This window comes from Rhizorhabdus sp. P4_G6 (assembly GCF_056401045.1).
In genome coordinates this window covers 106,791-162,239 of sequence record NZ_JBFUKC010000002.1, presented here as the reverse complement: position 1 = coordinate 162,239, position 55,449 = coordinate 106,791, and the positions used below count along the sequence as shown (strand labels likewise).

General features: G+C 64.6%; 55 protein-coding genes and 1 tRNA gene (2 of these 56 running past the window's edge). 24 read left to right on the top strand and 32 right to left on the bottom strand.

All coding sequences use genetic code 11. The annotated features are described in order from the left end of the window. On the bottom strand, positions 1-693 hold the 5' end (the start) of the coding sequence (gene lon, locus AC1DPF_RS03055) for an endopeptidase La (RefSeq protein ID WP_477871824.1). 1,692 nt of this gene lie to the left of the window's left edge; the window shows 693 of its 2,385 coding nt (coding positions 1-693); the start codon lies at positions 691-693; its stop codon lies beyond the left edge, outside the window. After that, positions 690-1,109: an Hsp20/alpha crystallin family protein gene (locus AC1DPF_RS03050; RefSeq protein WP_477871826.1), complete on the bottom strand. Its 420-nt coding sequence runs from the start codon at positions 1,107-1,109 to the stop codon at positions 690-692. Before AC1DPF_RS03050 ends, lon begins: the two co-directional genes overlap by 4 nt. A gap of 238 nt (positions 1,110-1,347) precedes the next feature. Between AC1DPF_RS03050 and AC1DPF_RS03045 the strand changes: the two genes are divergently transcribed. The 3 genes from AC1DPF_RS03045 (at position 1,348) to AC1DPF_RS03035 (ending at position 3,557) form a co-directional block, all read left to right on the top strand. Beyond that, positions 1,348-1,734, top strand: coding sequence for a response regulator (locus AC1DPF_RS03045; protein ID WP_477959643.1), 387 nt, complete (start codon positions 1,348-1,350; stop codon positions 1,732-1,734). A gap of 299 nt (positions 1,735-2,033) precedes the next feature. Then, positions 2,034-2,690, top strand: coding sequence for a methyltransferase domain-containing protein (locus tag AC1DPF_RS03040; RefSeq protein WP_477959641.1), 657 nt, complete (start codon positions 2,034-2,036; stop codon positions 2,688-2,690). 39 nt (positions 2,691-2,729) lie between these two features. Beyond that, positions 2,730-3,557 (top strand): SAM-dependent methyltransferase, encoded by an 828-nt coding sequence (locus tag AC1DPF_RS03035; protein ID WP_477871832.1) that lies wholly within the window; start codon positions 2,730-2,732, stop codon positions 3,555-3,557. A gap of 106 nt (positions 3,558-3,663) precedes the next feature. Here the strand turns inward: AC1DPF_RS03035 and AC1DPF_RS03030 are convergent, their stop codons facing one another. From AC1DPF_RS03030 to AC1DPF_RS03005, 6 genes are read right to left on the bottom strand one after another with little or no spacing between them, the layout of a single operon-like run. Then, positions 3,664-4,533 (bottom strand): cytochrome c oxidase assembly protein, encoded by an 870-nt coding sequence (locus tag AC1DPF_RS03030; RefSeq protein ID WP_477959639.1) that lies wholly within the window; start codon positions 4,531-4,533, stop codon positions 3,664-3,666. Next, a complete protein-coding gene (locus tag AC1DPF_RS03025; RefSeq protein WP_477959637.1) occupies positions 4,521-4,850 on the bottom strand; it encodes a hypothetical protein in 330 nt (109 codons plus the stop codon). Before AC1DPF_RS03025 ends, AC1DPF_RS03030 begins: the two co-directional genes overlap by 13 nt. Then, positions 4,847-5,458: a cytochrome c oxidase subunit 3 family protein gene (locus AC1DPF_RS03020; RefSeq protein ID WP_477871838.1), complete on the bottom strand. Its 612-nt coding sequence runs from the start codon at positions 5,456-5,458 to the stop codon at positions 4,847-4,849. The genes AC1DPF_RS03025 and AC1DPF_RS03020 overlap by 4 nt, the downstream gene beginning before the upstream one ends. Beyond that, positions 5,451-7,355 carry a cytochrome c oxidase subunit I gene (gene ctaD / locus AC1DPF_RS03015; protein ID WP_477959635.1) on the bottom strand — a complete coding sequence of 635 codons (1,905 nt, stop codon included), beginning with the start codon at positions 7,353-7,355 and terminating at the stop codon, positions 5,451-5,453. The genes AC1DPF_RS03020 and ctaD overlap by 8 nt, the downstream gene beginning before the upstream one ends. Next, the gene (locus AC1DPF_RS03010; RefSeq protein WP_477959633.1) at positions 7,352-8,281 is read right to left on the bottom strand and encodes a cytochrome c oxidase subunit II; all 930 of its coding nucleotides are present in this window, start codon (positions 8,279-8,281) and stop codon (positions 7,352-7,354) included. The genes ctaD and AC1DPF_RS03010 overlap by 4 nt, the downstream gene beginning before the upstream one ends. A 2-nt stretch (positions 8,282-8,283) precedes the next feature. Beyond that, the gene (locus AC1DPF_RS03005) at positions 8,284-8,820 is read right to left on the bottom strand and encodes a c-type cytochrome (RefSeq protein ID WP_477871844.1); all 537 of its coding nucleotides are present in this window, start codon (positions 8,818-8,820) and stop codon (positions 8,284-8,286) included. A gap of 87 nt (positions 8,821-8,907) precedes the next feature. On the opposite strand from AC1DPF_RS03005, the gene AC1DPF_RS03000 reads away from it, so the two are divergent. Beyond that, entirely contained in the window at positions 8,908-10,806 is a 1,899-nt protein-coding gene (locus AC1DPF_RS03000) for a PQQ-dependent dehydrogenase, methanol/ethanol family (protein WP_477959631.1), read from the top strand. A gap of 9 nt (positions 10,807-10,815) precedes the next feature. Here the strand turns inward: AC1DPF_RS03000 and AC1DPF_RS02995 are convergent, their stop codons facing one another. Both AC1DPF_RS02995 and AC1DPF_RS02990 read right to left on the bottom strand, forming a co-directional pair. Continuing rightward, a complete protein-coding gene (locus AC1DPF_RS02995) occupies positions 10,816-11,604 on the bottom strand; it encodes a DUF2182 domain-containing protein (protein ID WP_477959629.1) in 789 nt (262 codons plus the stop codon). Continuing rightward, positions 11,585-12,217, bottom strand: a complete 633-nt coding sequence (locus AC1DPF_RS02990; RefSeq protein ID WP_477959627.1) for a DUF1326 domain-containing protein — start codon at positions 12,215-12,217, stop codon at positions 11,585-11,587. The genes AC1DPF_RS02995 and AC1DPF_RS02990 overlap by 20 nt, the downstream gene beginning before the upstream one ends. A gap of 172 nt (positions 12,218-12,389) precedes the next feature. Here AC1DPF_RS02990 and AC1DPF_RS02985 point away from each other — a divergent pair, with 172 nt between their 5' ends. Together AC1DPF_RS02985 and AC1DPF_RS02980 are read left to right on the top strand one after the other, a co-directional pair. Continuing rightward, positions 12,390-13,823, top strand: coding sequence for a L,D-transpeptidase family protein (locus AC1DPF_RS02985; RefSeq protein ID WP_477959625.1), 1,434 nt, complete (start codon positions 12,390-12,392; stop codon positions 13,821-13,823). A 75-nt stretch (positions 13,824-13,898) separates the two neighbouring features. Continuing rightward, entirely contained in the window at positions 13,899-14,729 is an 831-nt protein-coding gene (locus tag AC1DPF_RS02980) for an NYN domain-containing protein (protein ID WP_477959624.1), read from the top strand. Positions 14,730-14,855: 126 nt separating this feature from the next. Here the strand turns inward: AC1DPF_RS02980 and AC1DPF_RS02975 are convergent, their stop codons facing one another. Continuing rightward, complete coding sequence (locus tag AC1DPF_RS02975; protein ID WP_477959622.1) at positions 14,856-15,020, bottom strand: hypothetical protein; 165 nt, start codon at positions 15,018-15,020, stop codon at positions 14,856-14,858. On the opposite strand from AC1DPF_RS02975, the gene AC1DPF_RS02970 reads away from it, so the two are divergent. Continuing rightward, positions 15,019-15,915: a calcium-binding protein gene (locus AC1DPF_RS02970; protein WP_477959620.1), complete on the top strand. Its 897-nt coding sequence runs from the start codon at positions 15,019-15,021 to the stop codon at positions 15,913-15,915. The genes AC1DPF_RS02975 and AC1DPF_RS02970 overlap by 2 nt on opposite strands. 357 nt (positions 15,916-16,272) lie before the next feature. Here AC1DPF_RS02970 and AC1DPF_RS02965 read toward each other — a convergent pair whose 3' ends face one another. From AC1DPF_RS02965 to AC1DPF_RS02950, 4 genes are all read right to left on the bottom strand, one after another. Continuing rightward, a complete protein-coding gene (locus AC1DPF_RS02965; protein WP_477959618.1) occupies positions 16,273-18,813 on the bottom strand; it encodes a GIY-YIG nuclease family protein in 2,541 nt (846 codons plus the stop codon). Continuing rightward, positions 18,806-20,389, bottom strand: coding sequence for an Eco57I restriction-modification methylase domain-containing protein (locus AC1DPF_RS02960; protein ID WP_477959616.1), 1,584 nt, complete (start codon positions 20,387-20,389; stop codon positions 18,806-18,808). The genes AC1DPF_RS02965 and AC1DPF_RS02960 overlap by 8 nt, the downstream gene beginning before the upstream one ends. Next, positions 20,386-20,886: an SAM-dependent DNA methyltransferase gene (locus AC1DPF_RS02955; RefSeq protein ID WP_477959614.1), complete on the bottom strand. Its 501-nt coding sequence runs from the start codon at positions 20,884-20,886 to the stop codon at positions 20,386-20,388. The genes AC1DPF_RS02960 and AC1DPF_RS02955 overlap by 4 nt, the downstream gene beginning before the upstream one ends. Before the next feature lie 831 nt (positions 20,887-21,717). Next, positions 21,718-21,793: transfer RNA gene (locus AC1DPF_RS02950), tRNA-Thr, on the bottom strand. A 169-nt stretch (positions 21,794-21,962) separates the two neighbouring features. On the opposite strand from AC1DPF_RS02950, the gene AC1DPF_RS02945 reads away from it, so the two are divergent. The 3 genes from AC1DPF_RS02945 to AC1DPF_RS02935 all read left to right on the top strand — a co-directional run bounded on the left by AC1DPF_RS02945 (position 21,963) and on the right by AC1DPF_RS02935 (position 28,653). Next, positions 21,963-23,198 carry a PAS domain-containing protein gene (locus tag AC1DPF_RS02945; RefSeq protein ID WP_477959613.1) on the top strand — a complete coding sequence of 412 codons (1,236 nt, stop codon included), beginning with the start codon at positions 21,963-21,965 and terminating at the stop codon, positions 23,196-23,198. Between the two features lie 192 nt (positions 23,199-23,390). Beyond that, on the top strand, positions 23,391-28,052 hold the full coding sequence (locus tag AC1DPF_RS02940; protein WP_477959611.1) for an NAD-glutamate dehydrogenase: 4,662 nt from the start codon (positions 23,391-23,393) through the stop codon (positions 28,050-28,052). Positions 28,053-28,098: 46 nt separating this feature from the next. Continuing rightward, entirely contained in the window at positions 28,099-28,653 is a 555-nt protein-coding gene (locus tag AC1DPF_RS02935) for a DUF4337 family protein (RefSeq protein WP_477871909.1), read from the top strand. A 58-nt stretch (positions 28,654-28,711) separates the two neighbouring features. Here the strand turns inward: AC1DPF_RS02935 and AC1DPF_RS02930 are convergent, their stop codons facing one another. Together AC1DPF_RS02930 and AC1DPF_RS02925 are read right to left on the bottom strand one after the other, a co-directional pair. Then, a complete protein-coding gene (locus tag AC1DPF_RS02930; protein WP_477871911.1) occupies positions 28,712-29,158 on the bottom strand; it encodes a hypothetical protein in 447 nt (148 codons plus the stop codon). Between the two features lie 247 nt (positions 29,159-29,405). After that, positions 29,406-30,320, bottom strand: a complete 915-nt coding sequence (locus tag AC1DPF_RS02925) for a hypothetical protein (protein ID WP_477871913.1) — start codon at positions 30,318-30,320, stop codon at positions 29,406-29,408. Positions 30,321-30,663: 343 nt separating this feature from the next. Here AC1DPF_RS02925 and AC1DPF_RS02920 point away from each other — a divergent pair, with 343 nt between their 5' ends. Further along, positions 30,664-31,653: a ferredoxin reductase domain-containing protein gene (locus tag AC1DPF_RS02920; protein WP_477959609.1), complete on the top strand. Its 990-nt coding sequence runs from the start codon at positions 30,664-30,666 to the stop codon at positions 31,651-31,653. Position 31,654: 1 nt separating this feature from the next. On the opposite strand, the gene AC1DPF_RS02915 is transcribed toward AC1DPF_RS02920, so the two are convergent. From AC1DPF_RS02915 to AC1DPF_RS02900, 4 genes are all read right to left on the bottom strand, one after another. Then, entirely contained in the window at positions 31,655-31,882 is a 228-nt protein-coding gene (locus tag AC1DPF_RS02915) for a ribbon-helix-helix domain-containing protein (RefSeq protein WP_477871917.1), read from the bottom strand. Positions 31,883-31,892: 10 nt separating this feature from the next. Then, positions 31,893-32,615 (bottom strand): acetoacetyl-CoA reductase, encoded by a 723-nt coding sequence (phbB, locus tag AC1DPF_RS02910; protein WP_477959607.1) that lies wholly within the window; start codon positions 32,613-32,615, stop codon positions 31,893-31,895. Positions 32,616-32,703: 88 nt separating this feature from the next. Beyond that, positions 32,704-33,717 carry a ferrochelatase gene (hemH, locus tag AC1DPF_RS02905; RefSeq protein ID WP_477871921.1) on the bottom strand — a complete coding sequence of 338 codons (1,014 nt, stop codon included), beginning with the start codon at positions 33,715-33,717 and terminating at the stop codon, positions 32,704-32,706. Next, positions 33,714-35,969 carry a xanthine dehydrogenase family protein molybdopterin-binding subunit gene (locus tag AC1DPF_RS02900; protein WP_477959826.1) on the bottom strand — a complete coding sequence of 752 codons (2,256 nt, stop codon included), beginning with the start codon at positions 35,967-35,969 and terminating at the stop codon, positions 33,714-33,716. The genes hemH and AC1DPF_RS02900 overlap by 4 nt, the downstream gene beginning before the upstream one ends. 82 nt (positions 35,970-36,051) lie before the next feature. Between AC1DPF_RS02900 and AC1DPF_RS02895 the strand changes: the two genes are divergently transcribed. The 3 genes from AC1DPF_RS02895 (at position 36,052) to rpsI (ending at position 38,264) form a co-directional block, all read left to right on the top strand. Then, a complete protein-coding gene (locus AC1DPF_RS02895) occupies positions 36,052-37,119 on the top strand; it encodes a COX15/CtaA family protein (RefSeq protein ID WP_477959605.1) in 1,068 nt (355 codons plus the stop codon). 111 nt (positions 37,120-37,230) lie between these two features. Further along, on the top strand, positions 37,231-37,710 hold the full coding sequence (rplM, locus tag AC1DPF_RS02890) for a 50S ribosomal protein L13 (RefSeq protein WP_477871925.1): 480 nt from the start codon (positions 37,231-37,233) through the stop codon (positions 37,708-37,710). Then, positions 37,710-38,264, top strand: coding sequence for a 30S ribosomal protein S9 (gene rpsI, locus AC1DPF_RS02885; RefSeq protein ID WP_477959603.1), 555 nt, complete (start codon positions 37,710-37,712; stop codon positions 38,262-38,264). The genes rplM and rpsI overlap by 1 nt, the downstream gene beginning before the upstream one ends. A gap of 163 nt (positions 38,265-38,427) precedes the next feature. On the opposite strand, the gene AC1DPF_RS02880 is transcribed toward rpsI, so the two are convergent. Further along, on the bottom strand, positions 38,428-38,820 hold the full coding sequence (locus AC1DPF_RS02880; protein ID WP_477871929.1) for a hypothetical protein: 393 nt from the start codon (positions 38,818-38,820) through the stop codon (positions 38,428-38,430). Positions 38,821-38,992: 172 nt separating this feature from the next. Between AC1DPF_RS02880 and AC1DPF_RS02875 the strand changes: the two genes are divergently transcribed. Genes AC1DPF_RS02875 through AC1DPF_RS02860 form a run of 4 tightly spaced genes read left to right on the top strand, consistent with a single transcriptional unit; the run spans position 38,993 to position 41,859 of the window. After that, positions 38,993-39,313, top strand: a complete 321-nt coding sequence (locus AC1DPF_RS02875) for a hypothetical protein (RefSeq protein ID WP_477871931.1) — start codon at positions 38,993-38,995, stop codon at positions 39,311-39,313. A gap of 14 nt (positions 39,314-39,327) precedes the next feature. Then, the gene (locus AC1DPF_RS02870; RefSeq protein ID WP_477871933.1) at positions 39,328-40,287 is read left to right on the top strand and encodes a hypothetical protein; all 960 of its coding nucleotides are present in this window, start codon (positions 39,328-39,330) and stop codon (positions 40,285-40,287) included. Further along, positions 40,288-41,220 carry a S41 family peptidase gene (locus tag AC1DPF_RS02865; RefSeq protein ID WP_477871935.1) on the top strand — a complete coding sequence of 311 codons (933 nt, stop codon included), beginning with the start codon at positions 40,288-40,290 and terminating at the stop codon, positions 41,218-41,220. A gap of 39 nt (positions 41,221-41,259) precedes the next feature. Then, complete coding sequence (locus AC1DPF_RS02860) at positions 41,260-41,859, top strand: TIGR02466 family protein (RefSeq protein WP_477959601.1); 600 nt, start codon at positions 41,260-41,262, stop codon at positions 41,857-41,859. Positions 41,860-41,893: 34 nt separating this feature from the next. Here the strand turns inward: AC1DPF_RS02860 and AC1DPF_RS02855 are convergent, their stop codons facing one another. From AC1DPF_RS02855 to AC1DPF_RS02840, 4 genes are read right to left on the bottom strand one after another with little or no spacing between them, the layout of a single operon-like run. Continuing rightward, positions 41,894-42,676, bottom strand: a complete 783-nt coding sequence (locus AC1DPF_RS02855; RefSeq protein ID WP_477959599.1) for a VOC family protein — start codon at positions 42,674-42,676, stop codon at positions 41,894-41,896. A 13-nt stretch (positions 42,677-42,689) separates the two neighbouring features. Beyond that, positions 42,690-43,160 (bottom strand): VOC family protein, encoded by a 471-nt coding sequence (locus tag AC1DPF_RS02850; protein WP_477959597.1) that lies wholly within the window; start codon positions 43,158-43,160, stop codon positions 42,690-42,692. 44 nt (positions 43,161-43,204) lie between these two features. Next, complete coding sequence (locus tag AC1DPF_RS02845; RefSeq protein WP_477959823.1) at positions 43,205-43,762, bottom strand: GNAT family N-acetyltransferase; 558 nt, start codon at positions 43,760-43,762, stop codon at positions 43,205-43,207. A 2-nt stretch (positions 43,763-43,764) separates the two neighbouring features. Further along, positions 43,765-44,241 carry an SH3 domain-containing protein gene (locus AC1DPF_RS02840; protein WP_477871943.1) on the bottom strand — a complete coding sequence of 159 codons (477 nt, stop codon included), beginning with the start codon at positions 44,239-44,241 and terminating at the stop codon, positions 43,765-43,767. Positions 44,242-44,351: 110 nt separating this feature from the next. Between AC1DPF_RS02840 and AC1DPF_RS02835 the strand changes: the two genes are divergently transcribed. Together AC1DPF_RS02835 and AC1DPF_RS02830 are read left to right on the top strand one after the other, a co-directional pair. After that, on the top strand, positions 44,352-45,350 hold the full coding sequence (locus AC1DPF_RS02835) for a 2-hydroxyacid dehydrogenase (protein ID WP_477871945.1): 999 nt from the start codon (positions 44,352-44,354) through the stop codon (positions 45,348-45,350). Between the two features lie 131 nt (positions 45,351-45,481). Then, positions 45,482-45,772 carry a hypothetical protein gene (locus tag AC1DPF_RS02830; RefSeq protein WP_340313374.1) on the top strand — a complete coding sequence of 97 codons (291 nt, stop codon included), beginning with the start codon at positions 45,482-45,484 and terminating at the stop codon, positions 45,770-45,772. 76 nt (positions 45,773-45,848) lie between these two features. Here the strand turns inward: AC1DPF_RS02830 and AC1DPF_RS02825 are convergent, their stop codons facing one another. Then, positions 45,849-46,676 (bottom strand): ABC transporter permease, encoded by an 828-nt coding sequence (locus tag AC1DPF_RS02825; RefSeq protein ID WP_477871947.1) that lies wholly within the window; start codon positions 46,674-46,676, stop codon positions 45,849-45,851. Between the two features lie 79 nt (positions 46,677-46,755). Between AC1DPF_RS02825 and AC1DPF_RS02820 the strand changes: the two genes are divergently transcribed. The 3 genes from AC1DPF_RS02820 (at position 46,756) to AC1DPF_RS02810 (ending at position 50,364) form a co-directional block, all read left to right on the top strand. Beyond that, complete coding sequence (locus AC1DPF_RS02820) at positions 46,756-47,418, top strand: GcrA family cell cycle regulator (RefSeq protein WP_477871949.1); 663 nt, start codon at positions 46,756-46,758, stop codon at positions 47,416-47,418. 84 nt (positions 47,419-47,502) lie between these two features. Next, positions 47,503-49,491, top strand: a complete 1,989-nt coding sequence (gene parE / locus AC1DPF_RS02815; RefSeq protein WP_477871951.1) for a DNA topoisomerase IV subunit B — start codon at positions 47,503-47,505, stop codon at positions 49,489-49,491. A gap of 207 nt (positions 49,492-49,698) precedes the next feature. After that, positions 49,699-50,364, top strand: coding sequence for a hypothetical protein (locus tag AC1DPF_RS02810; RefSeq protein WP_477871953.1), 666 nt, complete (start codon positions 49,699-49,701; stop codon positions 50,362-50,364). A gap of 59 nt (positions 50,365-50,423) precedes the next feature. On the opposite strand, the gene AC1DPF_RS02805 is transcribed toward AC1DPF_RS02810, so the two are convergent. From AC1DPF_RS02805 to AC1DPF_RS02795, 3 genes are all read right to left on the bottom strand, one after another. Beyond that, positions 50,424-51,077, bottom strand: coding sequence for a glutathione S-transferase family protein (locus AC1DPF_RS02805; protein WP_477871955.1), 654 nt, complete (start codon positions 51,075-51,077; stop codon positions 50,424-50,426). A gap of 180 nt (positions 51,078-51,257) precedes the next feature. After that, positions 51,258-52,373 carry a dihydropteroate synthase gene (gene folP, locus AC1DPF_RS02800; protein ID WP_477871957.1) on the bottom strand — a complete coding sequence of 372 codons (1,116 nt, stop codon included), beginning with the start codon at positions 52,371-52,373 and terminating at the stop codon, positions 51,258-51,260. Between the two features lie 139 nt (positions 52,374-52,512). After that, positions 52,513-53,652 (bottom strand): DNA methyltransferase, encoded by a 1,140-nt coding sequence (locus tag AC1DPF_RS02795; protein ID WP_477871959.1) that lies wholly within the window; start codon positions 53,650-53,652, stop codon positions 52,513-52,515. Between the two features lie 248 nt (positions 53,653-53,900). Here AC1DPF_RS02795 and AC1DPF_RS02790 point away from each other — a divergent pair, with 248 nt between their 5' ends. Next, on the top strand, positions 53,901-54,233 hold the full coding sequence (locus AC1DPF_RS02790; RefSeq protein WP_477871961.1) for a hypothetical protein: 333 nt from the start codon (positions 53,901-53,903) through the stop codon (positions 54,231-54,233). Here the strand turns inward: AC1DPF_RS02790 and AC1DPF_RS02785 are convergent. Then, positions 54,215-54,874, bottom strand: a complete 660-nt coding sequence (locus AC1DPF_RS02785) for a ribonuclease HII (protein WP_477959596.1) — start codon at positions 54,872-54,874, stop codon at positions 54,215-54,217. The genes AC1DPF_RS02790 and AC1DPF_RS02785 overlap by 19 nt on opposite strands. A 47-nt stretch (positions 54,875-54,921) precedes the next feature. Next, a protein-coding gene (locus AC1DPF_RS02780; RefSeq protein ID WP_477871965.1) for an L-histidine N(alpha)-methyltransferase crosses the window boundary here: on the bottom strand, positions 54,922-55,449 show its 3' portion. 462 nt of this gene lie beyond the right edge of the window; 528 of the gene's 990 nt are visible here — the last part of the coding sequence; its start codon lies off the right edge, out of view; it ends in the stop codon at positions 54,922-54,924.

The window sequence follows — 55,449 nt, the reverse complement described above, 5'->3', positions numbered from 1 at the left end:
GGACAGACGGAGCACTTCAAGACGTTGCGCGAGCAGCGCCAATACGCGGTCGAGCCGCCTGTCGAGGGCGACAGTCTCCAGTATCTCCTGCTTCTCCTCAGTCGTTATGTCGAGATAGGCTGCCGTCATGTCGGCAAGCGACGCCGCGGATGCGATGTTCTGGATGGCGTCGCTCAGCCCTTGCGGCGCCTGCGGCAGAAGCTGCACGGTTTCCAGTGCCTGTTTGCGCAGGTTGATGAACCGCGCCTCTATCTCAGCGCCTTTGGTCGATGGCTCCTCGATCCGCTCGATCCTTGCGACGAGGAACGGCCAGCCATGCAGGAACTCGAGGACGCGAAAGCGCGACTCACCCTGCACGATGAGGTGATTGGATTCATCGGGGCCGGTGATGTAGCGCAGCACGTTGGCGACCGTACCCATGCGGTGCATGTCGAGCGCCGTCGGGTCCTGCAGTTCCGCGTCTCTCTGGGTGAGAATGCCGACCGGCCGGCTCTCACGCACCGCCGCCTGGGCACCGTTGACCGAAGCGGGACGCCCGATCGTCAGCGGCATCACCACATCGGGAAACATCACGAAGTTGCGCACCGGCAAGATGATCATGGCGTCGGCCGGCAATTCCGGCATCGTTGTGCGGATCTCGACAGCCTCCGTCCCCGCCTCCGCGCGGTCCGTTCCAGTCAGGGCATCGGTCATCTGCGTGCTCCCCCGTTTGCCTTGTGCAACGTCACCAGCAGGCAGCCATTGAGGCTGGACCGGCGCACCGCCTCATAGCGGCCGGCAGGCAGCGGGAGCCGGCGTTCGAAGCACCCCTGCGGAAGTTCCAGGCGATGGATCTTCGCGGTGCGGAGTTCGGAGGGAAGGATCCGCGAGCCGCGCACGATCAAGATGCCGTCTTCGATCACCGCCTCGGTCTGCTCGACATCGACGCCCGGCAAAGCCACCAGCACCAGCACCTGGGCGTCGGTCTCGAGCATGTCGGCGGGCGGCTCCCAGCCGGGCGCACCACCCGCCGATCGCACCGGTGCGAAAGATTGCCGGTTGAGGCGCTGGACGCGATCGATCAGATCGACGGCGTCTGCCCACATCCAGTTGCGTGTACGACCGGTCATTGGCGAGTCCTCTCTCGTGGCACGGAAGCGGATCGCGCGGACGACCCGGCCACTCTCTTCCTAATAAGGAAACGGCCAGCGCTGATTTCAAGCAGCTGTGGCGAGTGATACGCTTGGCGATCGTGACGGTTCCGGCAGGCACGCGGCCTGAATGGCGGTGCGCGGAAAAACGCATGGTATACAACCACATGTCTTGTGCTTATGGTAAAGTTGTGCGCCCGGGTTGGGGGACCCATCAATGGACTTGCCGATCATCCTGGTTGTCGAAGACGAGAACATCATCCAGGCGGTCATCGAGGACGCACTCGTCAATGCAGGCTTTGCCGTCATGCTGGCCGGGGACGGCCCCGGCGCGATGGCTGCCCTGGAAGGCGACGGTCAGCCGGATGCAATCGTAACCGACATTCGGCTGGGAAGCTCGATCTCGGGCTGGGATGTCGCGCGCCATGCGCGCGAGCTGAAGCCGAACATCGGGGTGGTGTATATCAGCGCCGACAGCGGCGTCGAATGGCACTCCCAGGGCGTACCCGGCAGCTTGTTCATCCAGAAGCCATTCGCAGAAGCCCAGATCGTCACCGGCGTGTCCACGGTGATCAACAATGCCGACAGAACGCCGCCAAGCTGAGCCGCCGTGCACGCTGTCGTGCCGGACAGCGAACTGATCGGTAAAGGACGCTGGTCACATGGTCCCTTATGCGAAGCCGGACACGGTGCTCGCAGCGATCGATCGAGCTCACCAGCGGGCGACTAAGGTCGCTCCCGCGGGCGAGAGATCATCGCAAATGTGACGAAGCGCGGCCACGCGCATGGCTTGCTGCTCGAAGCTCCGCCGCAGAAGTGCTATGAGGTGACACTGACAAGCGGGGCCCTCGAAGGAGAAGGAAGACGGAAAGTCTCGCCATCCGCAGCCGCGTCGAAGAGCAGATGGATGCCGACGATCTCGACCCGGCAACCTATGCCGCCGTTCTGCACGATCTTGCCCGCGTGAACCGGCTGACATTCACCACGCAGCCCACCCTTCGCTATCTCGCGGGCGCAACGATGGGACTTCGCAATTTCCGCCTGCTCGACGTGGGCTTCGGTGCCGGTGACATGCTGCGCGATATCGGCCGTTGGGCGCTCAAGCGCGGGATCGGCGCTGCGCTCGTCGGCGTCGACCTCAACCCGCGCAGCGCTGCGATCGCCCGCGCCGCCGACCGAACCGATCTGGATATCCAGTATCTCACCGGCGACTATCACGATGTGCCCGGACCGTTCGACTTCATCGTCAGCAGCCAGGTCACCCACCACATGACCGACGACCAGCTGCGCGAGTTCATCCGGCACATGGAGCAGCATTCCAAACGCGGCTGGCTGATCAGCGACCTGCATCGCCATCGCTTCTCGCACGCCGGCTTCCCGCTGCTCGCCCGCCTCATGCGCGTCCACCGGATCGTCCGGGAGGACGGCACCCTGTCGATCGCGCGGTCCTTTCGTCCCGCGGAGTGGCAGTCGATCCTTGCCGATGCTGGCATCTCGGCCGACCAGGTCAGCATCGTGCGGCGCTTCCCGTTCCGGCTGTGCGTCGAACATGTGCGGTGACGGCAGGATGCAGGGCGTGCATCCGGGCGGGGCGCCGGCATGGTCCTGATCCTGCCGCGCCGGCCCATCGGCGTCGCCGCGGTCGCCGATCATTATGACGAACTCGACCCTATCTACCGGGCGCTGTGGGGCGAGCATGTCCATCATGGGCTGTGGCGATCCGGACGGGAGACGGCAACCGCCGCCGTCGAGGCCCTGAGCGACGCCGTGGCCGATCGCCTCGCCTGCAGGCCGGGCGAGCATGTCGTCGACATAGGTTGCGGCTATGGGGCAACCGCGCGGCGGCTGGCCGGACGAGGTTTGCATGTAACCGGCTTCACCCTGTCCGCTGAGCAGGCCGCGCACGCCCCACCGATGCCCAACGTCACGCTCCATTGCCGCGATTGGCTGAACAATGGCCTGACATCCGCCAGCTTCGATGGGGCCTATGCGATCGAAAGCACCGAGCATATGGCGGACAAGGCGACCTTCTTCAGCGAAGCCCGCCGGGTCCTTCGGCCGGGAGGCCGGCTGGTCGTCTGCGCGTGGCTTTCCGCCGAGGCCCCCAAGCGCTGGCATGTCCGGCACCTGCTGGAGCCGATCTGCCTGGAGGGGCGGCTGCCGTCGATGGGCAGCCGATCGCACTATCTCGATCTCGCCGCACAGGCCGGCTTCGCCTGCGAGCAGCACCAGGATCTCAGCGCGCAGGTGGCCCGGACCTGGACGATATGCCTGCGGCGCCTGCTCCGCGCGATGATGACCGATCCGGACACCCGCAGCCGCGTGCTGCGGGCGCGGAATCGGCTTTTCGCGCTGAGCCTGCCGCGCCTCATCCTGGCCTATCGCACGGGTGCGATGCGCTATGGCATGTTCACGTTCGTCGCGTAGCAGGTGGCCCTGCTCGCCTGGAGATCGGGATCGTGCAGGCGGAGCAAATCGTGGAGCGTCATCTGGCTGATCCCGGCATTCGGTCCGGCGCACGAACACATCGCCATCACGCCGGCGCGCTCGCTCTCACCCGGCCTGCATCCCTGCCATCCGAAAGATACCGCCGGAGCAGGAGTATCGCGGCACCGGCATGAACAAGGCCCCCTGGTACCCACATGATGAGACCGGCAAGCGCCTGGTCCTCGGTAGGCGAGAGACCGAATGGCATCATACTCATGGCGGCGTAGGCCGAGTACCAGGGGCTCGCCGAAAGCGCCATGAGCGCGCCGAGCGCCGCGCCGATCACCGACGTCGCGAACAGGCAGAGGGCGGCCAGGGCGCGATTGGGCGTGCGCAGCATTGCCCACCAGAATAGCAGCGCGGTAATGAGGAACGATAGGTGCTGTGCCACATGCCAGCCGGGATGACCGAGCGCGCGGTTGAATAATGGCGGTGCGTGCCACGCCCACAGCGCGGCGGCCTGGAGCGCGGTCGCGAGCCCGGGGCTGGCAAGGCGCCGCACGAATCGCCCTGGCGACGCCAGTACCGCCCGCATGGGTCTGGAAAATGCCCACAGCATCACGCCCCATGGCCGCGACAGCGGCAGCAGCAGCGCAGCGACCAGCATGATCAGTTCATGCTCGATCATATGCAGGGTAAAGCTGCGCTCACCGGCCTCGTGTAGCGGCGAGATCAGGGCCAGAGCCAGAACGAGCCACCCTGCCCCGAATGTCGCGGCACTCCTCCAAAGGCTTCGGCGCGCGCGCAGGCGCGTGAAGCCGATCAGATACACAGCGAGCGCCAGCGCCAGCGGCCCGATCACGCCCGGATCCAACGTCCAGCCCGGCGGGCCGGCTGCAACGGCATGGGCACCACCATGGGCATGGGCCGCCGAGGCCGTGAACGACAATAGCAGCAGAGCTGTCAGGCGTGACATTGCGGGAGAATGAAAGAGGATGCGGTCTGAAAGATGATCGCAAGGAGGAAGATCACGGCGGCAAGTTCGCCGGTGCCTGCCACGAAGCGGCGGCTGCCGGCATGGGGCTGGGAGAGGTCGCCTTCCGCGCGCCGCCAGATCGGCCAGGAGAGCGCAGCGCCGAGGAGCAGGATCGCGGCGCYAGCCAGGCCGAAGACGCAGGCGAGAAGCGTCGCATGGCGGCAGTCGAGCTGGACGAAGTCCGATCCCAGTTGCTGCGACATAAACCAGCCCGCAATGCCGCCGATCCAGGCCGACCAGGGTCTCAGCCCGCTCATCCGTGCAGCCTCGGCACCCAGTAGATCATGCCGTAGACGAGCACCCAGCTCGCGGCGATGAAATGCCAGTATAGCGCGTTCTCGCTGGCATCGACGAAGCGACGGCCCTTAAGGCCATGGCGCGTGTGCATGAGCGCCGTCAGCACCAGCGTATCCACCCAGTCGGTGATCAGATGGACTGTGTGCAGAAACAGCAGCGCCCAGGTGATCGAGCCATAGGCGTTGCGATCCCACCCGATATTGAGGTGATCGAACTCCAATGCCCGCGTGGCGAAGATCGGCAGGACGACCAGGCTCATCACGACAAGCCCGATCCTGACTCTGGCGATGTCCTCCATTTCCGCGGCGCGTTTCACCCAGATGTTGGGCAGTTCCGATAGCAGCAGCAGGACCAGCGTCACCGTTCCCCACAGCAGGTCCGGCGGCAAGGCGCTGGCAGGCCATTGCCGTTCCTGCGCCATAAGGAAGAAATAGGCGGCGAAGGCGAGCGCAAAACCCGTTCCCTCGATCGCCATGAAACCACCGGTCCCCCACCAGGTCGTGCTGCGATGGCCGAAGGCATGATCGGGCAGAGCCGATGCGTCACCGGTGAAGCGCGGCTCACTCATCGCCCTGCTCCGGCAACGGCTCCAGCGGATCATGCGGCCAGAACCAGAAGATCAGCGGCACGGCCATCAACAGGGTGCCCCAGATCACCGCCCAGGGATTGAAGATCGAGCCCAGGAACATGATCGTGGTGGCGATTGCCGCGAAGAAGGGCCAGCCATTGGGCGGCGGGCTGGCTTCACGCAGATCGGGAACGGCATCGATGCCCGTGGTCAAGAGCAACTCGCGCTTGTCAACCTGAAGACCGGGAATGACCTGGCGATCTTCATCCCACAGGGGGGTGCGGCTCTCGACGCGTGGAATGTGGGCGAAATTATAATTGGGCGGCGGCGAGCTTGGCAGCCATTCAAGGCTCGAAGCATCCCAAGGGTTGGGGCCGGCAGCCCTGCCCTTGCGATAGCTGATGGCAATATTGCCGATGAACAGCAGCACCGAAGCGGCAAACAAGAAGGCACCGACGGTCGAGATCAGGTTGAGCGTCGACCAGCCGGCGCTGGCGGGATAGGTGTAGACGCGACGAGGCATGCCGAGCAGCCCGGTGAGGTGCATCGGGAAGAATGTCAGGTGAAAGCCTATGAAGGACAGCAGGACGTTCCACTTCCCCAGCGGCTCTGCCATCATGCGGCCGGTGAACTTGGGGAACCAGTAGGTGACGGCACCGAGCAGCGGGAACACCGAGCCCCCGATCAGCACATAATGGAAATGGGCGACCACGAAATAGGTGTCGTGGAGCTGGAGGTCGAGCGGAACGCTCGCGACCATGACGCCGGTGAGCCCGCCCATCACGAAGGTGATGATGAACGCCACGACCCACAGCAGCGGCGTTTCCCATCGCGGCCGGCCGCTCCAGATCGATGCGATCCAGCAGAATATCTGCACGCCGCCGGGGAGCGCGATCATCATGCTGGCGGCGGTGTAGAAACTATAGCCGACCCTCGGCAGGCCGGTCGCGAACATGTGGTGGACCCACAGGCCAAAGGCGAGCAGCCCGATCGAGACCACCGCCAGCACCATCAGCGGATAGCCGAACAGCTCGCGGCGGGTGAAGGTCTCGGTCATCTGGCTGACGAAACCGACCGCCGGAATGAAGATGATATACACCTCCGGATGCCCGAAGAACCAGAACAGATGCTGCCATAGCAGTGCGTCGCCGCCCTCGGTGGGATTATAGAACTGCGTGCCGATCAGCCGGTCGGAAATCAGGAAGGACGAGGCCAGCATGACCGCCGGCATTGCGAAGACGATCATGAAGCTGGTCACCAGGATCGACCATGCGAACAAAGGCATGCGGTTGAGCGACATGCCGGGCGCGCGCTGCTTGAGGATGGTCGTGATCAATTCCACCGCGCCGGCCAGGGCGGCCACCTCGGTGAAGGTGATGAGCTGCGCCCACACGTCGGTGCGCTTGCCCGGGCTATATTCGGGGCCCGAGAGCGGCACATAGGAAAACCAGCCCGCTTCCGGCCCGATATTGAGCACGAAGGCGATCCACAGGAAGATGCCGCCGAACAGATATATCCAGTAGCTGAAGGCATTGAGCCGCGGAAAGGCGATTTGACGCGTGCCCATCATCAGCGGGATCAGGTAGACGGCCATCGCCTCCATCACCGGCACGGCGAACAGGAACATCATCGTCGTGCCGTGCATCGAGAAGAGCTGATCGTAGCGATCGGCGCTGATCAGGCCGCTGTCGGGCGTGGCGAGTTGCAGACGCATGAGCAGAGCCAGGATGCCGCCGAGCCCCAGGAAGACGAAAGCTGTGATGATATAGCGTCGGCCGACGCGCTTGTGATCGACGGTCGTGATCCAGCCCCACAGGCCGGGGACGTCGGACCAGGTCTTCTCGAGCGCCTGGTGCAGGGCATCGCCGGTGAACTCCGGCCCGTCGACGCGGCTCATCGCAGCGTCTCCAGATAGGCCGAGGTCGCGTGCAGTTCGTCGGTGTCGAGCGGCACGCGCGGCATGTGGCTGCCGGGCTTGATCGCCTGCGGTTCGTCGATCCAGCGTTCCAGCCACGAACGGACGTTGGGAAGCTCGCCCGCTGCCAGCGTCGCGCGGCTGGCGATCCGGGTCAGATCGGGGCCCACCGTCCCGAAGGCGGGCGTGCCGGTGATTGCATGGCATCCCGCACAATGACGCCCGGTGACGATGGCGTAGCCGCGCTTCTGCTCATCGGTGACGGGTACAGGCGCGGGCTGAAGCGAGCGACCGTACCAGGTTGCGAATCGGGCCGGCGTCTCGACCAGGATGTCGAGCGCCATATGGGCATGCTGGAGACCGCAGAATTCGGCGCACTGCGCTCGGAAATGGCCGGTCTGTCGCGGCAGCAGCGCCAGGTCGGTGGTGCGGCCGGGGATCAGGTCCTGCTTGCCGGCAAGGTTGGGAATCCAGAGACTGTGGATCACATCGTCGGAGGTCAGCTCGATCTCGACGGGTCGGCCGGCCGGCAGATGCAGTTCGTTGGCGGTGATGACGGTCTTGGAGGGATTGTCGTCCTGATATTCCACTTCCCACCACCATTGCTGCGCGGTCATCTTGATCCGCAGCGGCTTTTGCCCGGCGCCGGCGAAGGCGAGACTGCGATCCGCGAAATAGCTCCCCAAGGTCAGCACGGAGAGCCCGATCGTGATGAGCGCCGCCCAGCCGGCGACGCCGACGCGCAGCTTCTGCTCGCGATCATCGTCGCGATCCCTGCGCCAGATCGCCCATCCCAGGAACAGCAGCACGAGAAAGAAGAAGAAACCGGTGATGCCAAGAAACACATCGAAGAGCTGATAGATGATCGCGGCATGGTCACCGGCCGGATCGAGCGCGGACTGGTTCACGCTCACCGCGCTCCCGCATCTTCGCTGCTGTCGTAGAGCGGCTTGCTCTTCTCCAGGGCCAGCGACTTGGTGTTGGCCAACGTGTCGGAACGGCTCGGCGGAACATCCTTGGGCACCTGTCCGGCCATCGAGCGGACATAGGCCGCGATCTGCCACATCTGCTGCTCGGTCAGCAGCCGCCGGAAGCTCGGCATGCCATTGGGCCGCCCCTGGATCAGGGTGGCGACGATCTGCGGGCTCGACGAACCGTAGATCCATTCGTCGTCGATCAGCGGCGGCCCGATACCGCCGCCGCCATGGGCATGGCACTCGACGCAGTTGAACTCGGTGTAGAGGCGCTGGCCTTCGCTGACATGGAAAGCGTTGGTTTCGAAGCGGGTGATCCGCGGGTCCGGCGCGTCCGGCGCCGCTCCGCCCGCAACCACGGTGGTCGTCGTCGCCAGCCGCATCTGGCTGAACGGCACCGGCGGGTGGGTCTCGCGCGTCTCCCGGTGGCAAGCCGCCAGCAGCGCGAGGAGCAGCAACGCGGGAAAACGCATGACCCCTTTCCTTATTGGCCGGTGGTGAAACTTTGCTGCGAGCCGAAAGTTTCATGAGCGAACTTATTGATTTCAGGGAAATAATATATGTTAGCAAGGGGGCTGGCGATCATCGGTCTGATGCTGGCGGCGGGGTGCCATCGCGGCACCTCCTCCGGCCGCGCCGATGCGCCGCAACCCACGTCGGAGACGGCCCGCCAGGCCCTCTCCGCCGGCCGCGCCGTCGCCCCCGCGTCCGCCTCTCCCGAGGATGACGGGATGTGGACGATGCCGAGCAAGGATTATGCGAACACCCGTTTCAGCGGGCTGACCCAGATCACCAAGGCCAATGTCGGCCAGCTCCAGATCGCGCTGACCTTCACCTCAGGCACTACGCAGGGGCAGGAATCGGCGCCGATCGTCGTCGGCGACACTCTCTATCTGGTGACGCCTTATCCCAATATCCTCTACGCGATCGACCTCAACAAGGCGGTCGACCCGACGTTGCCGGGCGGTGTCGCCAAATGGCAGGTGAGGTCGATGGCGGCGGCGGCCTCGCAAGGCGAGGCCTGTTGCGACGGCGTCAATCGCGGGCCGACCTATGCCGACGGCACCGTCTATTTCAACACGCTGGATTCGTACACGGTCGCCGTCGACGCGAAGACCGGCAAGCTCAAATGGAAGACCCCCGTATGGGATTACACCAAGGGCGAGACGATGACGATGGCGCCGTTCGTCGTCGGCAACAAGGTCATCGTCGGCAATTCAGGCGCGGAGTTCGGCGCGCGCGGCGGCGTTGCGGCGCTCAACGCGAGCGACGGTTCGATCGCGTGGCGGGCTTATGCGACCGGTCCGGACAGGGACGTGTTGATCGACCCCGCTGTCTTCAAGCCATTCTACGCGCAATATCGCGGCAAGGATCTGGGCCGGACGAGTTGGCCGGGCGAGGCCTGGAAGATCGGCGGCGGCGGCACCTGGGGCTGGATCAGCTACGATCCCGACCAGAATCTGATCTTCCACGGCACGTCCAACCCGTCGCCCTGGAACCATGCGGTGCGCCCCGGCGACAATCTGTGGACCGACGCCGTGTTCGCCCGTGATCCGCAGACCGGAAAGGCGCATTGGGCGTATCAGTACACCCCGCACGACCTGTGGGATCATTCGGGCGTGAACGAGAATATCGTCCTCGACCTGCCGTGGCGCGGGCAGACGCGGAAGGTCATCATCCGGCCCGAGCGCAACGGCTATATCTATGTGCTCGACAGGACGACCGGCGAAGTCCTCGCCGCCGATCAATATGTGCCCAACACGGTCTCGAACGGCGTCGACCTCAAGACCGGCCGCCTCCGCCACAAGCCCGAGATGATTCCGCAGCCGGGCAAGGTGGTGCGCAATGTGTGCCCCAATGCGCCCGGCGCGAAGGACTGGAGCCCGAGCGCGTTCAGCAAGGTCACCGGCTGGCTCTATGTGCCGCACAACAATCTCTGCATGGACTGGCTGCTGGGAAAGCCGAATTATATCCGGGGCACCCCCTATATCGGCGTTACCCCCCGCTTCTTCCCCGGCCCCGGCGGCAACGCCGGCGAATTCATGGCCTGGGATCCCGTCAACCGCCGCAAGATCTGGACGATCAAGGAGCGCTGGCCGGTCTGGAGCGGCGCCGCGGTGACCGCGTCGGGCATCGTCTTCTATGGAAATCTCGAGGGCTGGTTCAAGGCGGTCGACGCCGACACCGGCAAGCTGCTGTGGCAATATCAGACCGGCTCCGGGATCATCGGCCAGCCGACCGTGTTCCGCGGCCCCGACGGCCGGGAATATGTCGCGATCATCTCCGGCATCGGCGGCTGGGTCGGCTCGATGGTCGCGCACAACCTCGACCCGCGCGATCCCACCGCCGCGAAGGGCTGGGGCAATATGACCGCGGACCTGAAGAAGATCACGACCAAGGGTGCGGGAACGCTGTTCGTGTTCGCGATACCGCCGGCGGGCCGGCTGGCTCGGCAATAGTCCTTGCCGTCAGATCAGGATTCTCGCCAGGCCCCAGACGATGAGCACCAGGCCGGCACCTCTTGAAACCGGCAGGCTGCCCGGCAGGAGCTTCTCGGCTGTGACTAGGGCTGTCAGCGCGGCGATCCACAGGAAGTTCATGACGCCCCCGACGAACAGCAGCGCCATCAGAAGCCAACAACATCCTATGCAATAGCCGCCGTGCATCAGGCCAAGCCGCAACGCGCCGCCGACTCCCGGTCGCCAGTGTCGTGACAGAAATGCGGCAGGGGACCGGCAATTGCTGAGGCAGGCGTTCTTCATCGGCAGAAGCTGATAGAGGCCGGCCGCGATCAGGGTCGCTCCCGCCAGGGATGCGTGGCTGGACCGCATCGTCGCGCCGTTCAGCAGTCCTGCCCGTATCGCCCACATCTGCAACAGCGCGGCGAGCGCGGACATGCCCAGCCAGGCGAGCAGATAGCCTGACAGGAACACAGCCGAGCCGGCGATTGTGGACTGACCGCCTCGATCCCGCCGGACGCGGCCATAAAGCAGGATCACGGGGGCAGCGGAGGGCAGCATCATCGCCGCCATCATCACCCACCACATGGCAAGGGTGAGCAGAAGCGACGGCGGAGGCGAGCGCGGCATGCCAGCCATGCCAGCCATGCCGCCTTCGTCCATCGGCATAACGGCGCCCGTCATGGTCCAGAGCCAGGCCAGTCCCGCGAGCAGGGCAATCGCGCCGAGGATGATCGTCCGTTCCTTCCGGACCATCCGTTCCGTCAGCGCGGACCGGTCAGCTGCGGACAACGCCATGGCTGTCGAGATGGATATGGGCGAACTGGCCGTAGCTGTCGCGAAGGTCCAGGGTCATCGGCCCGGTTACCCTGCTCGAGGCGCTGCCGATGTCCGCGACCGCATATTCGAACCCTTGAGGCAGGACGATCTGGGCACGGGTCTCGGCCCCGCTGACCTTGTTGCGGATCGGCTCGCCTGTCATCTCGACATAGCCCTCGATGACCATGCGGCCCCGTCGGCCATCGATGTCGAGGTCAAGGTCGATATCGGTGAACACCGGCGGATGCATCGTTTCGATGGTCGAGCTATAGACTGCGAACATCGTCGCGAACGGGTCGGTATCCTGGCCGGTCATGATCCTGAGCAGGGCGTCGCGCTGCTCGTCACTCGCGCGGTCTTCCAGGAAGGCGAGCGCCTCGCCGTGCCCTTCGTGGATCGGCCCGGGCCATTTGAAGATCGCCGCGATCCGAAGTCCGTCAAGACGCGTCTCGCGATAGTGCCCCTCATCGATCTGGATGCCGGCCACCGCGTAGCAATGGCCCTTGTCGGGGAGACCATCGAATTGACAGTTGCAGCCATAATCGCACGAGCAATTGACGAGCTCTCGACCCTTGAACTCCCATATGGCCATGGATGCCTCCCGTAAAGGTTGGACTCGATCTATTTAGCACAGAACAGCGCATATCTGAAGGACCAGCAGAGGTTTCCGGGGCGCTTTCGACCTACGAATATTACGCGCCCCGCATTTTGTTCGGAGCCCGATCGGTTCGAGCGCGTTATGAGTGCAAATGTGAGGAAGTTGCGTGCGAAAAAACCTTGTTGCGTTGCTGCTGTCGATTTCAGTGATCGCCTTGTCGAGTTGTCATGGCCTGCCTAGCGATGGCGAGGCGAGCGGGGCCGAAGCGCCGGCGGCCTGGACACGGGACAGCGCAAGCCAGCTGAAAAAGGCGATCGAAAACCGTGCCGCGCACGGCCTGGACCGGATCTCGTTCGGGATCGACGCCGATCCGGGCAGCGTGGAGGACGACGCCCGGCTTACCCAGGCCGCATTGGCGTTCGCCGGAGCGCTCGCGCGCGGCGTGACCGACCCCGAAAAACTCTATGCGCTTTACACCGTGCCTCGGCCGAACCCCGATCTGAAGCGCGGCCTGGCAATCGCCCTCGCCTCCGGCAAGCTCGAGCAATGGTTCGAGAGCCTCGCGCCCCAGGACCCCAATTACCGCAAGCTTTCGCAGCAATATCTGGCCCTGCGCGAGAGCGACGGGAGCGGAACGCCGAAAATCCCTCCGCCTCCGGAGCCGATAAGAGCTGGCGCGCGCGATCCGCGCGTCCCGGCCATCGCGCGGCAGCTGATCGAGTATGACTATCTCGCCCCGCAAGCGTTGCCCGACCGTTATACCCCGGCGATGGTCGCCGGCGTGAAGAAGATGCAGGCGGACTATGGGATCAAGGCCGACGGCGTGATCGGCAGCGATGTGGTCGCGATCCTCAACCTCTCAGACGAGGAGCGTGCGCGCGCCATCGCCGTCAACATGGAGCGCCTGCGCTGGCTGGAGCGCAGCCCGCCGCCCACCCGGATAGATGTGAACCTCGCCGCGGCGCGGCTGAGCTATTGGCGTGATGGCAAGATCGTCGATATCCGCCGGGTCGTCGTCGGCCGGCCCGACCGGTCGACGCCGCAGCTTCAATCGCCCATCTACCGGCTGGTCGCCAACCCCACATGGACGGTGCCTCGGTCGATCCAGGAGAAGGAGATCGCCGCGAAGGGCCCAGCCTATCTCACCGCCAACAACATGTTCTGGAAGGACGGTTGGATCGTTCAGGGCTCCGGCCCGAAGAATTCGCTTGGGCTGGTCAAGTTCGACATGAAGAACGAGCATGCGATCTATCTGCACGACACGCCCGCGAAGCCGCTGTTCAAGCTGCCCCAGCGCCAGAGAAGCCATGGCTGCGTCAGGGTCGAGGATGCCGTCGGATTCGCCGACATGCTGGCCCGCGACAACGGCATCCTGGAGCAGTGGCAAAAGGCCCGCGCGGGCAACGAGGAGGCTTATGTGCCGCTTCCGAAGCAGCTTCCCGTCCGGATGCTCTATCAGACGGTGCTGTTCGATGAGACAGGCGATCCGGTTCTCAGGGCCGACCCCTATGAGTGGAATGACCGTATTGCCGCCAGGCTCGGCTTCTCGCCGCGTGCGACATATCATCTGAAGTCCGGGGAAGATGATCTCGGGCCGTGATTGCAACGCCGCCAACCGGGCGCATGATCGCCTTGGCAGTTGCACTGACGATCGGAAGCCAACAGAAGGGGAAGGATGAGCGCCGACCAATCCGCGAATCCCACGCCCAATCGCCGCATCGCGCTGCTGATCGATGCCGACAATGTCTCGCACGCGAAGATCGCTACGATTCTCGCGGAATTGTCGAAATATGGCACGGCGAATATCCGTCGGGCTTATGGTGACTGGGGCAGCGCGGGGCTGAAGGGCTGGAGAGACAAGCTTCACGCCTTTGCCATCCGGCCCATCCAGCAGTTCAGCTACTCGGCCGGCAAGAACGCCACCGATATCGCGCTCGTCATCGATGCCATGGAGCTCCTCTACACGCAGGATCTCGATGCCTTCTGCATCGCCTCGAGCGATGCCGATTTCACGCCCCTGGTGATGCAGCTCAAGGCCAATGGGCACGATGTCTATGGCTTTGGCGAGCGCAAGACGCCCGACCCTTTCGTGAACGCCTGTACCACTTTTCTCTATCTCGACAGCCTTGCCGATGCCGAGGCGCCAGCGCCGCCCGCGGCCCCCCCGCGCTCCCCGACCGAGACGCCCAAAGCCAAGGTGACGGAAGAGGCCCAGCCCGCGCGAGCCCCGGACCCGAAGCGATCGCTCGCGCAGGATGCGGCGCTGGTCATAGCGCTTCGCGGCGGCGTCGAGGCGGCGGAACGCGAGGACGGTTGGGCATTGCTGTCCACCGCCGGCAGTGCCGCCAAGCGGCAGGCGCCGATCGACCCGCGCAACTACGGCGTCAAGAATTTCCCCGCCCTGTTCGAAGCGACAGGGCTGTTCGACATCGTCAAGGGCGAGAACGGCCAGACCTACGTCGCCGACAAGCGCAACAAGGACCGCACGCCGCGACCGAGCATTTAGGCAGGGGTACAGAGGCTCGTACACGGCGGGATCGCAAGCGCCCCCGATAGACCGGGAGCCTCGCGGCAAACGGCCAGGCCAGAAGTTTTTCCGAAAACAGTGAACCGAAACACCTGTCTCGGGCACTCACTGCCACGCTGGAGCGATTTTCCAGTCGGATGGAATCCATCTGACGGCTCGGAAATCGCGGTAAAACAACAGTCTGGAGCGGCCGACCCGGCGCAACCGGATCGACAACCGCTCCAGCTTGCGCGGCCCGAAAAGGCCGAACGCGCCGAGGAGGGTCTCCATGACTCCCTATTATAACCAAGGATCCTTCAACAATTCGTACAGCGGCATGTCTTCCGGCGCATCAGCCTACGGCTATGGCTATGGCGGCTACGGCAGCCAGATATATGGCACGCCGGGAGACGACACGCTGACCGGCGGCACCGGTGACGATCTCCTCGATGGCGGCAATGGCCATGATGTTCTCCTGGGTGGCGGCGGCAATGACCGCCTGAACGGCGGCGATGGCAATGACCACCTCTTCGGCCAATCGCCCATGGGCGGAGCCGATGGCGCCGACAGCCTGAACGGTGGCGACGGAAGCGACTATCTCCAGGGCAATGCCGGCAACGACATGCTCGACGGTGGTCTCGGATCGGATCGCATGAACGGCGGCGCCGACGACGATGCGATGACCGGCTATGTCGGCAACGACACGATGAACGGCAACCGCGGCAATGACATGGTCGATGGCGGCGACGGCAATGACTCGCTGCGCGGCGGCCAGGGCAATGACACGCTGAGCGGCGGCGCGGGCAGCGACATCCTGTCCGGCGACCTCGGCCAGGACAGCCTTGCCGGCGGCGGCGACGGCGACGTCTTCCTCTTCTCCGGCCAGGCCTCGCCGATCGCCACCCCCGACAGGATCGCCGATTTCGATCCGGCGGCCGATCGTCTCGCGCTCGGCTTCGCGCCGGCGGCCCTGTTGACGGGCGCATCCCAGGCCGATCTTGCCGCAGCCAGCGGCTTTGCCCAGTCGCTGCTGGACGGCCACGCCGGCGACCAGGAGGTGGCCGCGCTGGCGGTAGGCGCGGACACCTACCTGTTCTACTCGAGCACCGGCGGCGCGACGGCCGATTCCGCTGTGTTGCTGGCCGGGGTGAACGCGGGCGCCGTCGTGGCGGGAGATTTCATCTGAAGAAAGGGGGCGACGCCGGGTCGGAAAAGCTGGTTCATCCCGAAGGTAAGCGCCTCGCGGCGCGGTAGGCGGGCGTCGCATCGGCCCGCCCCGCCCGACACGAGTTGCAGATCGCACGCTCCGAATCCGATCGCCAAGCGCGACCTCGGAAGGCTGATGCCCAATTTACCAGCTTTCGGGATTCCGGAGAATTTCGGCGGATCTTGGTGGGGTTCCGGTACGTTACAAAACCGGAAATGTCACGTAATCACTCGATTTTGCAGGGTTAATTTTGGCATATCGTGCATGCCGCCCCGATATGCCCCCACGCCGGGCCTGTTGAGCGAGCGCACAACAATAATGGTAGCGGACAGGGAATCAATCCTTCGCGACGACTGTATCATATAGTCCGTAATGGGTCAGCCCTTCATGGCTTTCGATCCCGGTGTAGCGGAGGGAGGCGTCCTCATAGCGGCGGAACGCGAAAACGGCTTCGTTCATCCTCTCTGTGTTAAACACCTTCAAGCGCACCAAAAGATGGAAGTCCGCCACCGTCAAGCCAGTGACCGAAAGAAACAGGTCCGGTTCCAGCTTGGTGATAACATCCTGTAGCGTATTTTCGCGAAAATCCGTCAGATACATGAAGGCAGGGATGCGCGTAGCGAATTTTATCAACTTCTCTTGAACGAGTTTACGCTTGGATTTATACTCCTTTTCCTCGTCGGTCAGCTCTTTCTTTTCCTGCGGTGATAGCTCGCCCTCTTTGGCCTTGTTCTTTAGGTTTTTAACCGTCTCACTCTTATTGATGATGGTTTCGATCACGTTGTCGCCCAGCGCCCGCCAGCCCTCGATGCGCTCGACGGCAGCCATCGCCTGGGGATTGTCCAGAACGCGGCGCAGCGTGTCGTTGTCTACGTTGACCAGCATCGCGGATTCCCATTTCCGCGCCAGCAGCGTTGCCGAGGTTCCGGCCATCGCGATGTCAAGGATGCCGCCGGCGTCGATCTGGGTCATGTTCGCGCCGTCATAGGCCAGCACGGGCAGGAAAGAGACAAGCTCCCGCACCGCATTTTCCGGGTTCGCCTCACCCGGCGAAAGGCCGATGCCATATTCCGACAATTGCCGGAGAGCGCGGGTCGGCGCGAAGTCGAACACGAAGCAGACGGGTTTGAGGATTTCTTCCTCGTTCGGATTGTCACCGTTGGGATTCTTAATCGACCAAGGCGACTGCACCCGGAACGCGGCTTGAAAATATGTTTCTGGCGATTTGAGGTTGCGGAGCATCAAGATCGACGACCATTGCGCCACCGTCACCCCGGTTGTCAGCTTGCCGCACGACAAGGTGATGGTCTTGGTGTCAAAGCCGCTGCCGATTGCCTGCCGAACGGGCGGCAAGGCATCCAGGCCGATCCCTGCCGATGCGCCCGCCGCCATGATCACCGTGTAGTCGTGCCAGAACACGTTGTGCTTTTCTGCCAGCAGGTTCGCCATGGCGCGACAGGCTGCGACATTGGGTAGGAACCAGAACGAATGTTGCAGATAGGGTAGTAGCCGCACGTCCGAATAGGGGAACGGCGGGCGGCTGCCGGTTTTCAGGCTCTCAACCGCCTGCGGCGCATAGCTGCCCCGGATTATGTCTAGCCATTTCTGCACGTCGGTCTTGTGCTTGAACGCCGCCGCATCGCCGGTGCCCGCGGCGGCGAAAAAAGCGTTCAAGTCGAACTCGTCAAACTCTCCGGCGCTGGCGATCGCCAGCAGCTCGTCGGGCATCTGATAGGTCAGCAGCCGCATTTGTGGCAGCGCGCCGTAGGGATTGCGCATGCCCGGACTCTTGGCGGCAAACTCGGCCTTGGCGCGCTGCTCGTCCGTATAGGTCCAATTAAATATCTGCTCCTCGATGAACTCGCCGGTAGCGAGTGCCTTGAACGGGGTGCCCGAGAGATAGAGATAGGCCCGCGTGGTGATGGGCAGGAACTCGGCTTCGCTCTCCGAAAGCACGCCCAAATCTTCGTTCACCTCCTCAAGATCGACGGTATATTCGAGGCTCGTTTCCCGCTTGGCGACCGCCGCGTCCTCGCCCTCGAAAAGCTCCTTCGCCGTCTCGCGCCACGCGCCGAAATGGTATTCGTCGAACACGACCAGATCCCAGTTGATCGTGTGGAGCCATTCGTTCCTGGCTTTGATGTTGCCTGCCCTGTCGCGCCCCAGCATGTCTTGGAACGAGCCGAAATAGACCACCGGCTTATTGCCGTCGGCTTGACTGGGGTCGCGCCCGGAATTGCGCGAGAGATATTGCCAGCCGTCGAAATCGACATGGGATTCAAGATCGGTCTGCCAGGCATCCTCGACAGCGGGCTTGAAGGTCAGCACCAGCACCCGCTTCGCCCCAAGTTTTTTGGCGAGTTGGTAACTGGTGAAGGTTTTGCCGAAACGCATCTTCGCGTTCCAGAGGAAACGTGGGACGGCGTTGGCATCCTGCTGCCAGCGGGAATGATAATAGGCGTAGGTCTGTTCCACCGCCTCCGTCTGTTCCTTACGCGGCGGGAAATCCTCATGGTGCGTGCCGGTGAATTGCTGGCCGCTCCGCAATTCGGCCAATACGGTTTTCACATCGGCGACCGTGCATTGCATCCATTCGAGCTGCGGATTTGCGAAGCCCTTGCGTTTCAGCGCATCGCGCACAGCATGATCGGTGATGATGCTGCCATCATCCCGTTCGGCACTCTCGTCGAGTTCAACGGTGTAGTTGGCAATCGCTGCCGTTTTGAGCTGTTCAGCGATGCGACGTTTCACATCACGAGTGGTCTGGCCGATTTTGAGCAGGCCGTCATGCGCTTCGTCGGCTATCGTATAGGCATAGATGCGCGGGCGCGCTTCCGGTTTCGACGCGAGGATTTCCTCGATGGCTGGTTTATTCATCGAAGAGTTGGGCGTCGTCGTGCTCGGCCACCTGTGCTTCTACGAACGCAATCTCAGCCTCGGTCAATCCATACCGTTCATAGAGCTTTGCGTCCGTCCACTTCTGGTCCAATGGCAAATCAGGGATGAAACCGTAGACGCTTCTGGGGGCATCTTGGGTAAACTTACGAAGGGAAACAAGGAACCGGGCAAAGCGCGTTCGTAGGTAAGCGGCATAATTGCTCGCGGTAATCTCGGTGTCAAAGAGTCCGGCAACGATATAGCTTTCAGTGCAGGCTGTGCCAGGACCGGCTATGATCGGCTTGCTCAGAAATTTCGTTTCCACTGCGGCGCTAGTTCCCTGTACTCGACTCATGAGAACCTTCCATTTGTCAATCCATTGGCTATTAGATGGCACTTCTGCTCTATCCACCCAGCTAATTTTTTGGGAGCCGTAAAGCTTTATAGGATCTTTCAGTCCACTTGGCGTCGCCTGACCATGGAAGAAGGTACGAAGACCAAATGGTTTTTGGCTTGAAGCACGAGCATCAAGTGTACGCTCACCTCTAGATTTGACCTTTTCGAGTATCGGTACCGCTTCGTTGCGCCGGACGAGAATGTCATATGCATCAAGGTGACGCGAGACCGCCGGGCCGGTTGGCTGGCCGTCCCAAATCGTTTGCACGTCGCATGGACCCTCGTAGTCATGATCCCACAGGAAATACGAAACACCGCCGCGGATTTTGACACCGGGAAACGCCTCATACAATTTGGGAAAATCCACAACCTTGAGCAGATGCTTATCGGTCAGCATCCGTTCACGGAAGGTGTCGAGGTTTTTGCCGCCCGTCATCCACCGTGACGGAGTAACGAACACAGCATATTTCGGCTCAAGCGCCAGCGCCTGTTCGACAAACAAATGATAGATCGGCGCGGCGCTGGTGCCGAAGCCGCCATCGTCAAGCTGGTACGGCGGATTGCCGATAATGACGTCGAATTGCATGTTATCTCCGAATAGTTCGGCCGTGCGGGATTTGATGTCGTTTGTGTGGATGAATGCATAAGCGTGGCTTTCAGCCCCATCGCCACGGTCAAAGGCCTCTCTACTGGCCCCGCAAAATTCGCACTTGCCGCCGACCCACAGATGCTCGGTTCGCCCGAACCATATGTTTCCGTCATCGCTGACAAAACCTTTTGCCACCGAATGCTCGCCGGTCGCGTGCTTGGAGCAATAGAGGCTGCGCCGTGCCAACAGGCTTGTAAGCTGGGTGATACCGATGCCGAACACCTGCCGAGTAAGGATATGATCGACGCGCGCTTGCAGGTCCGGGATTCCCGCTTCCAGTCCCTTTATCAACCGTCCCGAGATCTCACGCAAAAACACACCCGATTTGGTGCAGGGGTCGAGGAAGCGAACCGAACTATCGGCCCAGATATTCGCGCCCTCATTGCGTGCGGCCCACGCCTCGGCCAATGTATCGAGCATCCGGTTGGCAAACTCCGGCGGCGTGAACACCTCGTCGTTGGACAGATTCGCGATACAGGTTAGAACATCGGGATTACGCCCCCGCAGCTTGAACCCCACCTGTTCGTTCATACGGCTCCCCCCGTTTCGCCGCCGTTGGCAAACCCCGCCAAATCGCTCACCGTCATCGGTGGATATGATGAGGTGGGCGTAAAAATTTCGTGCTTGCCGAGTCCGGCAAACAGCGAGCCTTCCGCGCTGAAACTCGCCATGCCGGTCAGCACATCGAGCCGGAAATCCCGGCGTTGGAACTTGCCCTTGCCCAGATAGCCCCATTCCACCACGCTGATCGGTGCGCCGTCCGTGTCGCGCATCGTCATCGCATCGCCATGCACGAGATTGAGCGACAGCACATAAAAGGCGGCGCGATATAGCTCATCTGCCTCGGTCAGACCGAGATAGTCGGCAAACACCTCAAGCATATTCGCCCGGCACTCCGCGATGTTATCGGGCAGCAGCTCGATCCCATAGGCGCACATCACCGCGAGCAGGGCATAGTGCCGCTTCTCGAAATCGGACTTGCCGAATTTCAGCTCCACGGCGGCGAGCTTGCGTTGCAGGATCGGCACGAGGAAATTGCCGCTGCCGCAAGCGGGTTCGAGAAAGCGCGCGTCGAGCCGCTCCGTCTCGCCCTTTACGAGATCAAGCATTCTTTCAACGAGCCACGGTGGCGTGAACACCTCCCCATGGTCCGCAACCCGCTTTCTAGATTTGATCAAGGTCATGTGGACGCATGCAGTAAAACGCGCCAGCGACGCTGTCTATAAACCTTGGGTTTCCAATCATCTCGCCCTTAAGCCTTCCAAGGCCGCCAGGAGGTGGCCATCGCCGTTTGCGCCCTGCCTTCGCCGACGGCATGCGCGCGGATCAATTCCCCCTGACGATGTACGGGCACAGTCCTGTAACTGGCAAAGGTCGTCAGTACATCGGCATCGCCCAAGTTCCGCGACCATGCTTTCATTTCTTCGGCGTCAGATCCAGCGTCATCGCGTGGCGTACAAGCATGTCGCGGAAGCTGTGCGGGTTGGAATAGGGCAGGCCTCCGCGCTCTTGGACCATGCATACTCCCACTTTTCATTGACATGTAGGACTTCGATCGCTGCAAATAGCCCTATTTCACACGCGGCACGCTCGCGCTGTGAACGCTCATTCTCATGACTGAATATAACACCCGTTGCCCGTTCGGTTGCCGCATGGTTTCTCCCTGCGCGGGGCCGGTCGGCGGGAAAAACTAAAAAAACGAACGAACAACCCCATACACCCGGAATAACTGCGAATCATTCGCATCTAGCAAGGCAATCGCAGTGCCGGTTTACCGACGCCTCCCCCTCGCTTCCCACTCTGGAAAACGGCGGGCAAGCGCCTCGGAACGATGCGCCATCATATCGCGATCAGGTAAATGGTGCCGCTTACAGGACTCGAACCTGTGACCCCCGCATTACGAATGCGATGCTCTACCAACTGAGCTAAAGCGGCTAACCGGAGGGCGGCCATTAACAGCGGTTGCCGGCTTGTTCAAGCGCTCGGTCGCGGTGGCGTCGAAACGAATTTTGTCGCCTTTACCAATCCTCAACCCGCGGCGGGGCATGGTCGCGGCCTATCGCGCCTTTCCGATCAGGCGCGCCGCTGTGCCAGGGGCCCGAACATGGAAGATTATCGCTCGTTCAATGCAGAGGACCTGGCGGAGTGGGATTTTCCCGCAGCCGACGAGCCCTGCATGGACATGCCGCCGATGATCGGCACCGACGAGCGGCGCATGCATGTGCGCGCCTATGAAATGTGGCTCTCGCTGCTCGACGGCCGCGACTATCCCGCGATCGGCGATCTCGATCTAGAGGTGCTCGACGAGTTCGGCCCCTATTCGGTGCTGCTCGATTTCTCGGTCGACCGGGTCAACCCGGCGATCGCCTATCTCGGCCGGGCGCTGCGCGAGGAAGGCGGGCTGGCGGCGGAGATCGAATCGGTCGCGGACGTGCCGGACCGCTCGGTGCTGTCGCGGCTGACCGGCCATTATAACGAGATCCTCGACAATCGCGCGCCGGTCGGCTTCGAGGCGGAGTTCATCAGCCAGCGCGGCCAGCCGATGCTGTATCGCGGCATCCTGATGCCCTATTCGTCGAACGGCGCGGTGATCGATCTCATCCATGGCGTGATCAACTGGAAGGAAGCCGCGGAACAGGCGCTGGCCCCCGATATCGTCGAGGCGGTGACCACCGCCTTTGCCGGGCCCGCGCGCCCGCTCGCCGAACTGGCCGCCCCCAGCGAGCGCGCCGCCCTGGCGGAGGCCGGCGAACTTCCGGCGCTGGCCGATCTGGTCGACGATGCGCGCGCCCTGGCGGGCGAGGCGCGCGACAGCGAAGGCCGCACCCGCCACGCGCTCTACCGCGCCCTCTCCTTCGCCTATGACGTAGCCTTGGCGGCCGAGATCGACCCGGACGGCCTGGCGCCGCTGCTGGCCGGCGCGGGCATCGTGCCGCAGGCGCGCGCGCCGATGACGCCGATCGTCAAGCTGGTGTTCGGCCGCGATTATGACCGCAAGCGACTCACCGAGTTCGCCGCGGTGCTCACCCACGCCCGCCGGCTGTGCCTTGCCGCCGGCCGGGTCGAGCAATGGCTGGCGAGCCTCGCCGGCGGGATCAAGGGCGTCGTCGCCGCCGAGCGCGGCGAGCGCCGCCCGGCGCTGAAGGTCGACCGGGTCCAGTCCGCGCGGATGATGGTGGGCAGCGCCCTGCCGCGGGCGATCGTCGATCTCGGCGACGTCGAGGGCGATATCATGCTGCTCGTCGCCCGGCGCGAAGCCGACGGGAAGGTGGCGATCGTTTCGCGCCCGATCGTCGATCGCAGCGCGGTGGACAAGGCGCTGCAGCGCTTCATCGCCTGACAAAATTGCGCGAACGCCCCTGCCCCGGTCAGGAAATGACCGACGCGGGCGGTTCCCCGTACATCCATTGCAAATGTCGCCCCGACGGAGTCGGCTCCTTGTGGCCGTCATGCCGCGGGTCCATATCGGGCCGTTATCCCCATCGAGACAACCCGGCCCGAGCCGGGACGGGGGAAGCAGGAGCGGTGCTTCATGGACAGCAAGACGACGGTGCGCGCGGCAGCGGACAAGACTGACTTCACCGGCATCTTTCAACAGGCGCTGACCGCGGGCGCGCTGCCCGGCGAGGTCGCGGATCTCGACGGCGCGCAACTCGCCCAGGCGGCCGCCTATCTCGCCCAGACCGCCTTGCGGCGCCAGCCGGGACACCCGGCCATCGCCATCCAGACCATCGCCGGCAATAGCGACGGGCATCGGCTGATGCGGATCGCGGTGGTCAATGACGACATGCCGTTCCTCGTCGACTCGGTCGCCGCCACCCTCGCCGCCCAGGGCATCGAGATACGCCGGCTGCTCCACCCGGTCGCCGCGATCCGCCGCGACGAGGACGGCCATCTGTCGGCGGTGCTGCCGCAGGGGTCGACCGGCGAGCGCCGGGAATCGCTGATCTATCTCGAGGCCGAGCGCGTCGACGCGCGCGAACGCCAGGAGCTTGCCCAGGCCATCGCCGCGGTGCTGGCGGACGTCCGCGCCGCGGTGCGCGACTGGCCGCAGATGCAGGTGGCGATGCGCGACGATGCCGAAGCGCTGCCCGATGGCGAAGGCGCGGCGCTGCTGCGCTGGATGCTCGACGCGAACCTCACGCTGCTGGGCCATATCGTCGCGCCGGCGAAGGGCGAAGCTCGCGACAAGCTGGGCATATTGCGCGTTGCCGATCGCAAGCTTTGGCGCGACCAGACGGCGAAGGCGGCCCTCGCCTGGTTCGAGCAGGGCGGCGTTGCGCCGTTGCTGGTCAAGAGCGACTGCCGTTCCACCGTTCATCGCCGCTCACCGCTCGATCTCATCGTCGTGCCGGTGCGCCGCGGCAAGGAGGTGATCGCGCTCTCCATCCACGCCGCCTTGTGGACCAGCGCCGCGCTGCGCGCGCCCACCACCGAGATCCCGCTGCTGCGGACCCGCCTCGCCGCGATCGAGGAACGGCTCGGCTTCGATCCGAAAGGCCATGCCGGCAAGTCGCTCCACCACGCCTTGACGGAACTCCCGGCCGACCTGATGCTCACCTTGCCCGCCGAGGCGCTCGAGCGGGTTGCGCTGACCGCGATGTCGCTGATCGACCGCCCTCGCCCTCGCCTGGAGATCGCACGCTCCACCCTGGGCGAGCATCTCATCGCGATCGTCTGGCTGCCGCGCGAACTGCTGACGACGGGACGCCGCGTCGCCATCAGCGAGATGCTGACCGAAGCGTCGGGCGCGACTCTGTCCAACTGGTCGCTGCACCTGGGCGAAGGCGATATCGCCCAGCTTCGCTACATGCTCGATCTGCCGGCCGGCGCGGAGGATCCCGAAAGCGCGCCACTCGACGCGCGGTTGACCGAGATGCTGCGCGGCTGGGAACCCGCGGTCGAGGCGCGACTGGCCGAAATCGAGCCGCACAGCCGGGCGGTGCGGCTTGCGATCGATTATGCCGCAACCTTTCCAAGCGCCTATCGCACCCACTCGAGCCCCGCCGAAGCCGCCAGCGATATCCTGCGGCTGGCGGCGCTGGCCGATGGCGAAGCGCGCAATTGCCGCCTCTATCGCAGCGACAAGGATCCCGAGAACCGGCTGCGGCTCAAAATCTACCGGCGCGGAGGGTTGATCGCGCTCTCCGAGGCGGTGCCCGTGCTCGAGAATTTCGGCTTCCGGGTTCTGGAGGAGATCCCCACGGCGCTCGAAGGTGGCCGGACCGATTTCATCCACGAGTTCCGCGTGGATCTCGCCGATGCCGAGACGGCCGCCCGGCTGCTGGAGCGCAGCGCCATCGCCGAGGCGGCGATCGCGGCAACCCTCGAAGGCCGCGCCGAGAACGACCTGTTTAACGAGTTGATCGTCACGGTCGGCCTTTCTCCCGACGAAGCGGTGCTGTTCCGAGCCTGGTTTCGATATCTGCGGCAGACCGGCTTCGCCTATGGCCTCGGCACGGCCGTCGAGGCCCTCAAGAAGGCGCCCGACGTGGCGCGAAGCATCATCGCCTATTTCCGCGCGCTCCATCATCCGTCGCGCCGCGACAAGGGTGAGGCCGATCGCATCAACGGTGAAATAGAGGCTGGGCTCAAGAAAGTCAGCGCGATCGACGACGATCGCATGCTGCGCCGATATCGCGCCGTCGTCCGCGCGACCCTGCGCACCAACGCCTTCTCGCCAGCGGCCGCGGAAGCGCTCGCGTTCAAGATCGACTCCAGCGGCATACCCGGCCTCCCCGCGCCGTTGCCGTGGCGAGAGATCTGGGTGTATTCGCCGCGGGTCGAGGGCATCCATCTGCGCGGCGGGCCGATCGCGCGCGGCGGCCTGCGCTGGTCGGACCGGCGCGACGATTTCCGCACCGAAGTGCTCGGGCTGATGAAGGCACAGGTCGTCAAGAACGCCGTTATCGTGCCGACCGGGGCCAAGGGCGGATTCTATCCCAAGCAGCTCCCGCCGCCCGGCGACCGCGACGCCTGGCTTGCGGAAGGCACGGAGAGCTACCGGATCTTCATCCGGGCGCTGCTGTCGGTCACCGACAACATCGTCGAGGACAAGGTCGTGCACCCGGCCAAGGTCGTCATCCGCGATGGCGACGATCCCTATTTCGTGGTCGCCGCCGACAAGGGTACCGCGAGCTTCTCCGACGTCGCCAATGCCATTGCGATCGAACGCGGCTTCTGGCTCGGCGATGCCTTCGCCAGCGGCGGGAGCCACGGCTACGACCATAAGGCGATGGGCATAACCGCGCGCGGCGCCTGGGTCTCCGTACAGCGGCACTTCGCGGAAATGGGCGTCGACGTGCAGAATGATATCGTCCGCGTCGCCGGATGCGGCGACATGTCGGGCGATGTGTTCGGCAACGGCATGCTGCTGTCGAAGACGCTAAAGGTGATTGCGGCCTTCGACCATCGACACATCTTCCTCGATCCCGATCCCGACCCGGCGAAAAGCCATGCCGAACGCACGCGGCTGTTTGCGCTGCCGCGGTCCAGCTGGGCGGATTATGACGCCAGGCTGATCTCCAAAGGTGGCGGCATATTCCCGCGCGACCAGAAGGAAATCCCGATTTCGGCGCAGGTGAAGGCCGCACTCGATATCAAGGAGGACGTGCTCGACCCCTCCGCCTTGCTCGCGGCGATCCTGAAAAGCCCGGTCGACCTGCTGTGGTTCGGCGGCATCGGCACCTATGTGAAGGCGAAGTCCGAGACCAACGCCGAGGTCGGCGATCGCGCCAACGAGGCGCACCGGGTCGATGGCGAAGACATACGGGCCAAGGTGATCGGTGAAGGCGCCAACCTGGGCGCGACCCAGGCCGGCCGCATCGCCTTCGCGCTCAAGGGCGGGCGGATCAACACCGACTTCATCGACAATTCGGCTGGGGTCGACTGCTCCGACAACGAGGTCAACATCAAGATCGCGCTCAATCGCGAGATGCTGGAAGGCCGGCTCGGCTTCGATCAGCGCAACGATCTGCTGGAACGGATGACCGCCGATGTTGCCCATATCGTGCTGGAGGATAACCGTCTCCAGACGCTCGCGCTGTCACTTGCCGAACGCGGCGGTGCCGACGCATTGCCATCCCAGCTTCGCGTCGTCGAGATTCTGGAGGCCACGGGCCGGATCAATCGCGGCGTGGACGGCTTCGACAGCAACGACATGCTGCTGCGGCGGGCGCAGGACCATCGCGGCCTCACCCGGCCGGAGCTGGCGGTGGTGCTGTCGCACGGCAAGCTGGCTTTGCAGGATGCGATCGAAAGCAGCGACCGCAACGCCGATCCGATGCTGGCGCCGCTGCTGCACGCCGCCTTCCCCCCGGCAATGCGCAAGGATTACCGCGATGCGATCGATGCCCACCGGCTGCGTCCGCAGATCATCGCCACCAAGATGGCGAACCGGGTCATCAACCGTCTCGGCATCGTCGCCCCCTTCGAGATGGCGGAGGAGGAGGGCTGCTCGCTCGCGCAGGTGGCAGCGACCTATGTGACCGTCGATACGCTGTTCGATCTCGAGCCGCTGTTCGAACGGATCGAGCGCGCCGTCATCGGCGAGCAGGCGCGGCTCACCCTGCTCGACAGCCTCGCCGAGATCGGCCGGTCCCACGTAGCCGACCTGCTTCGCAGCATCGCCCCGGACACAGACATCGGCACGATGGTGGCGATGCTCCGCCCTGGCCTCACCAGGCTGGACAAGGCGCGCGGCGAACTGATCAAGACCGAGGCGCGCCAGCAGTCCGATATGCTGCGCCAGCGGATCGCCGCCGAGGGCGTCGACGCGTCGCTGGTCGAAGCCGTGGTCCGGCTCGCCGAGCTCGACGGGGCGATCGGCACGGCCGCGCTGGCGAGCGAACTTTCGGCTGACGAGGTGGACGTAACCCGCGCCTATGTCGTGCTGGGTGAAGCGCTCGGACTCGACTGGGCGAAGGCGGCGGCGGCGCGGTTCCGCAGCGCCGACGCTTGGGAGCGCCTGCTGGTTGCCGGGCTTACCCGCGAGTTCGGACAGATCCGTCTCGACTTCCTGGCCCGCCGAGGCAAGAACGGCCCGGCCGCGGCCGTCAGCAAGTGGCTGGAGGCGCAGCAGGCACGCGCAGGGCAATTCCGCCAAACCGTCGCCCGCGCCCGCTCGGCTGCCGCGCCGACCGCCGCCATGCTCGCCCAGATCGCCGCGCAGGCGCGCACACTGCTGATGCGGTGAACGTCGCTATTCCGTTTCGCCGCGGCACGGGTAAGAAGGTCAGCCTATGAGCGATGCTACAGAACTGGCGGAAGGCAATGATCGCCGCCTCAACCGCCTGGTAGCGATCACTGTCGTGCTGCTGTCGGTTGCGATGGCGGTGGGCAAGATCAAGGATGACAATATCGTCCAGGCCATGCAGGCCGCGCAGGCTGACAAGATCGATCGATGGGACGAATATCAGGCGACGCGCATCAAGGCGCACGACCAGGGCATCGCCGCCGCGTTGCTCGGTCAGTTTTCCGCCCGAACGGCCCGGCAGGCCGCGCTCGATGCGGCGGCATCGTCGAGACGTCATGAGGACGAGTCAGCCATGCTCAAGCGCCAGGCGATCGAGGCACAGGCCAATTATGACCGGCTGGGCTATCGCGACGATCAATTCGACCTGTCGGATGGCTTTCTCTCGATCGCCGTGGCGGTTGCGGCGATCGCCGCCCTGGTGGAAAGCATGGCGGTGCTCGGCATCAGCTGGGCAGCCGCCGGGTTCGGACTGTTGTTCCTCGTTGCCGGATATGATGGACTACCGATCCACCCCGACCGCCTCGTCTCGTTCCTGACCTGAGACGACGGGGCGCCGGCCTTCGGATCAAAGCCACCGCCATGCCTTCCCGGATGCGCCCCTATTTCAGGATCGCCTCGCGCGTCATCATGTCGCCAAGAATGGTGCGGATCGCGGCGCGGGCCGCCTGCTGCTGCGAAGCCTGGGGCAGCGGGCCGTTGACCTTGGCCATGGTCGCGTAGACCTCGGCCGTCGATCGGTCGAAGGCAGCCATGTTGGCATATTCGGTGAGGAGGAGGATGTCGGGCTCATCCTTGCGCGGATCGGTGACGAGCAGCACCTTGTAAGACAGGATATAGCCCGCTTTCTTGAGCGCCTCCTGCTGCGGTTTCCACGATGTCGAGAGCCAACTCATATAGTCGTCGAAATGGCCATCCACGGTCTTGATCTGGCCGAAGTCCCACACGCTTCCATTCTGGAAGGATGGAGCATTCTCGTCGGCGGCGGCCATGGCGGGAACGGCTGCCGCCAAGGCGAGGGCGGCGAACATCAAAGGCAAGGTGCGCATGTGCTTACTCCATCGATTGGTGGATAATCAGCAAAGCAACGGAAGCTTGCGCCTCTGCAGCGGCAGTGCGCTCGCATCGAATAGTTTCAGGGTGCGCCTTCGCCGCACGATCGTCAACGATCGACCGGCTGCAGGGGGAAGCCAGAACGTTCGTTACGGATCAGACTAGGCGCGGGCCCCTGCGTGACAACTGTACATTTTTGATCAACGCCAGTCTGGATCAAACGATCGCGAAAGCGGCTTCACCTCATGTTGGCACGCCTTGAGAATGAAGCTCCGGCCGCGCGCGAAGGGTTCCCGCGGTCGAGGCGAGCAGTTGGACCAACTGCGCAGCGTAGATATGGCGGATGAACGCGCCGGCACCGTCGGTGAAACATATTGCACCGCGTTCATCGGCTTCTATCAGCCCTTCGGCCCGCGCATCGTCGAACAACCGACGCACGTGGACGCGCGAGATTTCGAAGCGGCGGGCAATCGATGCCACGGGGAGAGACACCGGCTCACGTGGCGGAAAATCGGTCGCGCCGTGCGGGCTGGTCATCAGCATCCAAGCAATTTGCGACCCCGCATGGCGATGCATGAATATCCGGAAATAAGGAGAATCCTGCTGACTGGCGCGCGATGCCCCGAGCAGGCCTTCGCTCTGGATGCGGTTCAGGGTGTCGATGACCTCTGGCCGATCCAAGGCGTCGAGGACGTGCTTCGCCCCCGGCTCGATGATCGCTGCAGCCGATACCGCCGCGCGCAGGTGGCTGGCCCAGGCGCTGTGGAAGCTGGCCGTCGGGACGTAGCGGACCGCTCCGCACCGGCTCTGGTCCTTTGCTGGTTCGATATAGCGGAGATGCAGCAGGTAGAGCAGCACCGATCGCGCCCTTCCCGGACTGAGGAGGCCAGATCTCAGACATATCCGCTTCAAGGCAGGCAAGGTGAGTTCCCCGGCGCCGTGCAGGTATAGTGCCCACATGGCAGCGACATAGCGGCCGGCATCCTTGAAAATTCCGCGCAGGCCGTTGTCGACGCAGATGTCGAGCATGTTCTTGGCCAAGGCACGCGCCGCAGCCTGAAAGCGCGGATGAGCCAGCAAGCGGGAACAACCAAGCAGCGGGGAGCCCCCGAGCGCCTCCCATTCCAGCAGTGCGGTGATGTCGCCGTCGAACATCATCCCAGCCCCTCCCCGGAACACCATATCCCATCCGGAACGAAGCCGGCTGATCCGACACATACAAGTATTTTCGGCACGCGCACATGCGATGGCGTGCCTGAACAGCTTAAGTCATTGTCACGCCGCGTATTGCACGCTTATTGTGGGAGCGCAGGGGACGCTTCGGATCATTTACCGGCCATCGCGCGGAGGTCGGCCATCATCCGCGGCCATTCCCCTCGCCTGCGGCTGACGGGAGGCAACGGCCGATGTGCGTGACTGCAAAGGGGAACGGCTTCGCATGTCCTTTTCACACATGCACCATGAAGCCGATGCCGTTCGGACGGCACCGGCGGGCTAGCCGTTGAGCAGCTTCAACTACATCATGCTCGCCATGGCGAGCATTGCGATCCTCCTGTTCGCGATCCTGCTGGCGATACTGGTACGGCGGACGCGCGGCAGGGGCGGCTTCGAACCGCCCGAGCCCCGGCGCGTATCACCATCACCGCCGCCGCTGCACCCGATGGCCGCCGCGCCCTCAGCGGCGCCCGCGCCCGCGGAGCCTCGCCAGGATCATCCCCTCTATGCGCCATGGCGCTTGATCGAGCGCAACCTGGCCAATTCCGGGTCGGCCGGCGGTCCGCTGTACCGTCTGCGACTGGTGCCCGAGGAGGTCATGCCCACATGGCGCGCCGGCGCCGTCGCGCGCATCTATTGCGGGCCCGCTGCGGAAGTCATCGAGCACCCCGCCTCCGCCGCGGCGCTGGCAGGCGACTATATGATCGGATCGCTTCCGGCCGAAAATGCGGTCGAACTGGTGGTACGGCTGTGCCCCGCCGATGGTCCCAACGCGGGCCGCCGGTCGCGCTGGCTGTGCGAGGACCTTCAGACCGGCCAGCAGGTTGCGCTCATGCTGCGCGAGGAGCCCGACTTCTTGCCGGCCGCCGACGCGGTGCCGCTGATCCTGGTCGGCAACGCCACCGGGCTTGCGGGCTTGCGGGCGCACATCAAATCCCGCCCCCCGGGCACGCGCAACTGGCTGATCTTCGGAGATCGCAATAGCGCCGATGACCATGTGTTGGCGGTCGAGATCGCCGAATGGGTGTCGAGCGGCCACCTCGAGCGCTGCGATCTCGTCTTTCCGGGCGACGGCCAGGAACAACGGCTTGTCACCGACCAGATCGAAGACGCGAAAACGCCGTTGCTCGACTGGGCGCTGGCAGGCAGCGCCATCTATGTCTGCGGGAGCAGATCGATGGGCGATGACGTACATGCCGCGCTGACACGGTTTCTCGGCGACGAGGTGCTTGAAGTGCTGGCAGATGGTGGGCTGTACCGGCGTCTGCTCTACTGATTCAGTCGACCCGGGCCGCCCTGCGGAAAAGCCATACCCTGATCGCGCTGGCAAGATTCGGCAGATCTTCGTCCGCCACCCGTTCCGCGTCGATCCGCGCCACAAGTGCATTCAGCGGCAACGCTTCGTCGGCAGCAGCGCGGACGAGCGCCTCCCAGAAGACCTGCTCCAGCGTGATGGAAGTGGCATGCCCGGCGATGTTGACCGAACGCTTGACCGGACCTGCCACCCCCGGCGCCTCAGTACATGTGCTGGCCGCCGTTGAGCGACATCGTCGAGCCCGTGACGAAGCCCGCATCCTCCGCACAGAGGAAGAGCACCCCGCGGGCGATCTCCTCCGCCTGTCCGAGCCGGCCGACCGGCACTTTGGCAATGATCTTGGCGAGCACGTCCTGCGGTACTGCGGCGACCATGTCGGTGTCGATATAGCCAGGCGCGATCGCGTTGACCGTCACCCCCGCCTTGGCGCCTTCCTGTGCCAGCGCCTTGGTGAACCCATGGATGCCCGACTTGGCGGCGGCATAGTTGACCTGGCCATATTGGCCGGCCTGGCCGTTCACCGAACCGACATTGACGATACGGCCCCAGCCGCGCGCGCGCATGCCGGGGAACGTCGCTTTTGCCATATTGAAGCAACCGCCGAGATTGGTGTCGATCACCGCTTTCCAATCGTCATAGGTCATCTTCAGGATGATGYCGTCGCGCGTGATGCCGGCATTGTTGACGAGGATATCGACGGGGCCGAGCTCAGCTTCGACCTGCTCCACGCCATTGAGGCAGGCCTGATGATCGGCGACGTCCCATTTGTAGCTCTTGATGCCGGTTGCCGCGGTGAAAGCCTTGGCGCGCTCATCATTACCGGCATAGTTGGCGGCGACCGAGATTCCGGCATCTCTCAGCTTCATGCTGATAGCCTCGCCAATACCACGGGTTCCGCCGGTAACGATTGCCACACGCGCCATTACGTTTCTCCCTCAGATTCGAGCCGATGCTAGAACGTCAGGGAACGAAACGAAACCGCGAATAATAGGTATCGTCGCTCGCTGGCGCCTATTTTCCCGCCTTCAGCCAGCCCTCGAGTTCGGCGGCAATCAGCCGCTCCAGCATCGCGACGCCGGCTGCACTGTCGTTGAGGCAGGGCAGGTAAGCGAAGCGCTCCCCTCCAGCAGCGCGAAACTGCTCGCTCCCGCGTATCGCGAGCTCTTCCAGCGTCTCGAGGCAATCGGCTGCAAAGCCGGGCGCGACGACAGCGATCCGCTTGATCCCCTCGCCGCCCAGTCGGGCGAAGGTCGCCTCGGTCGAAGGCTCCAGCCAGCGCGCTCGACCGAAGCGAGACTGGAACGAGATCACCAGATCGCGTCCCAGAGCCTCGCCCAACAGTCTTGCAGTTTTCTGGCAGTGGCAATGATAGGGATCGCCGAGCTCGAGCGTTCGGCGCGGCATGCCGTGGAAGCTTGCCACGAGGACGTCGGGCGTGAAGTCCAGGCCTGCGAGGCTCTCGGAAATCGACGCCGCAAGCGCATCGATATAGACCGGATGGCCATGATAGGGCGGCAGGATCCGCAAGGCGGGTTGCCAGCGCATCGCCGCGATCGCAGCGAAGGCGGCGTCGGTGACGCTCGCGGTCGTCGCGCCGCAATATTGCGGATAGAGCGGCGCGAGCAATATGCGCTCGCAGCCTTGCGCCTTCAGCGCCGCTATCCTCTCGGCAATTGCCGGTCGGCCGTAACGCATCGCGTGATCGACGATCACCTCGCCGCCCCATTTCTCGCGCAACGCCGACGCCTGCCGAGCCGTTATCGCGGCCAGCGGCGAACCGGCCTCGGTCCAGATCTGGGCATAGGCATGCGCAGACTTCCGCGGCCTGACGTTCAGGATGATACCGCGCAGGATCGGCTGCCAGAGCAGCGACGGAATCTCGACGACGCGCTTATCGGACAGGAACTGGGCGAGATAGCGGCGCACCGCTGGAGCGGTCGGGGCATCGGGCGTGCCCAGGTTGACGATCAATACGCCGATCCGCGGCGCCGGCACCGCGGGATGCCGGTCGGGAGAGGGGGTCATGCGTCGGACAGCCTCAGCGGAAGGTGGCGCAAACGCTTGCCTGTGGCCGCGAAGACCGCGTTGGCTATCGCGGGTGCAACCGGCGGCACCGCGATCTCTCCGACGCCACCAGGCGGCAGATCCGAGGGGATGATCTTCACGCGTATTTCCGGCGTGTCGGTGAGATAAGGAAGGCCGAGACCATCGAAATTCTGCGCGTCCACCTTTCCATCGCGCAGAGAGATCGCGGTGCCCAGCCCATTGCCGAGGCCCCAAACGATGCCACCCTCGATCTGCTGCCGGACGATATCGGGATGGATCACCCGGCCGACATCGGCAACCGCCGTAATGCTCGACACCCTGATCTGGTCGCCCTCGATCCTGGCCTCGGCGAGAACCGCGACATGGCTGCCGAAACAACTATGTACCGCCAGCCCCTGCCCGATGCCCGGCTCGCCGCCCTGCCACGCCCCGACCGAAGCCGCCATCTGCAGGCAGCGCGCAAGCCGGGGCTGCTGGCCCAGCGCCTGCATCCGGAAGGAAAGAGGATCGAGCCCGGCGCTCAGCGCCAGCTCGTCGATGAAGCTCTCGGTGAAGAAGGCGGTATAGCTGTTGGCGACCGACCGCCATAGGCCGGTCGGTACGCCGGTCGCGACCGCGGCGTGGTCGATGGCGAGCGCAGATATCGCATAGGGCGGCTCCGCACCCGTGATCGCGCCGCGCTCCGGAGCGTAGCTTGGCTTGGCGGACTTGCCCATCAAGCGGTCGACCATCTCCGATGTCGTCGATGGAGCCGCGATCTTGGCCGACCAGGCTGCGATGGAACCGCCTGGCCCCACCCGCGCTTTCATCCGCGCCAGCGCGGGAGGGCGGAAGCGACTGTGCTGGATATCCTCGCGACGAGGCCAGATCAGCTGGACCGGCTTGCCGATCTTGCGCGCGATGATCGCAGCCTCGACGGCGGCATCGACTTCGCTCTTGCGGCCAAATCCGCCGCCGACAAGCGTAGGGTAGATAATGACCTGATGCTCGGCCAGGCCGACGGCTGACGCGACCGCGGCACGCGTCAGCGGCACGGCCTGCAATGGAGCCCAGATTTCGAGTTCGCCATCCTTGACACGCGCCGTGGCGGTCAGCGTCTCCATCGGCGCGTGCGCCAGCATCGGCACCGAATAGCTCGCACTGACCACGCCTTGTCCGCTGAGCGCCGCGTCGGGATCGCCACGCTCGCTGAAGCGCTTGAAGTCGCTGCTATCGAGAGCCGCTGCCAGCGCCCGCGAGACAGTGCGGTCGTCCGGCCGCGGTCCCGCTGTCTCGAACTCCACGGCCAACGCCTGCAAGCCGCGATCCGCAGCCCACCAGTTGGTCCCGACCACGGCAACCCAGCCTGGATTGGTGACCACCGCCATCACCCCCGGCGCGGCCTCGGCATCGGCGGTCGTCATCTTGACAGGACGCGCGCCGCCATAGGGGCCATGTGCGATGGAGGCATAGACCATGCCGGGCAGGCGAACATCCGCGCCGAACTGGGCCGACCCGTCGACCTTCGCCGGCAGGTCCAGCCGAGGCACCGGCTGACCGACCAGCGTCCGCTCGGCCGCCGTCCTCAGCGTCACCGGATCGGGTGGCGAGAGCCGGGAGGCGGCCTGGGCCAGTTCACCGAAGCGAAGCCGGTCGCTCCCGCGCACGACGAAGCCTGCCTCGGTGTCGCAAGCTTTCCAATCGATGCCCCAGCGCTCCGCGGCCGCCATGCACAACAGGCTGCGCGCGACCGCTCCCGCCTCGCGCAATCGGCCTTCGAAGTTACGGATCGAGGAGGAGGCGCCAGTCATCGTCAGGTTGAGCCGCATAGCGATCTCGCGCGCCGCCCAGTGGCCAACCCCCTGCATCCAGCCAGGCAGGCGATGCTCGACTTCCATGTCGATCGGCATGCTATCGGCATAGAGCGGGTTGATCGGCGCCGGTTCCACACCGACGGTCCGCCAGTCGGCGCCCAGTTCATCCGCCAGGATCTGCGGCATCGCGGTGTAAACGCCCTGCCCCATCTCCGCCTGCGGCACCGCAACGACGACCCGTCCGTCTGCGCCGATCTTGAGGAAAGCATTGAAGACGCTCTCACCGGGCGCCGCGACCAGGTTTGGAGCATAATGCCGCGGCCACACCGCCCAGCCCACCAGCAGGCCCGCCGCAGCCCCGCCGCCGACCAGCAGCTTGCGTCTGGTGATCCCGCCGGCCTTGCCCGGCTCCCTCTCCCGATCGACGCGTTCGTGCATGGCGGCATGATAGGGAGCCGCGCAAGAGGATGCCAGAGCAACTTCCTCCTCAACGGCGTTGAAGAAGCCGCTCCACTGGCGCATGAGCGCGGGCATGTCGTTGCTGTCCCGACCCGCCGCCGCTTCCCCGCGCCCTCGCGCGCTCGCCAACTGGCTGCTGTTCGTCGCGGCGCTGGTGTTCGCGATCGTCGTGGTCGGCGGGATCACCCGGCTAACCGAGTCGGGCCTTTCGATCACCGAGTGGAAGCCAATCCGCGGCATCGTCCCGCCGCTGAACAAGGCCGAATGGCAGGCCGAGTTCGAGAATTACAAGACGATCCCGCAATATACCGCCTTCAACCTCCACATGACGCTGGAGGGGTTCAAATCGATCTACTTCTGGGAATATCTCCACCGGCTGCTCGCCCGCGGGATCGGCTTCGTCCTCGCGCTGGTGATGCTCGCCGCGTGGTGGAAGCGTGCCATCCCGGCCGGCTATGGCTGGCGGATGATCGCGATCTTCGCGCTCGGCGGACTGCAGGGCCTGATCGGTTGGTGGATGGTCTATTCCGGCCTGTCGGCACGGACCGAAGTCAGCCATATCCGGCTTGCCACGCATCTCCTCGCGGCGCTCCTGATCTTCTCGGCGCTGCTGTGGACCGTCCTCGACCTTCGCCGCCTCGCCCGCGATGGCAGCGCCGGGCCGGCCCGGGTCCCTGGCCTCGCCCTCGCCGCGCTGCTGATCCTGGCGGTGCAGATCATGTTGGGCGCTTTCGTGGCCGGACTGCGCGCCGGCTATGCCTTTGCGAGCTGGCCGAAGATGGGCGAGGACTGGTTTCCCTCGGGAGGATGGAACCCGGCGCTCGGCTTCGCCAACCTCTACGACAATCCAATCGTGGTGCAGTTCGTCCATCGCTGGTGGGCCTGGGCCGCCGCCATCGCCGCCCTGGCCGTTGCCGGCGCCGCCCGAAGCAAGGGCGCCAAGGGGCCGGTTTACGCTGTCGCCACCTTCATTGTCCTTCAGATCGGCCTTGGCATCGCCACGCTGATGACCGGAGTAGACCTGCATGTCGCCATCGCGCATCAGGCGGTGGCGGTGCTGCTGCTCGGGTCGCTCCTATGGGCGGCGCACAGCCTCACAGCACCTAAAGGTATTATAATACCTCATTAAAATAAGCCCATTTTGCTTGACTTATTTGGCCCCCATGCGCATTAGCGCCCGGTCAACGCCGTCCTTTGCCGGGCGGCGTCATTCGTTTGTGAAACAAGAAGGTCCAAGCCCATGAAGGCGCTGATGAAGACCACCAAGGTGGCGACACCGCATACGGTGGAAAAGAAGTGGCACATCGTTGACGCGGAAGGGCTGGTCGTCGGCCGCGCCGCTTCGATCATCGCCAACATCCTGCGTGGCAAGCACAAGGCGAGCTACACGCCGTTCATCGATTGTGGTGACAACGTCATCATCATCAATGCCGAGAAGGTTCGCTTCACCGGCAAGAAGCTGAGCCAGAAAGTCTATTATCGCCACACCGGCTATGCCGGCGGCATCAAGGAAGCCCACGCGGACAAGATCCTCGAGGGCCGCTTCCCCGAGCGCGTGCTCGAAAAGGCGATCGAGCGCATGATCCCGCGCGGCCCGCTGGGCCGCCAGCAGATGCGCAACCTGCGCATCTTCAAGGGCACCGAGCATCCGCATGAAGCCCAGAACCCCGAAGTCCTCGACATCGGGTCGATGAACCGCAAGAACAAGGTGGGCGCATAATGTCCGATAACCGCCAGTCCCTTTCCGATCTCGCCTCGCTGACGGGCGCGCCTGTCGAGCCCGTCGCCGCCGGCGAGTCCGTTCCGGCCTACACGACCGACGAAGGCCCCGCCGCTCCGGCGCCGATCGTCTCGACGATGCCGCTGCGCGAGCAGATCATCGACGCGCAGGGCCGCGCTTATGCCACCGGCCGCCGCAAGGACGCCGTCGCCCGCGTGTGGATCAAGCCGGGCACCGGCAAGATCACGGTCAACGGCCGCGACCAGGAAGTCTACTTCGCGCGTCCGACGCTGCGTCTCGTCATCAACCAGCCGTTCGGTGTCGCCGAGCGTCAGGGTCAGTATGACGTGATCTGCACCGTCAAGGGCGGTGGCCTTTCCGGCCAGGCCGGCGCGGTCAAGCACGGCATCAGTCAGGCGCTGACCAAGTACGAGCCCATCCTGCGCGCGCCCGTCAAGGCCGCCGGTTTCCTGACCCGCGACAGCCGCGCGGTCGAGCGCAAGAAGTACGGCCGCGCCAAGGCACGCCGGAGCTTCCAGTTCTCGAAGCGCTAAGAGCGATATCAGGCCGGCCTATGCCCGGCGGCTCGGAGAGCGCGGCGTTGGACAACGCCGCTCCGGGCAACTGCTCCAAACGATACGGGCTGCCAGCAATGGCGGCCCGTTTTCGTTTCCGGGCCTCGGCGAGGCCTTGATCAGGATCTACGCGATCGAAGCGTCAGCCCTTCGGCTTGGTGTAGGGCACGAACTCACCAAGACCCAGCGTCCCGGTCGGGAAGAACATGCTCGGGTCGAGCAGCCGCACGATATCGATGCTGCACAGGTCGCTGCTGTGCGTATCCGTCAGCAGCACGTCGTTGCGATCGAGAAAGTCCGCACCGCTTCTAGGACGGTTCACATACAAGGTGCTGCCGACCCTGTAGAGGATCGCCGTCCGCTCGAAGATCTGGCTGGAATCGATCCGGTGCAGCGGGATGCAGTTGACCGGCTTTCCCGCGACCCGCCCGTCCAACGCCTTGGCGAGCCGGGCTTCGGCATCTACCCTGGCCGCCTGGACCGGGATCGATGCCGCCATCAATATACCGCTTATCAGGCACAGTGTAGCGCGCATGGCACATTCTCCATTGATGCTGGCAATATGGGGTTCAGCAACTGAACTGACAATGACCAGACGGAAGCGCGATCAGATTCCCTTGGCGAGCTATTTCCTTGCTCTCCGATGAACGCCGGAACCGGGTCGTTTCTAACCCGTTGCAATAGATAATTATGGAGGAGTTCTCGTCATGAACAAGTTGCTAGCAGTGGGGGGAGCGGTCTTGCTCACGGTCGGCACAGCCATGCCAGCCTCGGCGCAGAGCGCGCCGCATATCCTGCGCGGCGCGGGCATCGGCGCAGCCGGCGGCGTGGTTGCCGGTGCGCTGATCCCCGGCCTGTCGGTGGGCGAAGGCCTGTTGATCGGCGGCGCGGGCGGTGCGCTGTACAATACGGTGATCGATAAGGGCCATCATCGGACCTATCGCAGCCGCAGCTACGCCTCGTCGCGCAACCACGCCTCTGCCCAGACGTCGACGGCGCCACGCTATCGCAGCTATCGCCACAACTGATCCGGAAGGAAGCGATGAGCGCCAGGCCAGCGCGGGCGACCATTCTCCTCGCGCTGGCGCTTGCCGCTACCCCCGGCAGCGCAGGCGCACGCAAGCCGACCATCCCGCCACCTCCGACTGGCGAACTGCTGCTGGACATGGCCGACCCGGTCATCGTGTTGGAGGTCGGCCGGGTGACGCTGAGGCTGCGCGTCGGCCTTGAGCAGAAAAGACTGATCGAGCTCAATCCCGACGCAGCCGAACGACTGCGCACCGATCCGCCCGATCGCAGCTTCGCCTTCGAGCCGGGCTTCGAGGCGCAGGTCGGGCGGGAGACGCTCAAGGGGATCCAGGCGACCGTTCCGGTCACCATCAACGACAGGAAAATGATCGTCCAGGTCGCCTCGCATGGCCGCGCCTGCTGTGTCGGCGTCGATGGCGAGATCGGCATGGGGCTGCTGCCATATGCAACGATCCACTTCGTGCGCGCCGGCGCAGGCGACCCGGGCCGCAGGGCCGATTTCCTGATCGACGACGACAGCGAACATGGCCCACAGGCGACCATATTGGTCGGATCCACGCCGATGTTCGTCCAATTCTCGCTCGAGCGGCCGGACAGCGTCGCAACGGCATCGGCTGGTGCGATACTGGCCCAGGCCCATGGCGGACGACTCGACGCGACCGGCAGCCCGACCGTGGCAGCCTTCGGCGTAGAACGCCCCACCGCCACGCTGAGCTTCCCGCGGCGGGTCGACGTCGCAGGCTTCGGCTTCGACAGGCTGCCGGTGCGGATTGCGGACTTTGCCGGCCGGTTCGATTTCCCGGCCGATCCGACGGAGCCGGGCGACATCGTCGTCAAGAAGAAAACGGAGCAGCAGGCCGCATGGCCTGTGGTAATGATCGGCCGCGACCGGATGGACCGCTGCAGCGAAGCGCTGTTCGACACCGTCGCGCACCGGCTGACGCTGCGCTGCGCCTTCGATGGAGCGACCTGAATGCGCTGGCCGACGAGGCTTTCGCTGATACTCAGCCTCGTCGCCGGCGCATCGGCGGCGTTTCCGGCCGGACGCGAACAGGCTCTCAATGCGCGTGTCTTCGATCGCGTCTGGACGCTGGTCGCCGATCGTTACTGGGATCGGTCGATGGGCGGCAACGACTGGGAGGCGATCCGCGAGAAATATTATCCCAGGGCACTGGCCGCGCGCGACCAGAAGCAACTCTACGCCATTATCAACAACATGCTCGACCAGCTCGACGACAGCCATGTCTACGCGACACCGCCGGGCGACATCGCCATATCGCACGAGCCTGCCGAAGATCGCGACCTGTTACCTGGCCGGCGGTTGGCCCGGATGCCGGGCGGCATCTTGCTGCTCGCCTTCGATCAGTTCGATCCGGGCGATGATCGCTGGATTGCCGACGCCATCGCCGGCACCGCCAACCTCAGCGGCGTGATCCTCGACCTGCGGGACAATAGCGGGGGACGCGACGACGTCCTCGACAAAGTCGCCGGCCTGTTCACCCCGAGACGCGAGGTGCTGATCCGCCTTGCCGGCAAGACCGTCATCGAGGAAAAAACACGCGGCGCAGGGCCGCTGGCCTATCTGGGCCCGCTCGCCGTGATCGTCGGTCCGCACACCGCCAGCGCCGCGGAGATCCTCGCCTTCTTCCTCGACGAGAGGCGGCATGCCTATGTGGTCGGCGAGCATAGCGCAGGCGCGGTCACTGGCGGAGTCGACTATCGCCTGCCCGGCGGTGGCCAGCTGACGGTCGCCGAATATGATATCCGCACCGCCAGCGGCACGCGGCTGGAAGGCAAAGGCGTCACACCGCGATACCGCGTGCCGACGAACAAGGCGCCACATGACCTGGCCCTGGCAAAAGCGGTGGCGCTGATCAGGGGTGCGGGGGCCAAGGCTGAGGGTTAGGCGCTTGAACTCCAATCCTCGCCATGCTCATGCGGCTGCATGACGATCCGCTCCCTCTTCGTGACGCGCCTCTACGAGGCGATGATCGACAAACCCGATCTGCTCGCCGAACTCGATCATTCGGTGAGAATGCTCGCCGCGGATGACCGCGCCGGCAGGACATGGTCGAAGGCGCATGGCTATCGCGGCTACACCTCCTATGCCTCGCTCGCCGACCTGCCGTCGCGCGATCCGGTGTTCGCCGACCTGGTCAAGCTTCTCAACGGCCATGTCCGCAGCTTTGCCGAGGCGTTGCACCTCGATCTGGCGCGGCGCCTCAAGCTCGACAGCCTGTGGGTCAACCTGCTGAAGCCCGGTGGCAGCCATTCCGGCCATATCCATCCCCACAGCGTCGTGTCGGGCACATTCTATGTCAGCGTGCCGCCAGGATCGGGCGCGCTGAAGCTGGAGGACCCGCGCCTGCCGCTGATGATGGCGGCGCCGCCGCGCACGCCCGACGCGCCTGAAGACAGCCGCAGCTTCGTCTATGCCGAGCCGCGCCCAGGCATGGTGCTGCTGTGGGAGAGCTGGCTGCGGCATGAGGTGCCGGCCGGCGACGGCAAGGGCGAGAGGATCAGCGTCAGCTTCAATTATAGCTGAGCAAGCCCGATGCTTCACGCCGGCGAGCGTTGCCTCAGCGTTGCGGCGCGACCAGCGCAAACTGGGCGCCCTGCGGATCCTGGGCATTGACGATCCACATCCCGCCGGGAACTTCCTGGGGGCCGTGCAATATCTTCCCGCCATTTTCGGTGATGCGCGCGCCGGCCGCGTCGATCGCATCGACATGGAAATAGAACAGCCAATAGGGCCTGGCCGCGCCAGGATCGTTGAACATCGCTCCGCTGGTGACGCCAGAGGCAGCGCCCTCGGGCGCCGGCTCCTGCGCGATCATCTGATATGTGCCCATCGCGCCCATCTCCATGGCATCGGTCTTCGACCAGCCGAATAGCGACGCGTAGAAGGCGAAGCCCGCTGCCCAGTCGCTGCTGTGCAGTTCGTGCCAGTCGACCCCGCCGACCGTGCCCATCGGTACCGGCGGCATGCCTGGTCCGTCGGGCTGGAGGAAATTGAAGATCGCGCCCTGCGGATCGGCGACGATCGCGAAGCGGCCGACATTCGGGATCATCTCCGGCTCGCGATGCACCGAACCTCCGGCCGCGCGAACGCGCGGGAGCGCTGCATCGATATCGGTGACATGGATATAGCCGACCCAGCAGGGCTGCAGCCCATGCGCCGCGGCCTCGGCCGGGATCGTCATCAGGCCGCCCACGCCGCGCCCGCCGGCCTCGACGATCGTGTAGGGATCGGTCGGGTCTCCGAAGGGCTGGAGCGTCCAGCCGACCACCTCGGAATAAAAGGCTTCCGCCGCCGGCCGGTCGCTCGTCATGAGTTCGTACCAGAAAAATCTGTTAGACATATGCTGTCTCCCTTCAGGCGTTGGCCGCGGCGCGCTCGATCGTCGCGATGTCCAGCTTCACCATGCGAAGCACCTCGCTCATCACCGCCTTGGCCTTGGCGGGATCGGACATCATCTCTCCGAAATTGTCGGGGACGATCTGCCAGTGCAGGCCGTAGCGATCCGCCAGCCAGCCACATTCCAGTGGCTTGCCGCCTTCAAGCAAGGCATCCCAGACCCGATCGAGCTCAGCCTGCCCGCGCGCGCCAAAGGCCATCGATACCGCGAGGCTATGCTCGGCGTCGATGCCGCCGTTCAGGGCCTGGAATTTCTGCCCGGCGAGGGTGAACTCCACCAGCATCACCGACCCCTGGGCACCGCCCGGCGTGTCGATGGGGCTCTTGTGGACGGCATCGATGCGCGAGTCCGGCAGGATAGATGCGTAGAATCGGGCAGCTTCCTCGGCCTGATCCTTGAACCACAGGCAAGGCGTTATCCGCGACACGGCTTCTCCTCCTCGGCGCTCCGGGTGGCGCGCGCACCCTATCCCTACTCCACCCTGCGTGACAGGTCTTTGCGACGTCCGGTGATTGCATCACGCCGAAGCTTGATGACCGTCTTGCCCTTATATTCGGCTTCCCCGAAGCGCGCGAAGCCAAGCTTCTCTGCAACCCGGAGCGAAGGCGCGTTTTCGGGATTGATGATGCAGACGGTACGACCGGGGCCGAGCTTTGCCTCGAACCAGTGCAGCATCGCCGTCGCCGCCTCGGTGGCATAGCCGCGGCCATGGACGTCGCTTGCCAGCATCCAGGCGAACTCGGGGTGGCTGTCGAAATCCTCGCCAAGTCCGCGGTGGAAATCTGCGAGCCCCACTTCGCCGATCACCCGCCCCGATGCCTTCTCCTCCACGATCAGAAGGCCGTAGCCGAGCAGCGCCCAATGACCGGCGAACCGCATCAGCCGATGCCAGCTGTCCTCGCGGCTCATCGGCGTCCCGTAGATTAACCGCACTGCTTCGGGATCGCTGGTCAGTTTACAGCAGGCCTCATAGTCGTCGAGCCGATGCGGCCTCAGGATCAGCCGCGGCGTCTCGAGCACCGGCCCCATCGTCACTCGACGATTTCACCGGCATCGACGCCCCAGATATGGTCGACCTCGATATAGCCGGTCTTGCCGCCCGCATCGAAAAGGCACCAGTTGCTCTCGCATTTGCTGATCTTGCCGACCACGCCCGGTTCGGCGCGCCAGTTGAGACGTGCGGTGCTGCTGGGCTCCGCGAGCATCTGGGCGGGACTGTCGCCGGTCACCACCGCGGTCCGCTGGGCGCTCAGCAGCGTGGCGAGCATCCAGCCCTCGGTGCCATCCTGCTCCCGGATCCGGCGCCAGTTGCCATAGACCTGAAGCACTTTCACCGGCAGGTCGCGGCGGCGATAGCGCCACGTGGCGGGGTATGTCCGTTCGGGACCGGTCCGCATCAGCGCGTCGCCGGTCGCGATCGATGCCCAATAGGGTGTTTTGCGTTCCTGCGCCTCGGCTGCGCCCGCGACAGCCAGCATGCCGAGCATCGTGCAGCCCAGTTTGTTCAATGCAATTCCCCATTCACGAACCTGGGTGCCATAGTAGAGTCCCGCGGTCGCCGTTCAAGAGTCGAGACGCCCCGCTTGCGCTATGCCGCAGGCAGGATTAGCGACAGGCCATGGTCGAGCCTGAACGCCCCCGCCGTCCCAAGCTGGTCGTCACGCGCCGCCTGCCTCCGCAGGTCGAAGCGCGGATGAACGAATTGTTCGACGTCGAACTGAGCGAAGACGACCTGCCGCTGAGTGCCAAGGGGCTGGCTGGTGCCGCGGCGCGCTGCGACGTGCTGGTGCCGACGATTACCGACCATGTCGATGCGGCGGTGATCGCTGCCGGCAAGGGCCGGCTCCGGCTGATCGCCAACTTCGGCAATGGCGTCGACCATATCGACCTGCGTGCCGCCCGGGCAGCGAACATCATCGTCACCAACACGCCCGGCGTCCTCACCGAAGATACCGCCGACATGACGATGGCGCTGATCCTGTCGGTGCCGCGGCGGCTCGCGGAAGGCGAGAAGCTGGTGCGATCGGGCAACTGGACCGGCTGGAGCCCCGCTGCGATGCTCGGCCACAGGATCAACGGCAAGCGCCTCGGCATCATCGGCATGGGCCGGATCGGCCAGGCGGTCGCGCGCCGCGCACGTGCCTTCGATCTGACGATCAGCTATCATAATCGCCACCGCCTGCCCGAGGTCGTGGAGCAACAACTGGCGGCGCGCTACGAGCCCGATCTCGACAAGCTTCTGGTCGACAGCGACATCGTCTCGATCCACTGCCCGCACACGCCCGAGACCGAGAATCTCCTCGACGCGCGGCGCGTCGCGCTGCTGCCGCAGCATCTGTACCTGATCAACACCGCGCGCGGGCCGATCGTCGACGAGGAGGCGCTGATCCAGCGGCTTGAACGCGGCGAGATCGCAGGCGCGGGCCTGGATGTGTTCGCGCATGAGCCGGCGATCGACGCGAGACTGCTCGCGCTCGATAATGTCGTGCTGCTGCCGCACATGGGCTCGGCCACCTTCGAAGGGCGCGCCGCGACCGGCGAGCGCGTCATCGCCAATATCAGGCAATGGATAGACGGCGATCGCCCGCGCGACCAGGTGCTCGAAGGCTGGCTCTAATCGCCAAGATGAACGGCGGCGTCAGGCCCTGTTCAGTCCCATCCCGGTACAAAAACTACGCCAGATGAACGCCGGAACATTGTGCAGAAGGCCACGTTCTCTGACGCAGCATTACTGGAAGGGAAGATGTCATGAAGACGAACAAGTTCATCGCAGCGGCGGTCGCCCTGTCCGTAGCAGGTACCACCGCGCCGGCGTTCGCGCAGAGCGCGGGCCACATTCTCCGCGGCGCGGGCATCGGCGCAGCCGGTGGTGCTGTCGCTGGCGCCGTAATTCCTGGCCTTTCGGTCGGTGAGGGTGCGCTGATCGGCGGCGCCGGCGGTGCGGTCATCAACTCGCTCGACAAGAAGCATCGCTATTATCGCGACAGTTATGGCCGCAAATATTGGGTCGATAAGCACGGCCGCCGCCACTACAAATAAGGCCGACCCAGAAATGAACAGGGCCGCTCCAGACGGGGCGGCCCTTTTCGGTTGCAGGTCGGAATCGAGGCTGCGCTCAGCTCTTGATCTTCCACCCACGGGCGAGCGCCGCATAGTTGATCCAGGCCAGCAGCGCATTGAGCGCCAGCAGGCCGAGCGCGCCGACCATGATCGGCGAGTCGGTGGTGCCGAGAAACCCGTAGCGGAAGCCCGAGATCACATAGAAGAATGGGTTGGCGTGGCTGACCGCCTGGAAGCCCGCGTGCAGGCTGTCGATCGAGTAGAAGGTTCCCGACAGCAGCGACAGCGGGCCGACGACGAAGTTCTGGATCGCGGCAGCATGATCGAATTTGTCGGCCCAGATCGACGTCAGCACGCCGACCAGGCTGAGCAGCACCGCCCCCATCAACCCGAACCACATCGCTACCAGCGGATGCGCCGGCACCACATCGACGCCTGGCCAGAACAGCATCGCGATCCACAAGGCAGCGCCGACCAGCACCGCGCGGGTAACCGACGCGCCGACCAGCGCCAACAGCATTTCGCCGGTGGACAGCGGCGGCATCAGATAGTCGATGATCGTGCCCTGCATCTTGCCGACCAGCAGCGAGAAGCTGGCATTGGCGAAGGCAGCGTTCATCATGCCCATCACGATCAGGCCCGGCGCGACGAAGGTCGCGAAGGGATGACCCATCACCTCGCGACCGCCACGACCCAGCGCGACGGTGAAAATCACGAGATAAAGCAGGGTCGTGAAGGCTGGCGCCCAAATAGTCTGCAGGTGGACCTTGAAGAACCGCCTCACCTCCTTCACATAGAGGGCTCGCATTCCCCCCCAGTTGAAGAACGGGATAATCGGCTCGCCTGGCGGAGGGATCATGTTTTTTTTGGGCTGGTCGCTCATGGGCATTTCGCCTATCGGCTGACCGCCCCGCCTGCAAGAGCCTGGGGTCGCCCAGATGCGGGCAAGACCGAGGTAGACCATGTCCTGGACCGACGAACGGATCGATCAGTTGAAGCGCCTCTGGGGTCAGGGGATGACCGCCAGCCAGATTGCCGATGAACTGGGCGGCGTCAGTCGCAACGCCGTAATCGGCAAGGCGCATCGCCTCGGCCTCGAAGCACGGCCTTCGCCCGTCAAGGGCGGCGAGGCGCCGGCGAGCGGCATTCCCGCGACGCCGGCCACAGTTGCCGCCCCGCCCGCGCCCGAGAAGATCGTGGCAGCGCCCGCGCCGCGCCCGGCGCCCGCCCCCGTAGCGCCCGCGCCCGCCGCTTTGGTTCCGCCGCCCGAGCGTCCTGCAGCGCCGCAGGTGATGGTGCGCTCGATCGGCCCCGGCGGCTTCCAGCGCCAGACTCCGGGCGAGCAGACCGCACCGATCCAGCCGGCCCCGCCGCGCCGCCTCGTGCCGGCCAAGCCGTCGGCCGACATGGCCGGCAAGACCAGCCTGCTCGATCTGAACGACAAGATCTGCAAATGGCCGCTCGGCCATCCCGGCGAGCCCGATTTCCATTTCTGCGGCGAGGTCATCAATCCCGGCTTCCCTTATTGCCTCGAGCATTGCTCGATTGCCTATCAGGCGCAGCTGCCCCGCCGCGACCGCCGCCCGCCGCCGCCGCTGCCGTTCGGCGGCCCGCGCGTGCGCTGATTTCGTAGCCCTTTCCTGCAAAGGAGGGGGCTGCGAAGAAGCCGCCTTCCCTTTCCGGGCACCCGGGCCCTATAGTCGCCGCTAATGTCCGACGACGATCTCTTCGCCTCCGCTCCGTCCACCAGCTCCGGCACCTATGACGCCTCGACGATCGAGGTGCTCGAGGGGCTCGAGCCCGTGCGCCGGCGGCCCGGCATGTATATCGGCGGCACCGACGAGCGCGCGCTGCACCATCTCGCCGCCGAAGTGCTCGACAATGCCATGGATGAGGCGGTTGCCGGCCATGCCAATCGAATCGAGGTATCGCTGCAGCCCGGCAACCGGCTGACGATCGTCGACAATGGCCGCGGCATCCCGGTCGATCCGCATCCGAAATTTCCGGGCAAGTCGGCGCTCGAAGTCATCCTCACCACACTCCATTCGGGCGGCAAGTTCGACGGCAAGGCCTATGCCACCTCGGGCGGCCTGCACGGCGTCGGCGTATCGGTTGTCAACGCGCTGTCGACCGAGACCGTCATCGAGGTCGCGCGCAACAAGGAGCTGTTCCGCCAACGCTTTTCGCAGGGCCACGCGGTGACCCCGCTCGAAAAGCTCGGCGCCGCGCCCAACCGGCGCGGCACCAGCGTCTCCTTCGCGCCCGATCCCGAAATTTTCGGGAGTTCCGCACTCTTCAAGCCCGGCCGGCTGATGCGGCTAGCCCGTTCCAAGGCCTATCTCTATGCCGGCGTCGAGATACGCTGGCGCTGCGACCCGTCGCTGATCGGCGACGACACGCCGACCGAGGCGACCTTCCAGTTCCCCGGCGGCCTGTCCGACCATCTGCGCGAGCAGATCGGCGACCGCGAGTGCGCGACCAGCCAGTTCTTCACCGGCAAGCAGACATTCCCCGGCGAGAATAACGGGCTGGTCGAGTGGGCCGTCGCCTGGCCTTTATGGTCGGAAGGCTCCTACAGCTATTATTGCAACACCATCCCGACCCCGGATGGCGGCACCCATGAGGCCGGTCTGCGCGCCGCGCTGGTCAAGGGCGTGCGCGCCTTCGCCGACCTGGTCGGCAACAAGCGCGCTAAGGATCTCAGCGCCGACGATGTCGTCACCGGCTCCGAACAGATGCTGTCGGTGTTCATCCGCGATCCGCAATTCCAGAGCCAGACCAAGGATCGGCTGACCTCCCCCGACGCCGCGCGGCTCGTCGAGAATGCGGTGCGCGATCATTTCGACCATTTCCTCGCCGACAATATGGAACGCGGCAAGGCGCTGCTGTCCTTCGTCCTCGATCGTATGGACGATCGGCTGCGCCGCAAGGCCGAGCGCGACATCAAGCGCAAGACCGCGACCAGCGGCCGCAAGCTGCGCCTTCCGGGCAAGCTAACCGACTGCGCCAACGACGCGCCCGACGGCACCGAGATCTTCATCGTCGAAGGCGACAGTGCGGGCGGCTCCGCCAAGCAGGCGCGTGATCGCAAGACCCAGGCGATCCTGCCGATCCGCGGCAAGATCCTCAACGTCGCCTCGGCCAACAGTGCGAAGATCGGCGCCAACCAGGAGATCGCCGACCTGATCCAGGCGCTCGGTTGCGGTACGCGCGAGCGCTGCAACGTCGACCTGCTGCGCTACGAGCGGGTCGTGATCATGACCGATGCCGACGTCGATGGCGCGCATATCGCGACGCTGCTGATGACCTTCTTCTTCCAGGAAATGCCCGACCTGGTCCGCGAGGGGCACCTCTACCTCGCCCAGCCGCCGCTGTACCGGCTGACGGTCGGTGCCAAGAGCCTCTATGCGATGGACGACGCGCACCGCGCCAAGATCGAGGCGAAGGAGTTCAAGGGCAAGAAGGTGGATGTCGCGCGCTTCAAGGGGCTCGGCGAGATGAACCCAATGCAGCTGCGCGAGACGACGATGGACCCGAAGACCCGCACGATGCTGCGTGTCACGCTCCCCAAGGAGTTCGAGGAACGGGCGAGCGTCCGCGACCTGGTCGATCGCCTGATGGGCAAGAATCCCGAGCACCGCTTCGCCTTCATCCAGGCGAACGCAGCGGCCGTGGACGACGAGGTGATCGACGCTTGAGGCCTGTGCTTGGAATCGTCTCTTGAATGCGGATCAGTAACGATATGAAGATTGGCGGGATTTTCTCCGGCTTGACGATTTGGTAACGAATAGCTCTCTAATGGGGACGACGTGATCGACTGGTTGATCAATCAACCTTCGTCGTGCGCTAGTAATTTGCTTGGACGCGTACAATATCCCGAAAACGGGAAGTGCGGAGAGGTGAAGATGAGCCTAGCGGCCCTCTTGATATTGCTGAGCGGCGTGATGATCCTGCTCGCCTTGGCTTGCCAACTTCTGATGCATCAGGAGTTGCACGGCCACTGGTTTCTATCTTCGCGCGCGGAAGCGGTGGCGGCCTTCACACTGCTGAGCGGATTGCTGCTGGGCGCCGGCCTGCTGGCCAGTTCGAAACTTGCCGCGGCCGCGCCGACGGCGCGGAATGATCCCCGTCCGCAGCGAGATCCGACGCCCCTGCCATGGTTCGCATCGTCAAGCGACCGCGATCGCGCAGACGCCGGGCCGCAATCGGCAGCCGAGCAGGCGTATCAAGCCGAAAATGCCCGGCCGGTCCCAGCCTTCGACGACGTCATGGGTGCGACCAGCCGGTGCCGCGCGACGACCGCGATGGTGATCGATCTGCTACGCCAGGGAGATGACAGGGCAGCCGACGCCGCCGCGACGGCCAGCCGGAATTGCAACGATGACAGTCGGGCGCTGGCCCAGCTTCCCTTGTCCCATTTGCCGAGGGAGCTGTGCGGCAAGATCGTCTCGGCGAACCAGGCGCTCAACAAGGACGCAGTGTCGCTAGTCATCGACGGCTCGCAGTTGAGCAGCCACCTCAACGATATCAGCACGGCGCAATCGACCTGCGGAATGGCGCTTCGGTCCTGAAATTTCGGTCTGCGACGATGCGATGCCCGGAGAGCGATGGATCAGATCATGACACAGCGTCAGCCCGTCGGGGCCATGCCGGTGAAAACCGCCAGCTGCGCTGCGAAGGCACGCTTATATGCGGGCCGCGCTTCGCCGCGGGCGACATAGGCGGCGAGGTTGGGATGTTCGTCCAAAAGGCCCGAGGACTTCAACCTGAGCAGCACCGACACCATCATGAGGTCGCCGACGCTGAAGTCGCCGTCGAGCCAGTCGGCATTGCCGAGCCGATCGGAAAGCTCGCCCAACCGGACTCGGATGCGGTCCTCGACTTCCGGCAGGCGCTGCTTGAACCAGCTCTTGTCGCGCTCCAGCAGCATGGCGATCTGGAGATCGAGAATCGGCGGCTCGACCGTATTGAGCGCGGCAAACATCCACGCGATCGCGCGCGCGCGGCCATTCGCATCGTCCGGCAGCAGGCCCGCATGATGCTCCGCGATGTGGAATATGATGGCGCCCGATTCGAACAGGGCGAGTTCGCCTTCTTCATAGGTCGGGATCTGGCCGAAGGGATGGAGCGCCCGATGCGTCGGTTCCTTCATCTCCGCAAAGGAAAGCAGGCGAACCTCGTAGGCCTGGCCCACTTCCTCCAGCGCCCAGCGGACACGCATGTCGCGTGCCAGTCCCCTGCCGCGATCGGGAGACCGTTCGAAGGCGGTGATGGTGATGGTCATCCTGGACTCCTAACGAGACAGCGGTCGGCTGGTTTCTTCGTTCGCCCCAAAGCCAGCCCCACTACCGTGCGACCCCGTGGTTACGATGCCCCGGGGGGACCATCGCCCCTCTCTGCCGTCACCCAGGCTGCTGGCAGGCCAGGTCCATCGGATAGCGCGGCATTTTGCTCCGTAACCGTCTTAACCGGCCCTTGGCGTCAGCGCCTCGTCGCGCAGCCCCCGCCAGATCCTAATGGCCTGCAGCGTCTCCGGTACGTCGTGGACCCGCAATATCTGGGCGCCCATCTGCGCGCCGTGGAGCGCCAGTGCGACCGAGCCGCCCAGCCGCTGGTCGACCGGCGCTTCGTTGGACAGCGCGCCGATAATCCTCTTGCGGCTGGCGCCGAGCAGGATCGGGCAGCCGAGGCCGTGAAATAGCGCAAGGCCGTTCAGCAGCTGGAGATTGTGGCGCAGCGTCTTGCCGAAGCCGATACCGGGATCGATGATGATCCGGCGGCGCGCGATGCCCGCCAACTCGGCGGAGGCGATGCGTTCGGCGAGCCAGTCATAGACCTCGATCAGCGCGTCGTCATAATGCGGGTGCTGCTGCATCGTCGATGGGTCGCCCTGATGGTGCATCAGCACCACCGGGCAATCGCGCGTGGCGAGCAGCGGCGCGGCCTGTGGATCATGGCCCAGAGCGGAAACGTCGTTGACGATCGCGGCCCCCGCGCCGAGCGCAGCCGCCATCACCGCCGCCTTGCGGGTGTCGATGGAGACGATCGCACCGGCCTGCGCCAGGCGGCGGACGACCGGCTCCGCGCGTGCGAGCTCGTCGCCTTCCCAGACCGGCTTCGCCCCGGGCCGGGTCGACTCCGCGCCGACATCGACGATTGCCGCACCGGCCTCCACCATGGCAAGCGCCGAGATCGCGGCAGCTTCGGGATCGTCGACATGGGCGCCGCCATCGGAGAAACTGTCAGGCGTCATGTTGAGGATCAGCATGACCTGCGGCTGATCGAAGCGCAGCGTGCGCGTGCCGAGCTGGACGGCCGGCCGCGGCGCCGTGATGCGGGCGATGGTCTGGCGCGCGCTCCAAGCCTGCTCGTCGCCAAGCCCGGCGATGAATCGTTCGACATCGCACACCGGCACAAGCTGCGAGCCGACCCGCTCGCGCCCCTCGACGGCGATCACTTCATAGGCCGAGAACCAGACAAGCCCGCCGGCGAGACGCGCGACTTCGCCGTCATGGCCGAAAGGGCTGGCGACGAAGGCAGCCGGCAGGAAGTATAATTGAGCGTAGCGGGGAATTGTCATCGGGTGCTTCCAGTCCCCAGCGCCCACCTGAAAGGCAGCCATCCCGAACTTGTTTCAGGATCCACCCTTCAGCTCGGGAGTGCTGTCCTGCGACAGAGCGGATGCTGAAACAAGTTCAGCATGACGTCGGACTATGTTTCTACCCGCCCATGCTCGCCAGGTGACGCTGCCGCACCGCATCGATCGGCTCAAGCCCCGTCGCGGTCTCGATATGCCAGAAGCTCCAGCCATTGCACGACGGCGCCCCCTGCAACTGCGCGCCCAGGCCGTGGATCGATCCGATTGCGCCGCAGCTGCTGGCAAGCACGCCATCGGCGCGCACCATCGCGCTCCAGCGGCGCCTGGTGTCCGTCAACATCGAACCCGGCGCGATCATCCCACTTTCCACCAGCAGGCCGAAGGCTATCCGCGGAACCGCCTTCTTTTCGGGAATGGACATCATCGCGCTCTCGTCGAGCGGCAGGGTCGCCGCGATCCTCTCGGACGCGACCTTGATATATTTATCCTCCCGCTCGATGCCGATCCAGCGGCGGCGAAGCCGTCGGGCGACCGCGCCGGTGGTCCCGGTGCCGAAGAAGGGATCGAGCACGAGGTCGCCGGGCTCGGTGCAGGCAAGCATGACGCGGTAGAGCAGCGATTCCGGTTTCTGCGTCGGATGCGCCTTGTGGCCGTCGTCGTCCTTCAGGCGCTCGCCGCCCGAGCAGATCGGCAAGGTCCAGTCCGAACGCATCTGGATGTCGTCGTTGAGCGCCTTCATCGTGCGGTAGTTGAAGGTATATTTCGCCTTCTCAGCCTTCGAGCACCAGATCAGCGTCTCATGCGCGTTGGTGAAGCGCGTGCCCTTGAAATTGGGCATCGGGTTCGCCTTGCGCCAGACGATGTCGTTGAGAATCCAGAAGCCTTCGTCCTGCAGCGCCGTGCCGACCCGGAAGATGTTGTGATAGCTGCCGATCACCCAGATCGTGCCGTCTTCCTTCAGGATGCGCCGCGCCTCGCGAAGCCAGTCGCGGGTGAAGCGGTCATAGACCGCGAGGCTGTCGAACTTGTCCCAATCATCGTCGACGGCATCGACCTGGCTGCCATCGGGGCGATGGAGATCGCCGCCTAGCTGGAGATTATAGGGCGGATCGGCGAAGATCATGTCGACGCAGCGATCGGGCAGCGCCGCCATGGCAGCGATGCAATCCCCCTGGATGATCTCGTTGAGCGGAAGCCGGACTTCGACCTTTGCCTCCCGACGCGCACGCCGCGCAGTCGGAATCTTCTCGAGAACACCCATAAACGACCAACCCCCTTCGGACCTGGCGAAAGGGTGAGTCATCACGACTCTCCGGTCAAGAACAATAGTTTGGCAGGCGAAGCTGGCATCACCGACGAGCCAGGCGAACGAAAGGAGTCCGATACTTCATATGGAGTCTCAACATGTCGTGCAGACCCAATACCTAGTGGTGTGGCACAGGAGACTCACCAACATGGGTTTCTCTCCACAGGCCGGGAACGGTGCCCCACAGCATTCGTTTGATGGCCATGAGCACGCTGCTGAACCATGTGCCTCCGATGGCACTGTGCGCGGTCGTGGCGCTGTGCGGCGGCCTGATCGGGGGCGCGAGCGCCGTCCACGGTCTACGGACCAATAGCTACGGACCGCTCGATCCGCCGGCCCTGATCACCCATGGCGACGAACCTGGCTATGCCCCAGCCAGTTCCGATCAGGAGACCTCGGTGCGCTGCGACGACTGCTCCGAGCGGGATCTCGGCTATCGCTGGGCGGTGTTGCAGGCCGTCCGCTCGTCGGCCGAATGCCCGAACGACAGCTGGAGCTTCAGACGGGGCTGCCTGGACTATACCGGCGGCGTCTGAGCATGGGCCGTTTCCTGATCCGGCAGGACGGAAACAGGCCTGGGAAACAGCGAATATTGCGCGATCGGCGCGAAGCTGCGGCGGTGGAGCGGCGACGGGCCCAGGCGCGACAGCGCGTCGAGATGCGACGGCGTACCATAGCCCTTGTTCTGCGCCCAACCATAGCCAGGATGATGCGCGTCATAGTCCGCCATCATCCGGTCGCGCTCCTCCTTGGCGACGATCGAAGCCGCAGCGATCGAGAGGCAGAGCGCGTCGCCGCCGATCACCCATTGCGACGGCCGATCCCAGCGCGGACAGCGATTGCCGTCCACCAATACCATCGCCGGTTCCAGCCCAAGTGCCGCGACCGCCCGCTCCATCGCCAGCATGGTCGCCCACAATATGTTGATCTCGTCGATCTCCTCGACCGTCGCGATACCGACACCGACATGCGCGACACCGCGAATCTTGCGGCAGAGATCGGCCCGCGCACCGGCGCTGAGTTTCTTGGAATCGTCGATGCCGCTGGGCACCTTGCGCCGGTCGAGGATCACTGCCGCGGCGACAACCGGCCCCGCCAGCGGGCCGCGTCCGGCCTCATCGACCCCTGCGAGGGGAAGAGGATGCGCTTTTTCGAGTTTGAAACTGGGTCCCGCCATCACCGTTCCATCATTCAAAACGCGCTGAGCATCAAGGGATCGGCGCCTCAGCCCACCGCAAGCAGGTGGACGCTGAACAGCGCCTTCGCGTCGAGCCAGACATCCACCGGCCGGAGCCCCGCGCCGCGGGCGAGAGCCTGGAAATCCTCGACCGAATATTTCCAGCTCTGCGCGACTTCGAGCCTCTCGCCCTCTGCGAAGTGGACGAGGCGGCTGCCGATGCTGACATCCTGCGCCGCGACGCTCTTCAAAGCCGCGCGCACACGGCCCTTGGCCGCATCGAAGTCGACCCGGTGCTCGAACAGCCGAATGTCGAAATCGGCGGGTAACTCGCGGTTGGCCCGCCTCAGCAAGTCGAACAGCCATTCCGCATTGAAGCCATGCGGATCGTCATAGGCCGATTCGAGAATCAGCACGCTTTTACGCAGATCCACCCCGATCAGCATCAGTGCCCCCGGACGCAATTCGCGCGCCCAGAGCGACAGCAGCGCCAAGGCGTCGGCCGGCGCGCAGTCGCCGATCACGCCGCCGGGCAGATAGGCGAGGCGGCGCCCTCCGCCGGCATTCGAGGGCAT

What these genes read in the sequence shown, in the direction of transcription:
- AC1DPF_RS02790 (WP_477871961.1), top strand. Translation starts at nt 53,901, where the DNA reads ATGAGCACGCTGCTGAACCATGTGCCTCCGATGGCACTGTGCGCGGTC.
- AC1DPF_RS02960 (WP_477959616.1), bottom strand. Translation starts at nt 20,389, where the DNA reads ATGAACGAACAGGTGGGGTTCAAGCTGCGGGGGCGTAATCCCGATGTT.
- AC1DPF_RS02895 (WP_477959605.1), top strand. Translation starts at nt 36,052, where the DNA reads ATGAGCGCGGGCATGTCGTTGCTGTCCCGACCCGCCGCCGCTTCCCCG.
- AC1DPF_RS02990 (WP_477959627.1), bottom strand. Translation starts at nt 12,217, where the DNA reads ATGGCCATATGGGAGTTCAAGGGTCGAGAGCTCGTCAATTGCTCGTGC.
- AC1DPF_RS02870 (WP_477871933.1), top strand. Translation starts at nt 39,328, where the DNA reads ATGAGCGCCAGGCCAGCGCGGGCGACCATTCTCCTCGCGCTGGCGCTT.
- AC1DPF_RS02855 (WP_477959599.1), bottom strand. Translation starts at nt 42,676, where the DNA reads ATGTCTAACAGATTTTTCTGGTACGAACTCATGACGAGCGACCGGCCG.
- AC1DPF_RS02925 (WP_477871913.1), bottom strand. Translation starts at nt 30,320, where the DNA reads ATGATGTTCGACGGCGACATCACCGCACTGCTGGAATGGGAGGCGCTC.
- AC1DPF_RS02965 (WP_477959618.1), bottom strand. Translation starts at nt 18,813, where the DNA reads ATGAATAAACCAGCCATCGAGGAAATCCTCGCGTCGAAACCGGAAGCG.
- folP (WP_477871957.1), bottom strand. Translation starts at nt 52,373, where the DNA reads ATGACAATTCCCCGCTACGCTCAATTATACTTCCTGCCGGCTGCCTTC.
- AC1DPF_RS02980 (WP_477959624.1), top strand. Translation starts at nt 13,899, where the DNA reads ATGAGCGCCGACCAATCCGCGAATCCCACGCCCAATCGCCGCATCGCG.
- AC1DPF_RS02865 (WP_477871935.1), top strand. Translation starts at nt 40,288, where the DNA reads ATGCGCTGGCCGACGAGGCTTTCGCTGATACTCAGCCTCGTCGCCGGC.
- AC1DPF_RS03040 (WP_477959641.1), top strand. Translation starts at nt 2,034, where the DNA reads ATGGATGCCGACGATCTCGACCCGGCAACCTATGCCGCCGTTCTGCAC.
- hemH (WP_477871921.1), bottom strand. Translation starts at nt 33,717, where the DNA reads ATGACCCCCTCTCCCGACCGGCATCCCGCGGTGCCGGCGCCGCGGATC.
- rpsI (WP_477959603.1), top strand. Translation starts at nt 37,710, where the DNA reads ATGTCCGATAACCGCCAGTCCCTTTCCGATCTCGCCTCGCTGACGGGC.
- rplM (WP_477871925.1), top strand. Translation starts at nt 37,231, where the DNA reads ATGAAGGCGCTGATGAAGACCACCAAGGTGGCGACACCGCATACGGTG.
- AC1DPF_RS02995 (WP_477959629.1), bottom strand. Translation starts at nt 11,604, where the DNA reads ATGGCGTTGTCCGCAGCTGACCGGTCCGCGCTGACGGAACGGATGGTC.
- AC1DPF_RS02935 (WP_477871909.1), top strand. Translation starts at nt 28,099, where the DNA reads ATGAGCGATGCTACAGAACTGGCGGAAGGCAATGATCGCCGCCTCAAC.
- AC1DPF_RS03050 (WP_477871826.1), bottom strand. Translation starts at nt 1,109, where the DNA reads ATGACCGGTCGTACACGCAACTGGATGTGGGCAGACGCCGTCGATCTG.
- AC1DPF_RS03030 (WP_477959639.1), bottom strand. Translation starts at nt 4,533, where the DNA reads ATGTCACGCCTGACAGCTCTGCTGCTATTGTCGTTCACGGCCTCGGCG.
- parE (WP_477871951.1), top strand. Translation starts at nt 47,503, where the DNA reads ATGTCCGACGACGATCTCTTCGCCTCCGCTCCGTCCACCAGCTCCGGC.
- AC1DPF_RS02795 (WP_477871959.1), bottom strand. Translation starts at nt 53,652, where the DNA reads ATGGGTGTTCTCGAGAAGATTCCGACTGCGCGGCGTGCGCGTCGGGAG.
- AC1DPF_RS03000 (WP_477959631.1), top strand. Translation starts at nt 8,908, where the DNA reads ATGTTAGCAAGGGGGCTGGCGATCATCGGTCTGATGCTGGCGGCGGGG.
- AC1DPF_RS03020 (WP_477871838.1), bottom strand. Translation starts at nt 5,458, where the DNA reads ATGAGTGAGCCGCGCTTCACCGGTGACGCATCGGCTCTGCCCGATCAT.
- AC1DPF_RS02820 (WP_477871949.1), top strand. Translation starts at nt 46,756, where the DNA reads ATGTCCTGGACCGACGAACGGATCGATCAGTTGAAGCGCCTCTGGGGT.
- AC1DPF_RS02825 (WP_477871947.1), bottom strand. Translation starts at nt 46,676, where the DNA reads ATGAGCGACCAGCCCAAAAAAAACATGATCCCTCCGCCAGGCGAGCCG.
- ctaD (WP_477959635.1), bottom strand. Translation starts at nt 7,355, where the DNA reads ATGAGCCGCGTCGACGGGCCGGAGTTCACCGGCGATGCCCTGCACCAG.
- AC1DPF_RS03045 (WP_477959643.1), top strand. Translation starts at nt 1,348, where the DNA reads ATGGACTTGCCGATCATCCTGGTTGTCGAAGACGAGAACATCATCCAG.
- AC1DPF_RS02880 (WP_477871929.1), bottom strand. Translation starts at nt 38,820, where the DNA reads ATGCGCGCTACACTGTGCCTGATAAGCGGTATATTGATGGCGGCATCG.
- AC1DPF_RS02930 (WP_477871911.1), bottom strand. Translation starts at nt 29,158, where the DNA reads ATGCGCACCTTGCCTTTGATGTTCGCCGCCCTCGCCTTGGCGGCAGCC.
- AC1DPF_RS02805 (WP_477871955.1), bottom strand. Translation starts at nt 51,077, where the DNA reads ATGACCATCACCATCACCGCCTTCGAACGGTCTCCCGATCGCGGCAGG.
- AC1DPF_RS02785 (WP_477959596.1), bottom strand. Translation starts at nt 54,874, where the DNA reads ATGGCGGGACCCAGTTTCAAACTCGAAAAAGCGCATCCTCTTCCCCTC.
- AC1DPF_RS02975 (WP_477959622.1), bottom strand. Translation starts at nt 15,020, where the DNA reads ATGGAGACCCTCCTCGGCGCGTTCGGCCTTTTCGGGCCGCGCAAGCTG.
- AC1DPF_RS02940 (WP_477959611.1), top strand. Translation starts at nt 23,391, where the DNA reads ATGGACAGCAAGACGACGGTGCGCGCGGCAGCGGACAAGACTGACTTC.
- AC1DPF_RS02845 (WP_477959823.1), bottom strand. Translation starts at nt 43,762, where the DNA reads ATGGGGCCGGTGCTCGAGACGCCGCGGCTGATCCTGAGGCCGCATCGG.
- AC1DPF_RS03005 (WP_477871844.1), bottom strand. Translation starts at nt 8,820, where the DNA reads ATGCGTTTTCCCGCGTTGCTGCTCCTCGCGCTGCTGGCGGCTTGCCAC.
- AC1DPF_RS02810 (WP_477871953.1), top strand. Translation starts at nt 49,699, where the DNA reads ATGAGCCTAGCGGCCCTCTTGATATTGCTGAGCGGCGTGATGATCCTG.
- AC1DPF_RS02835 (WP_477871945.1), top strand. Translation starts at nt 44,352, where the DNA reads ATGGTCGAGCCTGAACGCCCCCGCCGTCCCAAGCTGGTCGTCACGCGC.
- AC1DPF_RS02945 (WP_477959613.1), top strand. Translation starts at nt 21,963, where the DNA reads ATGGAAGATTATCGCTCGTTCAATGCAGAGGACCTGGCGGAGTGGGAT.
- AC1DPF_RS02970 (WP_477959620.1), top strand. Translation starts at nt 15,019, where the DNA reads ATGACTCCCTATTATAACCAAGGATCCTTCAACAATTCGTACAGCGGC.
- AC1DPF_RS02875 (WP_477871931.1), top strand. Translation starts at nt 38,993, where the DNA reads ATGAACAAGTTGCTAGCAGTGGGGGGAGCGGTCTTGCTCACGGTCGGC.
- AC1DPF_RS03035 (WP_477871832.1), top strand. Translation starts at nt 2,730, where the DNA reads ATGGTCCTGATCCTGCCGCGCCGGCCCATCGGCGTCGCCGCGGTCGCC.
- AC1DPF_RS02860 (WP_477959601.1), top strand. Translation starts at nt 41,260, where the DNA reads ATGACGATCCGCTCCCTCTTCGTGACGCGCCTCTACGAGGCGATGATC.
- AC1DPF_RS02900 (WP_477959826.1), bottom strand. Translation starts at nt 35,969, where the DNA reads ATGCACGAACGCGTCGATCGGGAGAGGGAGCCGGGCAAGGCCGGCGGG.
- AC1DPF_RS02830 (WP_340313374.1), top strand. Translation starts at nt 45,482, where the DNA reads ATGAAGACGAACAAGTTCATCGCAGCGGCGGTCGCCCTGTCCGTAGCA.